The sequence below is a fragment of the Leptolyngbya sp. CCNP1308 genome, from assembly GCF_034932455.1.
Classification (GTDB): domain Bacteria; phylum Cyanobacteriota; class Cyanobacteriia; order Phormidesmidales; family Phormidesmidaceae; genus Nodosilinea.
The window spans coordinates 230,687-286,054 of the sequence record NZ_JAYGIH010000035.1 but is presented as its reverse complement, the minus strand read 5'-3'; the positions used below and the strand labels follow the sequence as shown (position 1 = coordinate 286,054).

At 55.8% G+C, this 55,368-nt stretch carries 57 protein-coding genes and 1 riboswitch (2 of these 58 only partly in view); of the genes, 32 read left to right on the top strand and 25 right to left on the bottom strand.

Annotation, left to right across the window (positions count from 1 at the left end; all coding sequences use genetic code 11):
* A protein-coding gene (locus VB780_RS09785; RefSeq protein ID WP_323350958.1) for a hypothetical protein crosses the window boundary here: on the bottom strand, positions 1-388 show its 5' end (the start). It extends 677 nt beyond the left edge of the window; the window shows 388 of its 1,065 coding nt (coding positions 1-388); its start codon is at positions 386-388; the stop codon falls past the left edge of the window.
* Positions 389-880: 492 nt separating this feature from the next.
* On the opposite strand from VB780_RS09785, the gene VB780_RS09780 reads away from it, so the two are divergent.
* Together VB780_RS09780 and VB780_RS09775 are read left to right on the top strand one after the other, a co-directional pair.
* A complete protein-coding gene (locus VB780_RS09780) occupies positions 881-1,366 on the top strand; it encodes a hypothetical protein (protein WP_323350957.1) in 486 nt (161 codons plus the stop codon).
* A gap of 103 nt (positions 1,367-1,469) precedes the next feature.
* The gene (locus tag VB780_RS09775) at positions 1,470-2,678 is read left to right on the top strand and encodes an ATP-dependent 6-phosphofructokinase (RefSeq protein ID WP_323350956.1); all 1,209 of its coding nucleotides are present in this window, start codon (positions 1,470-1,472) and stop codon (positions 2,676-2,678) included.
* Positions 2,679-2,728: 50 nt separating this feature from the next.
* On the opposite strand, the gene VB780_RS09770 is transcribed toward VB780_RS09775, so the two are convergent.
* The 5 genes from VB780_RS09770 to VB780_RS09750 form a co-directional block, all read right to left on the bottom strand.
* Positions 2,729-4,288: a Ppx/GppA phosphatase family protein gene (locus tag VB780_RS09770; protein WP_323350955.1), complete on the bottom strand. Its 1,560-nt coding sequence runs from the start codon at positions 4,286-4,288 to the stop codon at positions 2,729-2,731.
* Positions 4,285-4,407, bottom strand: coding sequence for a hypothetical protein (locus VB780_RS09765; protein WP_323350954.1), 123 nt, complete (start codon positions 4,405-4,407; stop codon positions 4,285-4,287). Before VB780_RS09765 ends, VB780_RS09770 begins: the two co-directional genes overlap by 4 nt.
* Positions 4,408-4,438: 31 nt before the next feature.
* Positions 4,439-4,891 (bottom strand): hypothetical protein, encoded by a 453-nt coding sequence (locus tag VB780_RS09760; protein ID WP_323350953.1) that lies wholly within the window; start codon positions 4,889-4,891, stop codon positions 4,439-4,441.
* Positions 4,884-5,576: a DUF5671 domain-containing protein gene (locus VB780_RS09755; RefSeq protein WP_323350952.1), complete on the bottom strand. Its 693-nt coding sequence runs from the start codon at positions 5,574-5,576 to the stop codon at positions 4,884-4,886. The genes VB780_RS09760 and VB780_RS09755 overlap by 8 nt, the downstream gene beginning before the upstream one ends.
* Positions 5,577-5,665: 89 nt before the next feature.
* The gene (locus VB780_RS09750) at positions 5,666-5,914 is read right to left on the bottom strand and encodes a hypothetical protein (protein WP_323350951.1); all 249 of its coding nucleotides are present in this window, start codon (positions 5,912-5,914) and stop codon (positions 5,666-5,668) included.
* A 247-nt stretch (positions 5,915-6,161) separates the two neighbouring features.
* Here VB780_RS09750 and VB780_RS09745 point away from each other — a divergent pair, with 247 nt between their 5' ends.
* Positions 6,162-6,392 carry a helix-turn-helix transcriptional regulator gene (locus VB780_RS09745; RefSeq protein ID WP_323350950.1) on the top strand — a complete coding sequence of 77 codons (231 nt, stop codon included), beginning with the start codon at positions 6,162-6,164 and terminating at the stop codon, positions 6,390-6,392.
* 34 nt (positions 6,393-6,426) lie between these two features.
* Here the strand turns inward: VB780_RS09745 and VB780_RS09740 are convergent, their stop codons facing one another.
* Together VB780_RS09740 and VB780_RS09735 are read right to left on the bottom strand one after the other, a co-directional pair.
* Positions 6,427-7,098 carry a hypothetical protein gene (locus tag VB780_RS09740; protein ID WP_323350949.1) on the bottom strand — a complete coding sequence of 224 codons (672 nt, stop codon included), beginning with the start codon at positions 7,096-7,098 and terminating at the stop codon, positions 6,427-6,429.
* 55 nt (positions 7,099-7,153) lie between these two features.
* Positions 7,154-7,759 (bottom strand): hypothetical protein, encoded by a 606-nt coding sequence (locus tag VB780_RS09735; RefSeq protein ID WP_323350948.1) that lies wholly within the window; start codon positions 7,757-7,759, stop codon positions 7,154-7,156.
* A gap of 101 nt (positions 7,760-7,860) precedes the next feature.
* Here VB780_RS09735 and VB780_RS09730 point away from each other — a divergent pair, with 101 nt between their 5' ends.
* A complete protein-coding gene (locus tag VB780_RS09730) occupies positions 7,861-8,076 on the top strand; it encodes a hypothetical protein (RefSeq protein ID WP_323350947.1) in 216 nt (71 codons plus the stop codon).
* 57 nt (positions 8,077-8,133) lie between these two features.
* Here VB780_RS09730 and VB780_RS09725 read toward each other — a convergent pair whose 3' ends face one another.
* Together VB780_RS09725 and VB780_RS09720 are read right to left on the bottom strand one after the other, a co-directional pair.
* A complete protein-coding gene (locus tag VB780_RS09725) occupies positions 8,134-8,556 on the bottom strand; it encodes an HNH endonuclease signature motif containing protein (RefSeq protein ID WP_323350946.1) in 423 nt (140 codons plus the stop codon).
* Positions 8,549-8,959 (bottom strand): hypothetical protein, encoded by a 411-nt coding sequence (locus VB780_RS09720; RefSeq protein WP_323350945.1) that lies wholly within the window; start codon positions 8,957-8,959, stop codon positions 8,549-8,551. The genes VB780_RS09725 and VB780_RS09720 overlap by 8 nt, the downstream gene beginning before the upstream one ends.
* Positions 8,960-9,064: 105 nt before the next feature.
* On the opposite strand from VB780_RS09720, the gene VB780_RS09715 reads away from it, so the two are divergent.
* A complete protein-coding gene (locus VB780_RS09715) occupies positions 9,065-9,685 on the top strand; it encodes a Uma2 family endonuclease (protein WP_323350944.1) in 621 nt (206 codons plus the stop codon).
* Positions 9,686-9,719: 34 nt separating this feature from the next.
* On the opposite strand, the gene VB780_RS09710 is transcribed toward VB780_RS09715, so the two are convergent.
* The 3 genes from VB780_RS09710 to VB780_RS09700 all read right to left on the bottom strand — a co-directional run bounded on the left by VB780_RS09710 (position 9,720) and on the right by VB780_RS09700 (position 12,520).
* On the bottom strand, positions 9,720-11,780 hold the full coding sequence (locus VB780_RS09710) for a prolyl oligopeptidase family serine peptidase (protein WP_323350943.1): 2,061 nt from the start codon (positions 11,778-11,780) through the stop codon (positions 9,720-9,722).
* A 105-nt stretch (positions 11,781-11,885) separates the two neighbouring features.
* Positions 11,886-12,290 carry a type II toxin-antitoxin system VapC family toxin gene (locus VB780_RS09705; protein WP_323350942.1) on the bottom strand — a complete coding sequence of 135 codons (405 nt, stop codon included), beginning with the start codon at positions 12,288-12,290 and terminating at the stop codon, positions 11,886-11,888.
* Complete coding sequence (locus VB780_RS09700) at positions 12,287-12,520, bottom strand: type II toxin-antitoxin system VapB family antitoxin (RefSeq protein WP_323350941.1); 234 nt, start codon at positions 12,518-12,520, stop codon at positions 12,287-12,289. The genes VB780_RS09705 and VB780_RS09700 overlap by 4 nt, the downstream gene beginning before the upstream one ends.
* Positions 12,521-12,656: 136 nt before the next feature.
* On the opposite strand from VB780_RS09700, the gene ligA reads away from it, so the two are divergent.
* Both ligA and VB780_RS09690 read left to right on the top strand, forming a co-directional pair.
* The gene (ligA, locus tag VB780_RS09695; protein ID WP_323350940.1) at positions 12,657-14,735 is read left to right on the top strand and encodes an NAD-dependent DNA ligase LigA; all 2,079 of its coding nucleotides are present in this window, start codon (positions 12,657-12,659) and stop codon (positions 14,733-14,735) included.
* A 352-nt stretch (positions 14,736-15,087) separates the two neighbouring features.
* Positions 15,088-16,344, top strand: coding sequence for an EAL domain-containing protein (locus VB780_RS09690; protein ID WP_323350939.1), 1,257 nt, complete (start codon positions 15,088-15,090; stop codon positions 16,342-16,344).
* A 60-nt stretch (positions 16,345-16,404) separates the two neighbouring features.
* On the opposite strand, the gene VB780_RS09685 is transcribed toward VB780_RS09690, so the two are convergent.
* Positions 16,405-17,430 carry a WD40 repeat domain-containing protein gene (locus VB780_RS09685; protein ID WP_323350938.1) on the bottom strand — a complete coding sequence of 342 codons (1,026 nt, stop codon included), beginning with the start codon at positions 17,428-17,430 and terminating at the stop codon, positions 16,405-16,407.
* 218 nt (positions 17,431-17,648) lie between these two features.
* On the opposite strand from VB780_RS09685, the gene VB780_RS09680 reads away from it, so the two are divergent.
* Together VB780_RS09680 and VB780_RS09675 are read left to right on the top strand one after the other, a co-directional pair.
* A complete protein-coding gene (locus tag VB780_RS09680) occupies positions 17,649-17,939 on the top strand; it encodes a type II toxin-antitoxin system RelE/ParE family toxin (protein WP_323350937.1) in 291 nt (96 codons plus the stop codon).
* Positions 17,940-17,949: 10 nt separating this feature from the next.
* The gene (locus VB780_RS09675; RefSeq protein WP_323350936.1) at positions 17,950-18,240 is read left to right on the top strand and encodes an addiction module antidote protein; all 291 of its coding nucleotides are present in this window, start codon (positions 17,950-17,952) and stop codon (positions 18,238-18,240) included.
* A 27-nt stretch (positions 18,241-18,267) separates the two neighbouring features.
* On the opposite strand, the gene VB780_RS09670 is transcribed toward VB780_RS09675, so the two are convergent.
* Positions 18,268-19,485 carry a DNA double-strand break repair nuclease NurA gene (locus VB780_RS09670; RefSeq protein ID WP_323350935.1) on the bottom strand — a complete coding sequence of 406 codons (1,218 nt, stop codon included), beginning with the start codon at positions 19,483-19,485 and terminating at the stop codon, positions 18,268-18,270.
* Between the two features lie 208 nt (positions 19,486-19,693).
* On the opposite strand from VB780_RS09670, the gene VB780_RS09665 reads away from it, so the two are divergent.
* The 8 genes from VB780_RS09665 to VB780_RS09635 all read left to right on the top strand — a co-directional run bounded on the left by VB780_RS09665 (position 19,694) and on the right by VB780_RS09635 (position 26,657).
* Positions 19,694-21,217, top strand: a complete 1,524-nt coding sequence (locus VB780_RS09665) for an N-acetylmuramoyl-L-alanine amidase (RefSeq protein WP_323350934.1) — start codon at positions 19,694-19,696, stop codon at positions 21,215-21,217.
* A gap of 5 nt (positions 21,218-21,222) precedes the next feature.
* The gene (locus tag VB780_RS09660; RefSeq protein WP_323350933.1) at positions 21,223-22,038 is read left to right on the top strand and encodes an aminotransferase class IV; all 816 of its coding nucleotides are present in this window, start codon (positions 21,223-21,225) and stop codon (positions 22,036-22,038) included.
* Between the two features lie 166 nt (positions 22,039-22,204).
* Entirely contained in the window at positions 22,205-24,046 is a 1,842-nt protein-coding gene (gene ftsH3, locus VB780_RS09655) for an ATP-dependent zinc metalloprotease FtsH3 (protein WP_323350932.1), read from the top strand.
* 277 nt (positions 24,047-24,323) lie between these two features.
* Positions 24,324-24,983, top strand: a complete 660-nt coding sequence (locus VB780_RS09650) for a hypothetical protein (RefSeq protein ID WP_323350931.1) — start codon at positions 24,324-24,326, stop codon at positions 24,981-24,983.
* Between the two features lie 9 nt (positions 24,984-24,992).
* Positions 24,993-25,319 (top strand): hypothetical protein, encoded by a 327-nt coding sequence (locus tag VB780_RS09645; RefSeq protein WP_323350930.1) that lies wholly within the window; start codon positions 24,993-24,995, stop codon positions 25,317-25,319.
* Positions 25,320-25,321: 2 nt separating this feature from the next.
* Positions 25,322-25,600 (top strand): GIY-YIG nuclease family protein, encoded by a 279-nt coding sequence (locus VB780_RS31380; protein ID WP_416349216.1) that lies wholly within the window; start codon positions 25,322-25,324, stop codon positions 25,598-25,600.
* 266 nt (positions 25,601-25,866) lie between these two features.
* On the top strand, positions 25,867-26,214 hold the full coding sequence (locus tag VB780_RS09640; protein ID WP_323350929.1) for a YbjQ family protein: 348 nt from the start codon (positions 25,867-25,869) through the stop codon (positions 26,212-26,214).
* A gap of 2 nt (positions 26,215-26,216) precedes the next feature.
* A complete protein-coding gene (locus tag VB780_RS09635; protein WP_323350928.1) occupies positions 26,217-26,657 on the top strand; it encodes a YbjQ family protein in 441 nt (146 codons plus the stop codon).
* Positions 26,658-26,692: 35 nt separating this feature from the next.
* Here VB780_RS09635 and VB780_RS09630 read toward each other — a convergent pair whose 3' ends face one another.
* A complete protein-coding gene (locus VB780_RS09630) occupies positions 26,693-27,316 on the bottom strand; it encodes a TMEM165/GDT1 family protein (protein WP_323350927.1) in 624 nt (207 codons plus the stop codon).
* A gap of 416 nt (positions 27,317-27,732) precedes the next feature.
* On the opposite strand from VB780_RS09630, the gene VB780_RS09625 reads away from it, so the two are divergent.
* Positions 27,733-28,341, top strand: coding sequence for a cytochrome b/b6 domain-containing protein (locus VB780_RS09625; protein WP_323350926.1), 609 nt, complete (start codon positions 27,733-27,735; stop codon positions 28,339-28,341).
* A 235-nt stretch (positions 28,342-28,576) separates the two neighbouring features.
* Here the strand turns inward: VB780_RS09625 and VB780_RS09620 are convergent, their stop codons facing one another.
* Positions 28,577-29,599 (bottom strand): isochorismatase, encoded by a 1,023-nt coding sequence (locus VB780_RS09620; RefSeq protein WP_323350925.1) that lies wholly within the window; start codon positions 29,597-29,599, stop codon positions 28,577-28,579.
* Positions 29,600-29,916: 317 nt separating this feature from the next.
* Between VB780_RS09620 and VB780_RS09615 the strand changes: the two genes are divergently transcribed.
* Positions 29,917-32,148, top strand: coding sequence for a PhoX family phosphatase (locus tag VB780_RS09615; protein ID WP_323350924.1), 2,232 nt, complete (start codon positions 29,917-29,919; stop codon positions 32,146-32,148).
* Between the two features lie 56 nt (positions 32,149-32,204).
* On the opposite strand, the gene VB780_RS09610 is transcribed toward VB780_RS09615, so the two are convergent.
* Complete coding sequence (locus VB780_RS09610; RefSeq protein WP_323350923.1) at positions 32,205-32,462, bottom strand: chlororespiratory reduction protein 7; 258 nt, start codon at positions 32,460-32,462, stop codon at positions 32,205-32,207.
* A gap of 327 nt (positions 32,463-32,789) precedes the next feature.
* Here VB780_RS09610 and sir point away from each other — a divergent pair, with 327 nt between their 5' ends.
* Complete coding sequence (gene sir / locus VB780_RS09605; RefSeq protein WP_323350922.1) at positions 32,790-34,730, top strand: sulfite reductase, ferredoxin dependent; 1,941 nt, start codon at positions 32,790-32,792, stop codon at positions 34,728-34,730.
* 283 nt (positions 34,731-35,013) lie between these two features.
* Positions 35,014-35,092, bottom strand: a riboswitch (Glutamine riboswitch).
* 217 nt (positions 35,093-35,309) lie between these two features.
* Entirely contained in the window at positions 35,310-35,489 is a 180-nt protein-coding gene (locus VB780_RS09600; protein ID WP_323350921.1) for a hypothetical protein, read from the top strand.
* A 249-nt stretch (positions 35,490-35,738) separates the two neighbouring features.
* Here VB780_RS09600 and VB780_RS09595 read toward each other — a convergent pair whose 3' ends face one another.
* Entirely contained in the window at positions 35,739-35,894 is a 156-nt protein-coding gene (locus VB780_RS09595; RefSeq protein WP_323350920.1) for a PCP reductase family protein, read from the bottom strand.
* 225 nt (positions 35,895-36,119) lie between these two features.
* On the opposite strand from VB780_RS09595, the gene VB780_RS09590 reads away from it, so the two are divergent.
* The 4 genes from VB780_RS09590 (at position 36,120) to VB780_RS09575 (ending at position 39,306) form a co-directional block, all read left to right on the top strand.
* Positions 36,120-36,905, top strand: coding sequence for a dienelactone hydrolase family protein (locus tag VB780_RS09590; protein ID WP_323350919.1), 786 nt, complete (start codon positions 36,120-36,122; stop codon positions 36,903-36,905).
* 247 nt (positions 36,906-37,152) lie between these two features.
* The gene (locus VB780_RS09585) at positions 37,153-37,833 is read left to right on the top strand and encodes a hypothetical protein (protein ID WP_323350918.1); all 681 of its coding nucleotides are present in this window, start codon (positions 37,153-37,155) and stop codon (positions 37,831-37,833) included.
* Positions 37,834-37,937: 104 nt separating this feature from the next.
* On the top strand, positions 37,938-38,627 hold the full coding sequence (locus VB780_RS09580) for a hypothetical protein (RefSeq protein WP_323350917.1): 690 nt from the start codon (positions 37,938-37,940) through the stop codon (positions 38,625-38,627).
* A gap of 286 nt (positions 38,628-38,913) precedes the next feature.
* Positions 38,914-39,306 carry a hypothetical protein gene (locus VB780_RS09575; RefSeq protein WP_323350916.1) on the top strand — a complete coding sequence of 131 codons (393 nt, stop codon included), beginning with the start codon at positions 38,914-38,916 and terminating at the stop codon, positions 39,304-39,306.
* Positions 39,307-39,532: 226 nt separating this feature from the next.
* On the opposite strand, the gene VB780_RS09570 is transcribed toward VB780_RS09575, so the two are convergent.
* Positions 39,533-41,467 carry an ABC-F family ATP-binding cassette domain-containing protein gene (locus VB780_RS09570; RefSeq protein WP_323350915.1) on the bottom strand — a complete coding sequence of 645 codons (1,935 nt, stop codon included), beginning with the start codon at positions 41,465-41,467 and terminating at the stop codon, positions 39,533-39,535.
* Positions 41,468-41,818: 351 nt separating this feature from the next.
* Between VB780_RS09570 and VB780_RS09565 the strand changes: the two genes are divergently transcribed.
* Positions 41,819-42,136: a DUF2283 domain-containing protein gene (locus VB780_RS09565; protein WP_323350914.1), complete on the top strand. Its 318-nt coding sequence runs from the start codon at positions 41,819-41,821 to the stop codon at positions 42,134-42,136.
* A 13-nt stretch (positions 42,137-42,149) separates the two neighbouring features.
* Here VB780_RS09565 and VB780_RS09560 read toward each other — a convergent pair whose 3' ends face one another.
* From VB780_RS09560 to VB780_RS09545, 4 genes are all read right to left on the bottom strand, one after another.
* Positions 42,150-42,812, bottom strand: coding sequence for a methyltransferase family protein (locus tag VB780_RS09560; protein ID WP_323350913.1), 663 nt, complete (start codon positions 42,810-42,812; stop codon positions 42,150-42,152).
* A gap of 378 nt (positions 42,813-43,190) precedes the next feature.
* Positions 43,191-44,315 carry a diguanylate cyclase domain-containing protein gene (locus VB780_RS09555; protein ID WP_323350912.1) on the bottom strand — a complete coding sequence of 375 codons (1,125 nt, stop codon included), beginning with the start codon at positions 44,313-44,315 and terminating at the stop codon, positions 43,191-43,193.
* Positions 44,315-44,980: a PAS domain-containing protein gene (locus VB780_RS09550; protein WP_323350911.1), complete on the bottom strand. Its 666-nt coding sequence runs from the start codon at positions 44,978-44,980 to the stop codon at positions 44,315-44,317. The genes VB780_RS09555 and VB780_RS09550 overlap by 1 nt, the downstream gene beginning before the upstream one ends.
* A gap of 445 nt (positions 44,981-45,425) precedes the next feature.
* The gene (locus VB780_RS09545; protein ID WP_323350910.1) at positions 45,426-48,410 is read right to left on the bottom strand and encodes a chemotaxis protein CheB; all 2,985 of its coding nucleotides are present in this window, start codon (positions 48,408-48,410) and stop codon (positions 45,426-45,428) included.
* Between the two features lie 217 nt (positions 48,411-48,627).
* On the opposite strand from VB780_RS09545, the gene VB780_RS09540 reads away from it, so the two are divergent.
* The 6 genes from VB780_RS09540 (at position 48,628) to VB780_RS09515 (ending at position 55,069) form a co-directional block, all read left to right on the top strand.
* Positions 48,628-49,413 carry a transglutaminase family protein gene (locus VB780_RS09540; RefSeq protein ID WP_323350909.1) on the top strand — a complete coding sequence of 262 codons (786 nt, stop codon included), beginning with the start codon at positions 48,628-48,630 and terminating at the stop codon, positions 49,411-49,413.
* A gap of 684 nt (positions 49,414-50,097) precedes the next feature.
* Complete coding sequence (gene ftsH / locus VB780_RS09535) at positions 50,098-51,990, top strand: ATP-dependent zinc metalloprotease FtsH (protein WP_323350908.1); 1,893 nt, start codon at positions 50,098-50,100, stop codon at positions 51,988-51,990.
* Positions 51,991-52,221: 231 nt separating this feature from the next.
* Complete coding sequence (locus VB780_RS09530; protein ID WP_323350907.1) at positions 52,222-52,521, top strand: DUF3240 family protein; 300 nt, start codon at positions 52,222-52,224, stop codon at positions 52,519-52,521.
* Between the two features lie 116 nt (positions 52,522-52,637).
* The gene (locus VB780_RS09525) at positions 52,638-53,309 is read left to right on the top strand and encodes a glutathione S-transferase (RefSeq protein ID WP_323350906.1); all 672 of its coding nucleotides are present in this window, start codon (positions 52,638-52,640) and stop codon (positions 53,307-53,309) included.
* Between the two features lie 126 nt (positions 53,310-53,435).
* Positions 53,436-54,089, top strand: coding sequence for a hypothetical protein (locus VB780_RS09520; RefSeq protein ID WP_323350905.1), 654 nt, complete (start codon positions 53,436-53,438; stop codon positions 54,087-54,089).
* 71 nt (positions 54,090-54,160) lie between these two features.
* Entirely contained in the window at positions 54,161-55,069 is a 909-nt protein-coding gene (locus tag VB780_RS09515) for a cation diffusion facilitator family transporter (protein ID WP_323350904.1), read from the top strand.
* A 142-nt stretch (positions 55,070-55,211) separates the two neighbouring features.
* Here the strand turns inward: VB780_RS09515 and VB780_RS09510 are convergent, their stop codons facing one another.
* A protein-coding gene (locus VB780_RS09510) for a hypothetical protein (protein WP_323350903.1) crosses the window boundary here: on the bottom strand, positions 55,212-55,368 show its 3' portion. The gene runs 116 nt beyond the window's last position; only the last 157 of its 273 coding nucleotides appear in the window; the start codon falls outside the window, past its right edge; it ends in the stop codon at positions 55,212-55,214.

The following is a 55,368-nucleotide window of genomic DNA, read 5'->3' as shown; positions in this document are numbered from 1 at the left end:
CGGTACCGCCCCCGGCGGGGAAAAACGCCTCCAGCTTGAGTTCGCCAATCTCTGACAGGGTGGCAAACCGAGAGGCGACCACGTCGCGGTAGCGTTTCGTCGCCTCGCCCTGGTGGATGCGATCGCCGCAGTTAGTGTAGGCCAGCGTCGTCACCGCGCTGGGCAGACTCATATCGGCCCCGCAGGCTTGGATATCCGTGGGGCTAGCCCCGGCAAATTGCAGCTCGTCGCGCAGCAGCTGCAACCCTTTAATCAGCGCGTAGCGATCGCTGACGATCTCGTTTAAATAGTTGTGGTACGCATTGCGCTCCATGCCAAAGCTAGCGGGCAGCTGCCAAAATCGCTCAATTCGCACCTGGCTTGGGGCAGCATCAAAGGGCAAAGTCATGGAAGAGAACCCTTTTGGGTGAAATGGCTGGGCTAGACTCATGCCATGGTAAGCCGTCTAGCTTAAAAATTATCCCCTTGACAGCCCTGAGCTAAGGCAGAATTTCTTTGCGCCGCTAGAGTCTTGTATTAAGTCTTTAAGACCCCTATTCGAGACTAGCTTAAAGGCAGGTAAGTCTCATCGTGAGATTTAACTTTAGGGCGGAATGCTTGGGTGCGATCGCATTTTCTTACACTTTTTCTTTCCTGAATCAGGTCTACTCAAGCCCATGGCAAGACCAGTTTGTATCCAGCCTGGTCTCAAGATAAGATTATCCTCCTCAGCATTGAGGCTGACTACCCTTGGCCCTTGGCTCAGCAAGAATTTTCGTTCACCAAAGGTTTCGGTTAATTAACAACAACGTGCGCAAGGTAGATATCGTCCTGTATTCTGCCAATGATCCATTATTTTGTTGTCTGGGATACATTAGTCAACCTTTACCTAGAGAAAACCATGCTTAAAACCTATGTGCTTCCTGCCCTGGCCACTAGCGCCCTATTGATGACCCTGGCCGCCTGTCAGCCCACCACCACCCCCCCAGATACCGGCAGCGATACCACCACCGAGGCCCCCGTCACCGAGGCCCCGGAGGGTGATGTCGCTATAGGCGATCGCGCCGACTACAACGAAGTGCCCGTTCCTGAAGATGACACAGCGGTAGGGTCTGACCCCACCGACATTGCCCTAGCGGTCTTTGGCAGCACCGAGCCCGGCGAAGGCAACTTTGAAGAAGAGGTGGAGCTGATCGACGAAACCGATGACCAAGCCCTGGTGATGCTCACCCAAACCGGCCTCGCCGATGACTCCGTTAACGGGACGCGCTACCGCCTGGAGTTTGTGCCCGAGGGCGATCAGTGGCGGCTCGACTGGGCCGGTAGCCAGGTGCGCTGCCAACCCGACCGGGGCTCCCAAGAGTGGTCTGCCGACCTGTGTATGTAGAAGATTGTTCTCCGTTAAGACTGTTAAAGACTGTTGAAGAGGGTAATTTCCAAGTCTCAATTGGCCTGAGGATTAAGGAGATCAGCCTTTCGGATACCCTTCTATGACCCCCATTCAGCGCATTGGCATTCTCACCAGCGGCGGCGATTGCCCCGGCCTCAACGCCGTCATTCGAGCGGTGGTTAAATGCGCCAACCGGCGCGGGTGGGATGTCATTGGCATACCCTACAGCACCGACGGCTTTATGCAGGTGGCCGACGGTCAGTACGACCCCGAGCACCTGCGCCTCACCGACCACGGCTACGACATTCCCGGCATTTTGCAGGGGCTCGACGTGCTGCAATTTCTCAGCGGCACCATCCTCGGCTCGCTCAGCAAAAGCCGCTTCGACGGGCCTGACCAGATGGCCAAAATTTTGGCGGGCTATGAAAAACTCAACCTCGACGCCCTGATCGCCATCGGCGGCGACGGCAGCCTCGACATCATCTACGACCTGGCCCAGCGCGGCGGCTGGAACCTGATCGGCATTCCCAAAACCATCGACAACGACGTGCCTTTCACCGAAAAATCCATCGGGTTTAACACCGCTGTGCAAACGGTGAACAGCGCCCTCTACGACCTCACCTTTACCGCCGCCAGCCACGATCGCGTCATGGTAGTCGAAGTCATGGGTCGCGATGCTGGGCACCTAGCTCTCCACGGCGGCATTGCGGGCGGGGCCGACGTGATTCTAATTCCCGAGCTGGTGCCTAACCTCAGCCCCCTCGTGGTCACTCAAATCTGCCAGCACATCGCCGATCTGCGCCAGCGGGGCCGCAAGTTTGCCCTGGTGGTGGTGGCCGAGGGCGTCCACGGCGAAGATGGCAAACCCAAACACCTGATTGGCGAATCGCTGGCCACGGCGATCGCCGATCGCAGCCGCACCCTTTGCCAAACCGGCGACACCGCCTACTGCGATATGGATCGGGTCGAGACCCGATCCATGGTGCTGGGCCACATTCAGCGCAGCGGTATTCCCACCGCCAGCGATCGCCTGCTGGCCTCCGCCTTTGGCCGCAAAGCCGTGGATCTGATCGCCGAAGGCCGCTACAACCGCCTGGTGGTGTGGGAAGCGGGCCGGGTGCGATCCAAAGACCTCAGCGATGTAATTGCCACCGTGCGCGAGTGTCACCTGCGCAGCATCTGCCCCAGCCCGGTCGAAACCGACAGCACCATGGTCAAGGTGGCGCGATCGTTGGGAATTTATGTCGGCAATCCCGACACCCTCCCCGATCCCAAAGCCGTTATCCAGGAGGTCTCTGCGATGGTGTAGCCGAAACCCTTGGTAGGGGCGCAGGCCCTGCGCCCTTGGGAGAAACCTGTTTAAACAGGTCGCGGAGTGGGAGGAGACTCAAGATAGTGAATGTCAACGTCGCGATTGAGAGCGTTGGCGAGCACCTGGCGATCGCGCTGGGCCGCCCAAATTTCTAGGTCAAAATTGTCAGCGCCAACCACTCCTATCTCTAAACCATCCGCTGTAATCTGACAGAACACTGACTTAACGCGCTGGTTCTTCGTTTTGTCTAAGCTGACCGCTAGCCTGAGCAAGCCTGAGAGCGTTTGAACAATCTGGCGGTGGGGCTTGGATAGTTTTCTAAAGCGCTTGTGCTCCTCAGTTGGAGCCGCTTTGCAGTGGTAGCGAGTCAAATTCGAGATCAGCAAAATTTCTTCGTCGGTGAAGCCACGAGGATTGGTGCGGCTGATGATGTCTCGCGAATTTTTGTGGTGCTTTCGATAGGAAATAAACTGCCCAATATCGTGGAGCAGCGCCGAAAACTTGAGCAGATCACGCTCAAATTCACCGTATCCATGCAGGGCTTGGGTTTGATCAAATAGCTGTAGCGCCAGCTCAGCCACATGCTCGTTTCTAGACCAGTCAGACTCGTATTTCTGCGCCAGTTGGGCCGCTTTGCGATACCGCAAATTGGTTTGAGCCGGAAATGAAGCCACCTCGTGAGCATGGCGTTCTAGATAGTCTAAAATCATGCCCTCCCGCAGGGAGGCATCGCAAAGGGTAATGTCTTTGACTCCGACCAGATCTAAAAGCTTGACCAGCAAAATGCCGCCCAAATGGATGGCGTCTGCCCGTTTGTCGCTAATGCCCTCGAACCTGGTGCGTTTGTCCAGCTTGGTTTCGAGCAAATCGTCCGTGAGGCGTTTAATGTCTTTTAGCCGTACCGTTTCGGCATTGACCGATTGCAAAGCGTCGCCCCCCGCTGCGAGATAGGCCGCCTCTCCCAGGGTGCGAATGGTGCCGGAGGTGCCGATCACCCGGTCGAAGCCCAGCTCTCGAATCTGATCGATCGCCTGCTGGGCTACGAACTCGATGTGAGCCTCCAGGACATGGCGACTTTTGCTGCCCACGGGGCCTTTATCCTCAAACATATCCAACAGGCGCAGCACCCCCAGGGGCAGGCTATCGCTAAACAGAATGTTCTGCCGATCGCCAATTACGGCCTCTGTACTGCCGCCGCCAATGTCGAAGACCAGGGCGGTTTCATCCTCCAGGGCAATGGAGTTGCGCACGGCCAAGAAAATTAGCCGGGCTTCTTCTCTGCCGGAGATAATCTTGGGCGCTAGGCCCGTCTGGCGCACCACCTGGTTCAAAAACTCCTCACCATTCTGCGCCTCTCGAATGGCGCTGGTTGCCGCCGTAATTACTTCATCTACCCCCACCTGTTCTGCCAGCTGAACGTAGCGCTGAATTACTTCTAAGCCCGTGTCAAAGGCGCGATCGCTGAGGCGATGGGTGGCAAACACCCCATTCCCCAGCTTGACCATCTCCTTTTCGCGCTCAATCACGTCAAAATGTCGCTGGGCGATCGCCTCCACAATAATCATGTGAATAGAGTTGGTGCCAATGTCGATCGCAGCGAGTTTCATAGGTCAGCCAAGGCGTCGGTTTCGACCATCATGACGCCATTCGCGACGATGCGCTCGCCGGGTTGCAACGACACGGTGACAAAAGCTGGGTCATCTGCCAGCATCGCCAGAGAAACCATTCCTTGCGCCAGCCGGGTAAAGCCCTCAGCTTTAATACACCAACGCCGGATATTCCGTCACATCAAACTCAAAGCAGTGGCGTCCTTCGGGGTGCTGCCAGCGCTCGGCCTCGGGGTTTGAGTCTTGATTGCTGAGGCGGTGGGTGCTGCTGTCGGTATCAAAGGTGGCGCAGAGTTCAAAGCTGCGATCGCCCAACTTCCCATACTCGTAGGGCTGGTTGGTCAATGGGTCGTTGCGCAGCTCGATTGCATCCAGGGTGGTGGGCAGCTCAAAACTGTCGTCATCGGCAACGTATTGCTCGTGGAGCCGCTGGGCGATCGCTGCCACATCCTGCAACCGCTGGCGATCCGCCGCGATTTCGCGCTGCCGTCCAGGTGTACCCAGTACCCAAAACCCGGCTGCGATCGCTGCAATCACCGCCGCCGTTGCCACCCCGGCAAACGCTCGATCAAACGCCTTATGACTTACTTTTTCGCTATTCATGGGCCAAATTTAAAACCTTAGGGGCAGGCTTGCGCCGAATCCAGTCGAAGTAGTACCACAGCACGCCGCCATCCAGCACCAGCACCACCAGCAGCTTGAGCAAAAAGCGCAGCGTCAGCTCACCCCGCAAAAACGAGGTCAAAAACGCAATCACCGCACCAATGGCAATAATGGCAGACACTAACAGCGTTAGGTAGGTCAACCACTTGCGCACCCCCGAGAAGTGCTTTTCTCGATAGTGGGCCAGGTCGCGGTTGATCTGCCGCATCAGCCCCAGGTACACCGGGTAGGCCACCATCAGCCGCGCCAGGGCAAAGGCCACCTGCCACGATGAATCGTAGAAGCCGTAGCCGTTGCTGAGACTGTCGGGGATCAGATGGTCAATGAAGATAAAGGCCATCTCACCAAGCGCCTGAAGCCAAATGCCCAGGGTGACAAAGGCCAGCAAATAAAAGAAGGCATCTCGCGCCATCTCGCCCGAGGTGCCGCGCGGGGTGGGCAACGGACGGCCCAGCAGCCCTTCGTAGACTTCAAAAAAAGCGCGCTCTACTTCGCGGGAAGGCCAGCCGTAGTCGCGCAAGAGTTTGCTAATAAACTCGTCGGAGGTGCCGCGATCGCGGGCCAGCAAAATAAACTCCACTAGCTCGCTGCGGCGATCGGGGGTAGGGGGAAGATCGGTACTCATGGGCCTACGGTAAACCGCCATCGATATTCTAAAAAGAATTGGTGATCCACCTGTTTAACTGTCCTTTAAGACCAGAACCGCAGGACGGCTCAGCGGCGTATCCATTTGGTGAGAATGCGCATGGGCTGGCCGGTGGTGGGGTCGAGCTGGGGTTTGCTCCAGGCACGGGGTTCGGCAAAGCCAATGCTGTGGAGATGGGCGATAACTAGCTCCATGCCGGTGGCGGTGCCGATGAGCATGACGCGCACGGGTTCGCGCGGGTCGGCTGGCTCTGTGCTGGGAGGGTTGTCGGAAGGTGGCAAGCTATAGATTTCGCTGTTGGGGATGAAGTCTGACATGGCGATCGGTGGATAAAGGATGATGAAAGGGATCCAGACCTCCGAGTTTTGTGAAAACTCGGAGGTCTTTTGCCGCAAGAATCTCTACGAAGGGTGCGAAACCCCCCGCGAGATGGGAAACTGAGCTAACAAATGTCAAACGCTCTAACTAGAGGATTCCGCCTCTAGAGACCGCTGCTCAAACTAAATCTAACTATAAGCCACTTATAGCCCGAAATCAAGTAGCTTATATAAACAACTTGTATCAATGCCCGATTACTCACCATTCCAAGAATCTGCTTTAAAGCGTCGGCGTGAAGAATTGGGTTTGACCCAACGAGACTTAGCTCTCGCTGTAAATGTGTCCGTACAGACGGTGAGTAACTGGGAAACAGGGCGATATAAAGAAGCGAAATTAACCCTGCCGCAGGTAAAAGCACTATGTTTGGCGCTGCAATGGACTATTGAGGAATTGCCCAATGAATTAGGGCCTCTGTAGTTAATATTAGTAGTGGTTGGACTTGAAGAGGATGTCAATGCAACGGGTTTCCTAGCCGCAAGGCTTTATCTAAAAAACTGATAAGGTGTTCGTACTTATCCGCTGAGTCTTCAGTCATAATGTTGCCTATAGTGTCATCTATTTTAGGATCGCTATTTTTTTGCCCTTTCATTGCATCTGTATATGGTTTAAGTCGCTTGAATCGGGCGCTCTGCCTGCCAAGGCGATCTGAACCATGCTGGTGCAAAATATCTTTAGCTTTTAGGATGTAGTTAATTGTCGTGTAAAGTTCGTAGACTGCCTCAATTTCACTTGGAGACATAGCTTTTGGAACATCAGAAATTAGACTTTCAAAACCTATTTTATGCGTTGTGAAGGGTGGGTCTAAGGGAGAAGAAAACGCATTCTCCCTACTCACTTCTTCGTACAGCCAAGTAATTACTCTGACTCTCAAGGAATTTATCTCAGATAAATTTAAATCTATTTCTAGTCTCAAAAGTGATCTAATAGCCTCGGCCTCTTTTCTTGCTTTAAGCCTCTCTCTTCTATCTACAAAACTCTGATTGATTAAGGCACCTGTAGTAGCGCCCAAGAGTGCTGTCACTGCTGGGAATATGGGATTTTCAGCAAATAAAAGTATGTTTTCACAGAAATATCCTTGAAATTCACGGATACTTGATGCCCATAAATCAGATATCTCTATCATTTCTTCAGTGTCATAAAAATTTCGTTTGGTTTATATTCAACATGTTTTATTGAATTTAAGGTTGAGATTCTTGATTTAAAGGATTACTTAGAAGGTATTTAGCCTGTATTAGATGCTGTAAAGTACGCTCACACTGTCCTCTTTTCTCCTCATCCCAACTATCTATGTACATGGGTTGCAAATATTCGTACGCATAAGCAAGGACTCTAAAATCTGCATATATTTGGCAAACATCACTTAATTGCTCAGGCTCCAATGCTTTCGCCAATGCAGCCACCTGACTATCAAAGGCTTGAGTTCTAAGCCCATGGGGAGAAACTGAAAAAGGTACTTTAACTAGATCAGGAGGAAGAATTTTTGCAATTAATTCAAATTCTTTAGTAAGACTTTCTATTCTGTTAAGATTATAGTCTACCTCGATCCTTAACATTGTTCTTACAGCTAATGTCTCCTTGTTTTGCTTGAATTGTTCTTGCCAACGAAAAGCAAGAAAGCTTAATAAAAATGCCAGAGTTGGGCCTGTGGAAGATTGAACAGTACTTTTAAGAAAATCAGGAGCATTGTCTAGGTTAGATACAAAAAACCACATTTCTGAAAGGGCCGAATCCCAATAAGATACGAAACTTAATAAGCATTCTTCAATGAGAGTCTCTATTGGCATAGGTATTAGGGACTTAAGAGTAGAGAGTAGGTCGGCTGAAACGAAGTGTACCCCAACACAAGCACAGGAGCGTTGGGTTCTGCTAGTTATCAAAGAGTAGGTTGGGTGAAACGAAGTGTAACCCAACAAAAGGGCGGTGCGTTGGGTTCTGCGATCGCACTACTCAACCCCTACAAGAGCTGCACCTAGCCCGCTATTTTGGTGTGTCGCCCCGGTTTTGGCTGGGCTTGCAGATAGACTACGACCTAGATGTCGCCGAAGATGAAGGGGGCGATCGCATCAGGCAGGAGATTGTCACGATCGTCAACCATCTTTAATCAAAGAATGCACTATCCTCAGTTCCTCCATCTACTGCTCGCCTGAAAGGCCTTTTGCTATGGGGGATGCAACCCAGCCAGTAACAACAGTCTTCGCATATTGACAATGCCCAAACGATTCAGGCTCAGTTCCTCGACCGTAGCCCTTCCCGCTGGCGTCAGCCCAACAACCTGCAAAAAATCGGCATCCCAGGCAAAATGCTCATCCCAGGTCTGACGACGGGGATGAAACAGCGACACCTGAGTTTGGCTCACCGGGTCAAGCCCCGTTAGCTTGATGTGCTTGTGCCCGTTGCAGCCTCCACAGGCCAACGCCAAATTATCCAGGGCCGTTTCCCCACCCGCCGCTATTGGAATAATGTGCTCCATCACAAACGACTGAGCCGCATAATCCATAGCGCTTTTGCAGTACTCGCATCGACGGTTAGCGCGTTCAATCACCTGGCGCTGCTCGTCAACAGTAATGTATCGCCTAGGCATACACAGTTGGCGGTTGCAGACCCAGCTGAGTCATCAAGTCGGGCAAATTTACTCCCCGCAACTGGGCAAGTTCCACCAAAGCTTGAAGCCGAGCCGCATCAGCCTGTTCGACAACGTCAATCAATTGCAGCAGTTCTTGGTGCTCTTCTGGGGCGATCGCCTCATCCTGAAGCTTCGCTTGCAACTCGCTGTAGCGGTGTTGTATTTCCTCAGGCAGCTCTTGATTAATCGCTTGCAGTAGATTGGCCTCTAGCTCTGGCAAACTCGCGGCCTTGCGTTGAGCCAGCATCAGACTAACCCGCTCAACAAAATTCCTCAGCTCATCAGTATCGAGCTGAGCCACTCCGCTCAAGAGCTGATCGAGGTTGAGGTTAACCTCTGATGTTACTCGTACTGTAGCCATAGGCAACGGCGCTTAGAGGCCAAGAGGTAAGGGCTTCTGTGTCTTAAGTGTAACTGTATCTATAAACCCTCTCGCTATCATGATCAATAGCACGTTGCCAAACCTATGACCCTTGCCAGCAGCCCTTCCCCTATTCGCGTTGAAACCGGCCACGGCGACATTCGCACCATTCAGCCGGGGCGCACCTGGGAGCAGTTTAAGCACCTGCAGAAAGGCTTTGAGAACACCCGTGGGCTCAGACTCTTTTACTACAATGGCACCATCGAAATCCTTATGCCCGGCGAAGCCCACGAACTCTTCAAAAGCGTGATTGGCTTTTTGATCGAGACGTTTTTATTCAGTCGCGGCATTGAGTTCAAGCCCACCGGCTCCATGACTCAAGAAAAAGAAGGCATCGCCGCCGCCGAGGCCGACGAGTCATATCAAATTGACGGCTACAGGCTATCGGTCGAAGTTAATTTTACTAGCGGTGATGCCACCAAGCTAGAGCGCTATCAAGCCTTGGGGGTCGATGAAGTCTGGATGTGGGAAGACGGCTCCTTGGTGGTTTACCACATCCAGACCAGCCTCAGTGCTAGGGGACACTACGAAGCTGTCGATCGCAGCGGCATCCCAGCCCTATCTGAAATCGACCTCAACCTGTTGTCGGCCTGCATCCTAATCGGAGAAACCTCCCGAATTCAGGCCGCTCGACAGCTCCTAGCAGCCCCCCCAGCTAGATCCTAGGCAATCCCACCCATCTACCCACTCATCCACTCCCCTACTCCATCCCTAAATTCGCCGCCAAAAACGCCCACTTATCCGACACCTCTTCGATCACCTTTGCCGTCGGCTTCCCTGCACCGTGGCCCGCCTTCGTCTCAATGCGAATCAGCACCGGAGCCTCGCCCCCGTGCGCCGCTTGCAGCGCCGCCGCAAACTTAAAGCTGTGGGCGGGCACCACCCGGTCATCATGGTCTGCCGTGGTAATCATCGTCGCCGGGTAGGCCGTCCCCGGCTTCAGGTTGTGCAAGGGCGAATAGGCGTAGAGCACCTTAAACTCCTCCTCATTCTGGGGCGAGCCGTAGTCTGACTCCCAGGCCCAGCCAATGGTGAACTGGTTGAACCGCAGCATATCCATCACCCCCACAGCGGGTAGCGCCGCCGCAAAGAGATCGGGGCGCTGGGTCATGCAGGCACCAACGAGTAAACCACCGTTGCTGCCGCCCGCGATCGCCAGCTTATCCGCCGAGGTATAGCCCTCCGCGATCAGCCACTCCGCCGCCGCAATAAAATCGTCGAACACGTTCTGCTTATTGAGCTTGGTGCCCGCTAGGTGCCAGTCTTCGCCGTACTCGCCGCCGCCGCGCAGGTTTGGCATCGCATACACACCACCCATCTCCATCCACACCAGGTTGCTCACCGAAAACGACGGCGTCAGCGAAATGCTGAAGCCCCCGTAGCCGTAGAGCAGCGTCGGGTTCTGCCCGTTCAGCTCAATCCCGGTTTTGTGGGTGATGAACATCGGCACGCGGGTGCCGTCTTTGCTGGTGTAAAACACCTGGGTCGTGGTGTAGTCCGTGGGATCAAAATCGACCTGGGGCTGGCGGTAGAGAGTGCTCTCCCCCGTCACCATGTCGTAGTGATAGATCGTGGGCGGCACCGTAAAGCTGGTAAAGCTGTAGAAGGTTTCAGTATCTTCGCGCTTGCCGTCAAAGCCCCCCGCCGAGCCAATCCCCGGCAGCTCTACCTCTCGCACTAGCTCCCCAGTCAGCGAGAAAATGCGAATCGTGGTGTAGGCATCCTTCAAGTAATCAGCCACGAACTGGTTATTTAGTAGGCCCACCCCCTCAAGGGTGTCGTCGCTTTCAGGGATGATCTCCTGCCAGTGCTCCTTTTCTGGCTGGTTAATATCGATCGCAATTAGTCGCCCCTTCGGTGCCTCCAAATCCGTCGTAAACCAGAACAGCGACCCCTCGTTATCCACAAAGCTATAGCTAGCCTCAAACTCAGAGATTAGCTCCACCACGGGGCTTTCTGGGTCGCTCAGGTCTTTGTAGAACACCAAATTGTTGGGGTCAGTCCCCTTCCACACCGAGATGATCAAATAGCGTCCGTCTTCGGTGACGCCGCCGCCAAAGCCCCACTCTTTTTGATCGGGGCGATCGTACACCAGCACATCGTCACTTTGGGGCGTACCCAGGCGGTGGTAGAACAGCTTTTGGTAGTAGTTGACCGCCTCTAGCTTGCTCGCCTCATCTGGCTCGTCGTAGCGGCTGTAGAAAAAGCCCTGGTGGTCGTGGCTCCAAGATGCGCCGGAAAACTTCACCCACTTCAGCAGGTCGTCAGTATCCTCACCAGTTTCAATGTTGCGCACGCGCCACTCCACCCAGTCAGACCCCGCGCTCGACAGGCCGTAGGCCATATAGGCCCCGTTCTCACTTACCTCCATGCCGCTGAGCGAAACCGTGCCATCCTCCGACAGAGTGTTGGGGTCGAGCAGCAGGCGGGGCTCGGCCTCTAGGCTGGGCAGGGTGTAGAGCACGCTCTGGTTTTGCAGACCGTCGTTTTTGAAGTAAAAGTAGCGCCCGCCCCGCTTAAAGGGGGTGCTGTAGCGCTCGTAGTTCCAGATCTGGGTGAGGCGATCGTTGATGCTTTGCCGTCCCGACAACCCTTCTAGATAGGCCGAGGTCACCCGGTTTTGGGCCTCAATCCACTCCTGGCTGGCGGGCGATTGCGGGTCTTCGAGCCAGCGGTAGGGGTCGGGTACCGCCACGCCGTGGTAGGTGTCGACCTGGTCTTGCGGGGGGCTGGGGGGATACGTGAGGGAGTTGGCAATCATAGGAGCTTGAGATAGACCAAGGGCTAGTAGTAACCCTAACAAGAAGCGTAGAAAATCGCGCACGAAATCATGGCCTTCGTTAATTCAGGAATCCATTCCCTAGTCTTAGTTATCGACCCAGTTTTCTAGAACAATGTTGGGATAGCTGCGAAAATCTTCAAGGTTGTTGGTAACTAGGGTGAGGTTGAGACCAATGGCGTGGCTGGCAATTAGCTTGTCGAGGGCATCACTACGGCGATCGCGGCTAGCAGCGCGCACCTCTGCGTAAGCCACCGCAGCGGCAGTGTCAAAGGCCACCACTGGAATCAACTCAACTAGAGCATCGAGCGCCTGTCGATTCTGCGATCGCGTCGCCTCTCTACTTACATAAACCCCATATTCCAGTTCAGCCAGCGTAATCGATGAGATCACCACATCACCCTGACGACAGTCTGCAAAACGTTTCGCGACAGAAGGCGGCTGGTGCTTCATTAAATAGATGCAAATATTGGTATCGAGCATGTATTTCATAGTGCTTCTCGATCTTGATCGCTTTGGGCGGGGCGTCCCTCAGCCATAAAATCTTCAGAAAAAGCGGCAAACCGCTGCAAAACATTAGTCAATGGCGCTCCCACCGGGCGAATAATTAGAGCATCGCCCTGGCGTTCAATGTCGTAGTCCACATCTATCTGTTCAAACTGAAGTTCTTTGGGAATTCGCACCGCCTGGGAATTGCCGCTTTGAAAAACACGCGTGCGCATAGGTAAAGCCCCGCCGCAAAAATGACGTATCTACAAGTATATACACCTCTGAGCAGAACGGTGGACGGTGAAGGGTACCGCACTGAGCCCACGGCAGCGCTACACTAGCCACCGGGCGATTTTAGGAAACCGAGCTATGGGCGACAACAGCATCGACGACACAGCGGCCAGGGTGCAGACCCTCAGATCGCAGCTGCAAGCCGCCAGCTACGCCTACTACGTGCTCGACGCTCCCACGCTGCCCGACGAAGTCTACGATCGCCTCTACCGCGAGCTGCAAGACCTCGAAGCCGCCCACCCCGAGCTAGTCACCCCCGACAGCCCCACCCAGCGCGTCGGCGAAAAGCCCGCCGCCCAGTTCACCTCCGTTCGCCACAACATCCCCCTCTACAGCCTAGAGAATGCCTTTGACCTGACCGAGTTTCGCGCATGGGAAGACCGCTGGCGTCGCCAGGCCCCCGAAATTGGCCAGGTCGAATACGTCGCCGAACTCAAAATCGACGGCAATGCCCTGGCCCTCACCTACGAAAACGGCCTGCTGGTGCGCGGCGTCACCCGAGGCGACGGCACCGCAGGCGAAGACATTACCCCCAACGTCCGCACCATTCGCTCCATACCCCTGCGGCTGGCCATTGAGAATCCGCCCCCCGTGGTCGAAGTGCGCGGCGAGGCTTTTTTGCCGCTGGACGTGTTTGAGCAGATCAACCGCGATCGCGCCAACCACAGCGACCCACCCTTCGCCAACCCCCGCAACGCCGCCGCCGGTACCCTGCGCCAGCTCGACTCCCGGATTGTCGCCGCCCGCAAATTAGATTTCTTCGCCTACACCGTGTATTTAGAAGCGGGCGAGGGGGAGAGTGGGGGAAAGAGTGAGCATGAAAATCCAAAATCCAAACCCCAAAATCTAAAATCGCCCACTTCCCAATGGCAGGCGTTGGAGTTTCTCAAATCCCTTGGCTTTCGCGTCAACCCCAACCGCCAGCTCTGCCAGTCAGAAACCGAAGTGCAGACCTACTTTGATGAGTGGGCCACGAAGCGCACCCAGCTCTCGTACCTGACCGATGGCGTGGTGGTCAAGCTCAACAGCTTTGCTCTGCAACAGCGGCTGGGCTTTACCCAAAAGTTTCCCCGCTGGGCGGTGGCGCTGAAGTATCCGGCTGAAGAAGCGCCCACCATTCTCGAAGCCGTCAGCTTTCAGGTGGGTCGCACCGGGGCGGTGACCCCTGTGGCCGAGCTGCGTCCGGTGCAGCTGGCGGGCACCACCGTCGCCCGCGCCACCCTGCACAACGCCGATCGCATTGCCGAACTCGACATTCACCAGGGCGACACCGTGATTGTGCGCAAAGCCGGGGAAATCATCCCCGAAGTGGTGCGGGTGCTGGCAGATCTGCGTCCCGAAGATGCCAGCAAAATCACCATGCCCACAGATTGTCCCCAGTGCAGCAGTGCCCTGGTCAGGCCTGACGATGGTGCGGTGACCCGCTGCATCAATATCTCCTGCCCAGCGATCGTGCAGGGGGCGATCATCCACTGGGCCAGACGCGACGCGCTAGATATTGAGGGGCTGGGCGAAAAGTGGGTGAAGCAGCTGGTGGAGCAGAGGCTGGTGCAGTCGGTGGCCGATTTATACATCCTGAGCGAGGCCGATTTAGAACCCCTCGATCGCATGGGTAAGCGGCTGGCTGAGAAGCTGGTGGGGGCGATCGCCGCCTCCAAAACCCGCCCCTGGGCCGCTGTGCTCTACGCCCTTGGCATTCGCCACGTGGGGGCCGTCAACGCCAAAACCCTGGCCCAGAACTTCCCAACTGTGGATGCCCTGGGCTCGGCTAGCGCTGAGGACATCGAAACCGTCCACACCATCGGCCCCGAAATTGCCCAGGCCGTTTACCAGTGGTTTCAGGTGCCCGCCAACCAAACTTTGATCGATCGCCTGCGACAGGCTGGCGTGCAGCTGGCGTCCACGGAAGCCGCCCCTGCCACTGGCCCGCTGGCGGGCAAAACCTTCGTGCTCACCGGCACCCTGCCCACCCTTACCCGACCGGAAGCCACCGAGATCATCGAAGCCGCTGGGGGTAAAGTCACCAGCAGCGTCAGCAAAGCCACCGACTACCTGGTCGCGGGTGAAAAAGCCGGCTCGAAGCTCACCAAGGCAGAGGGGCTGGGCATCGCCATTCTCACCGAAACCGATCTGTTGACTCTGGTGAAAGCCGCCTAGGGCAGTGGTCTCACCGGTCTTTTTGTTTCAGCAGAGAGCCATGGGCAGACCAAATATCTTTCCTTTTATATAAATTTGGGCAGAATAAATATGTCGATAATGGTATCGCAGAGATACAAAAAAATTGTGCTCTGCCCCATGCGATCGCCCGTTTTGGGATAAAGTCCCTTGCCCTAGGGATTGATTTTAGATTGTCAGCATGGCGAATCCGTAGGGCCGGCGTTGCTCGTATTCATTGAATACCTACATCTACGCCCCCATCCTGGCTAAGCCGTTGGGCCATGCCTAGAACCATTGGAATCTGAAATCGTCTGAAATATTGCTGCAGAGTTACGGTTTGGAGCACTGCTAAATGGACGGACAACCGATTCTAGAGCCGGTAGCTAGTAAGCTGGCGTTAATTCCCTACGTCTTTTTGTCGGCGGCTAGCTCTGGGGAGGCAGCGATTGATGAAGTTGTGTTAGACGCTCTGTGTGCCATTCGCCTCCACCTCGATATGGAGGTGGCGTTCATCGCTGAGTTCTCAGGCGGCAGACGCCGATTTCGCTATGTCGATTCGGCCTTAGAGGATGCCCCTATCGCCGCAGGTGACTCAGACCCGCTCGAACAGAGCTATTGCCAGCGCGTGGTGGATGGCCGGTTGCCCGAGCTAATTCATGATGCCTCGTTGATTCCGGCAGCCCTAGAGTTGCCGGCCACGCTCTCAGTGCCCGTGGGAGCCCATCTCAGCGTGCCTATTCGGCTGGGGGATGGACAGGTCTATGGCACTTTCTGCTGTTTTAGCACTCAACCCGACTTCACCCTGGGCGATCGCGACCTGGCCATCATGCACCTGTTTGCCGACTTTACCTCGCGGCAGCTGGGTCGTGAGCTAGCCACCGAGCGTCGCCGCCAGGAGATGCGCCAGCGGATTGCCTCAGTGCTTGAGTCTGAATCGTTTACCAGCGTTTACCAGCCAATTGTGCACCTCATCGACAACAAGATCGTCGGCTTTGAGGCGCTAACCCGATTTTGGTCTCGGCCCATTCGCAGCCCCGATGTGTGGTTCAACGAGGCGGCGGAGGTGGGCCTCAGCGAACAGTTGGAGATGGCGGCGATCGCCAAGGCTTTGACTATCCTTAGCCACATCCCCGACGATCTCTACCTTTCCATCAACGTCTCGCCCCAAAACATTTTGAGCGGTGCCATCAATGACGCGCTTCAAAATGTGCCCCTCCATCGCATTGTGCTGGAGGTAACCGAGCATGTGGCCATCCCTGACTACTCGCAGTTTGGCTGCTGCCTTGCGCCCCTGCGCGATCGCGGCATCCGCCTAGCCGTTGACGATGCCGGGGCTGGCTATGCGAGTTTTCTGCATATTCTTAAGCTCAAGCCAGAGATTATCAAACTCGACATCGGCCTGATTCGCGCTATCGATATCGACCTTACCCGCCGGGCACTCACGGCGGCCCTGGTGGGGTTTGCCCAAGAAACGGGCAGCAGCCTCGTGGCCGAAGGGGTAGAAACCGTCTCAGAACTCACGGCGCTAAAACTGCTGGGCGTCAACACAGCCCAGGGGTATCTGCTCGGGCATCCCCTCCCGCTTGGCGACATCGCCGCACTGTTCTAACCTCGACTCAGCGCTGGTAACAATCCCTCGATTTAGACAGGGTTAGTAGCGGGCCAAACGCTACTCCCCTCGCCAAATGCGCACCGTGCCATCCCAGCCCGCACTGACCAGCGTTTTGCCATCGGGGGCAAAGTCTACCCCCCAGACCCAGCCCTCGTGCCCCTGCAAAATCGACACCAGGCGGCCCCGCTCCATGTCCCACAGGCGAATGGTGCTGTCGTTGCTGGCGGTGGCCAGCAGCTTGCCATCGGGGCTAAAGGCCAGGCTGTTGACCGGAGCCCCGTGGGCCTTGAAACAGGTGGTTTCGCGCCCGCTGTTGAGCTTCCAAAAGCGCACGGTACAGTCGGCGCTGGCGCTGGCCAACAGCCAGTTGTTGGGGCTTGCTGCCACCGCCAGCACTTCGCTCTGATGGCCCGTCAGCACATGGTTGCGGCCTTTACCCTTAAGGCGATACAGACGAATAGTTTGGTCTTGGCTGCCGCTGATCAGGGTGGTGCCATCGCGGCTCACGGCGATGGAGCGCACCCAGTGGGTATGGCCATTGAAGTGGTGGATCAGGGCTTGATCGCTCAGCCGCCAAACACAAATTTTGTGGTCTTGGCCACCGCTAAACAGATACTTACCGTTAGGGCTAAAGGCTAAGGCCCGCACCCAGTTAGTGTGGCCCTCTAGCTGGCCCAGGGCAGCTCCGGTGGTGAAATCCCACAGCTGAATGATGTTGTCGTTGCTGACGCTGGCAAAGCAGGTGCGATCGGGGCTTACGGCCACGGCCCGCACCCAGGCCCGGTGGCCATCGATCACCTGCATAGTGTGGCCAGTGGCTAGGCTCCAGACCCGCACGGTTTTGTCGCCGCTGCCGCTGACGATAAAGTTGCCGTCGGCACTCACGGCCACCGATCGCACCCAGCTATCGTGGCCCTTGAGCACCTGGGCACAGGCCCATTTGGCGGTGTGCGGCGGAGATGCCGTGGGCACCGCATCGGCCCCGGCTGGATTGAAGACGGTAGCCATATCCACCAGTTCGAAGGCGGCGATATCGCCATCTGCATCGCCCTGGGGAAGGAAGTCAGGGGGCTGAGGGAGCATGACAAGAGTCCGCATTGACATGGGCGCTAGCGATCGTTAGCGACGATGAATTTCACAGACTGACTCAGTTTGTAAATTTCACCGTCCACTACACCCTGCCAGCATCCTATTCCGAAATACTGCTTAACATAGGTCACTTGCCCACATGTTTTTATCCAAACCTGCAAACCAAAATTGCTGAGCTATGGTTGCTGTATCCCATGAGATACACTTGAGGGATGGTCGAAATCCGCCAGACCCACATCTATGCTCGCTGGTTCAGCGGCCTCAGAGATCGCCAGGCTAAGGCGCGTATTGTCCTACGCATTCGCCGTTTGTCGATGGGTAATCCTGGTGATGTAAAACCTGTGGGTAAGGGAGTGTCAGAGCTGCGGATCGATTACGGCCCTGGTTACCGAGTGTACTTTGTTCAGCAAAACGATACGTTGCTTGTCTTGCTAGCCGGAGGCGATAAGCGTACGCAAGATCGAGACATTAAAACGGCTATTGAGCTAGCCCAAGATCTGTAGGAAATTTCTTATGACTCATATCCAAACGTTTCCCTGGGATGCCGCAGACCATCTAGAAACTCCCGAAGATATGGCTGCCTATCTCGAAGCTGCTCTAGAAGAGGGTGACCCGGCGCTTATTGTGGCGGTTCTAGGCGATATTGCTCGCTCTAAGGGTATGACCCACATTGCTCGTGAAACTGGCCTTGGCCGTGAGAGTCTGTACAAAGCGCTTTCAAGTGAAGGCAACCCAGAGTTTGGCACGGTTATTAAAGTCATCAAAGCCTTGGGACTGCAATTGCACGCCACTCCAATATCTTAGTTGCGGCAAAACTCAAGCAAGCTAAGCCTAGGCAATGCTGCCGCGTTTGCGGGCTTCTTTGTAGGAGGTGCCGACATTCTTTAGCCCGGCGCGAATCATTTCTTGCTCAAGCAGGGCAAAAAAGCGGCTGCGATCGCCCCCTTTGACCACCGCCTGGTTGTGGGCTTCCGCCAGCGTCACCGGATAGCCATAGCCCTTTTGAACCTGAGTGAGCACCATCTCTAGGGCGCTTTTACACAGCGCCTCATCCTCCATCACCCACTGGGGTACTTCCACCCGCGCCACCTCGGGGCCGACATTGAGGTAGCAGAAATACACGCGATGGTCGCCGTACAGCTCCAAAATGCTGGCGGTGCTGCGCCAAAAGGGGCTGCGTTCCCCAGGAGCCAGTTCTGTGGCCCAAAAGGTCGCATCGCGTAGCGGCAAGAACCGCGCACAGGGGGCGCGGTCGGCAGGGTTGGCCTCGTCGCTGCCGCAGTGGGTCTGGCAGTCGGGCTGCAGGAACGGGCAGGCGGCAAACCGCAAAAAGTTCATCGCTTCGCCGCTGCGGCTGGCGCTGAGGTAGCCCACCAGGGGAATGTTTTGCTGTCGTAGCCGATCCCAGGCATTGAGGATGGGAGGCAGGATGCGATCGCGCGCCTCCCCCGGCAGCGCCTCCAAAAACCAGTAGATCAGCGACCCATCCACCAGGGCCAGCACCGGCACTCTGTCTGCATAAGAATTTACTCTGGTCAAACTGTCGTGGACGGCTTCCCCAAGCTCTGCCAGCACCACGGCCTCAGCCACAGTGCGGCGGTGGCCCATCCATTCCTCGGTACTGATGCCCCACTGGCGCGACAGGTAGAGATCTTCGGCTCGGTACACCACCTCCGGCAGGCTGTCGAGCAGTGGAAATCGGCTCTGGCCGTAGTGGAGCACCACTCGGCCCACGTTGATCAAGTAGCAGTAGGCGATTTCATGATGGCTGGGGGAAATTTGCGATCCATCCGTGGCGATGACGGTGTGGGCCTCGGGGGCAGTGGCGACCGGATTGCGAAGGCTGAGGACTTCGGTGGGCTGGGCGGCGGTAAAGGGGGCGCGATCGCCCCAGATTTCAGCCTGCTCTACCAGATTAATTTGACGGGTAGCGGCGATCGCCAGCAGTTTGCGGGCCGCCGCAACTCGCTCCTGGGCGGCGGCAGCTTCCTGGCTGAGGTGCTGGCTAATGCCCTGCATCTGCCGAGCCAGCTTCATCAGGTCAAGCATAAAACGACCCGTTTGGTACACCAATACTATACCTCCGGTGCCGCCGCTCAGAACATATAGCCAAAGAACGTTTCAACCTGTAAACGTTCCAACGAACTCCTCTTCACCCCAAAAATTTGCCCAGAATTTTGCCCCTACGGATGCCACTTTGTCTCCCGTCGTTATACTGTCGGGTGGCTTATGTCTTGGTCGTGTTCTGGTCGTGCTTATGGAGTCGAGATGGCTCACCTTAGGGTTCACCTCAGGAGCGTTAGCAACCCTCAGTGCTCTGGTTGTCGCAGCCCCCGCCAGGGCCGCAACCCTGCAATACTGGTGGTTTGACGCCCAAACTAACCAGCTTGTATTTACCACCGATAGCCAAGTGCAGCCTCGGGCGCAACTGCTGGCGAATCCTACCCGCATCGTGGTTGACCTGCCCAATACCCAGCTGGGCAACACCAACGCCAGCCAGACCGTAGGCGGTGCCGTACGCGAAGTGCGGGCCGGACAGTTCGATCGCCAGACCGCCCGCCTCGTCATTGAGCTTTCGCCCGGCTATAGCCTCAACCCTCAAGACGTTAGGGTTCAAGGGGTTCGCCCCAACCAGTGGGCGGTACAGCTGCCCACCCTCAGCCAGGGCGCTGCGCCCCCCTCCGGGGCTCTACCGGCCCCCACCGCCACCGCCAACCGGGTGCAGGGGAACACCGGCACCGGGGCAGGCTCCATCCTCAGCGGCGTAGTCACGACCGGCGACGGGTTTTTGATTCGCCTCACGGGCACTGCCCCCACCCCCACGATGCAAATCACCAGCGACGATGCCGACAACCGCTTTGCCATTATCGACCTGCCTAACACCGCCGTAGCGGGCAATCTGCGCCCCGACGACCTGCCCAACTACCGCTACAGCATTCTCGCTTGGGATGTGGCCCAGCAGCCCACCAATCCCCCCTCGACCCGCATTACCCTGAGGCTTGGCCCCACTAGCCCCGACTGGCGAGCCCTGCGCAATAGCAGCGGCGTGATTGTGCTGCCCCCCAGCGGCGTGCCCATCGGCAGCATTTCCGATGAACCTGCCCCCCTCGCCGCTGTGCCTCGCACCCCACCGCCCGCCCAGGCGGCTCCACCCCAGGCGCAAACGCCACCCCCCACCCCCACGCCGCCCCCCACCCGATCGGTAGAGACCCCAGCGTTGCCCACGGTGCCCAATGGGCGAGTCATTGTGGCTATCGACCCCGGCCACGGCGGGCGCGACCCCGGTGCCGTAGGCATTAACAGCCTGCAAGAAATACAGGTGATTTTTCCCATTTCGCTGCGAGTCACCGAGCTGCTCGAAGCCCAAGGCGTGACGGTGGTCATGACCCGGCGCGAAAATGTCACCGTCGATCTACAAGCCCGAGCTGATATCGCCAACCGCGCCCAGGCCAATTTGTTTGTCAGCATCCACGCCAACGCCATCAGCATGAGCCGCCCCGATGTCAACGGCATTGAGTCGTACTATTCCTCAGAGACCGGGCGCAGGCTGGCGGCTACCCTCCAGGCCAGTATGCTGGCGGCAACGGGCATGCGCGATCGCGGCGTCAAGCAGGCCCGCTTCTATGTGCTGCGGCAAAGCACCATGCCCGCCGCCCTGCTCGAAGTTGGCTTTGTCACTGGCGCTCAAGATGCTCCCAAATTGGCCGACCCCGCCTGGCGCGAAACCATGGCCCAGGCGATCGCCCGGGGCATTCTGCAATACATTCAGCAAGGGCTGTAGGGCGTATGGCCTACTGGTTCAATGGGCAGCTCTGCGAGAGCAGCGATATTTTGCTGGCGGTGAATGATCCTGCCTGGCTCTACGGGGCTACGGTGTTTACCACCCTGCGGGTCTATGGCCAGTGCCTCGACCATCCCCTCACCCACTGGACGGCCCACCAGCAGCGTTTAGGAGATGCGCTAACCGCCTTTGGCTGGTCTAGCCCCGACTGGCAGCGGGTGCAGCAGGGGGCCGAAGTCTTGCTAAAGCAGTATCCCGTCCTGCGGATTACCTGCTTGCCCGACGGTCGTGAGCTGGTGACCGGGCGCGGCCTGCTAGTAGATTTGGCGGCAATGCAGACCCAGGGCATTGTTGCCTGGGTAGCGCGGGGGGAACTGTACGGGCGATCGCAGCCCGCCTACAAAACCGGCAACTACCTCGGAGCCTGGCTTGCCCACCAAGCCGCCCAGCAGCACGGTGCCCGCGAAGCCATCCTGCTAAATGCCCAGGGGCAATGGCTTGAAACCAGCACCGGCAACCTCTGGGGCTGGGCCAACGGTCAGTGGCACACCCCCGGCCTCGGGGCAGACATCCTGCCGGGGATTGTGCGCGCCCACCTCATCGAACATTTGAGGCAGCGGGGGGAACGGGTCGATCAATCCCCCTGGCCGCCGGGGGTAATTCGGCGCTTTGAGGCACTGGCCTACAGCAACTCAGCGGTACAGGTGGTGCCAATACACACCGTGCTGGGTCACACAGTTTTGGGCGATCGCAGTAGACTGGAGGTTAACCCACAGCACCCAGCCCTAGAGGCTTTGAGGGCTGCATTTAGAGAAAATTAGCCCCTGATTTCACATCCGATTAGCCCATTCCGACAGATGGCGTTAACATAAGTTAATATCCTTCTAATCATTAAGGCTCGGTTAAACGTTAGCCCTAATCAAGTTTCCTTAGCAACAGTTTCTTAGAAACGGTTCATCCCAAGAAGTAAGTGGAGGCATTAGCCCGGTGAACAAACGGTGGAGAAATGCAGGCTTATACGCCCTGCTGGTCGTTGTAGTCATTGCCCTAGCGACCGCAATTTTTGACGGTTCTGGCCCCGAAACCCAGACCTGGCGCTACAGCCAGTTTTTAGACGCGGTGCAAAATAACCAGATCGAGCGCGTTAACATCAGCGCCGATCGCACCCGCGCCCGCTTTACCGACCCCGAAGGTAACGGTCAGATCATCGTTAACCTGCCCAACGACCAGGAACTGATCAGCACCCTAGAAACCAACAATGTCGATATTGTCGTCATGCCCCAGAGCGACGACAGCGTTTGGGTGCGCGCCCTTAGCACCCTGCTGATTCCCATTTTGCTGCTGGGGGTGCTGTTCTTTGTGCTGCGTCGCGCCCAGAGTGGCCCTGGAAACCAGGCCATGAACTTTGGCAAATCTAAGGCCCGCGTGCAGATGGAGCCCCAGACCCAGGTTACCTTTGGCGATGTGGCCGGTATTGAGCAGGCCAAGCTAGAGCTGACCGAAGTGGTTGACTTCCTCAAGAACGCCGATCGCTTCACCGCCGTCGGCGCCAAGATTCCCAAGGGCGTGCTGCTGGTCGGCCCTCCCGGTACCGGTAAAACCCTGTTGGCCAAGGCCGTAGCGGGCGAAGCGGGCGTGCCCTTCTTCTCCATCTCCGGTTCTGAGTTTGTCGAAATGTTTGTCGGTGTGGGTGCGTCCCGCGTCCGCGACCTGTTTGAGCAGGCCAAGGCCAACGCTCCCTGTATCGTCTTTATCGACGAGATTGACGCCGTCGGTCGTCAGCGGGGCGCGGGCCTCGGCGGCGGTAATGACGAGCGTGAGCAAACCCTCAACCAGCTGCTCACTGAGATGGATGGCTTTGAGGGCAACACCGGCATTATCATCATTGCCGCTACCAACCGCCCCGATGTGCTCGATGCGGCCCTGCTGCGCCCCGGTCGCTTTGACCGCCAGGTGGTAGTCGATCGCCCCGACTACGCCGGTCGCCTTGAAATTCTCAACGTCCACGCTCGCGGCAAAACCTTTTCTAAGGATGTCGATCTGCAAAAGATCGCCCGTCGCACCCCTGGCTTTACCGGAGCCGACCTGTCGAACCTGCTGAACGAAGCTGCAATTCTCGCCGCCCGCCGCAACCTCACCGAGATTTCTATGGATGAGGTCAACGATGCGATCGATCGCGTTCTGGCTGGCCCTGAGAAAAAAGACCGCGTCATGAGCGAAAAGCGCAAGGAGCTAGTCGCTTACCACGAAGCTGGTCATGCCCTAGTCGGTGCCCTGATGCCCGACTATGACCCGGTGCAGAAAATCAGCATCATCCCTCGCGGTCGAGCCGGTGGTCTAACCTGGTTTACTCCCAGCGAAGATCGCCTCGAGTCGGGCCTCTACTCTCGCTCTTACCTGCAAAACCAGATGGCTGTTGCCCTAGGTGGCCGCATCGCTGAAGAGATTATCTTTGGTGAAGAGGAAGTGACCACAGGTGCTTCTAACGACCTCCAGCAGGTGGCTCGCGTTGCCCGTCAAATGGTCACCCGTTTCGGCATGAGCGACAAGCTCGGCCCCGTTGCCCTAGGTCGCCAGCAGGGCAACATGTTCCTGGGCCGCGACATCGCCGCCGAGCGCGATTTCTCTGAGGAAACCGCCGCCACCATCGACTCCGAAGTGCGGGGCTTGGTAGACCAGGCCTACACCCGCGCCAAGCAGGTACTCACCAACAACCGCCACGTGCTCGACCAACTGGCCACCATGCTAGTAGACAAAGAAACCGTAGATTCTGAAGAGCTGCAACAGTTGCTCGCCACTAACGATGTGAGCATGGCTTCAATCGTGTAAATCACACTAGAGCCTGATAACCGGCTAGAAAAGGGGATGTCCAACAGGGCGTCCCCTTTTTTTAAGTTCTCTTGCAGGTTAGGCACTGCCGACCATTTCACTTTTCTGCCTAAATACTTTATGTGGCGCTTGTTCAGCTGATTTAGCTAGCTCACAGAATACTGCTGTTTGATTCTTGGTGATTGTATCAAGATCAATCGGAGAATATAGATTCTAAAGGGTTTACGGGTAGAGTACAAAGAGAAGCTTACGACTGCATTAAGTTGAGGAATGAGCCTTGGGTACTGAAAATGATGAGTATAAAGCTCGTCTCCGCAAGCGCGTGAGACTAACAAATCCTGAACAGCTGTACAATGTTCAGGATGGGAATGGATCCAAAATACCCTATGACTTGGCGGATGGTCGGCAGCTATTCAATCACTACCGTCATCGCATGACAAATTATGATCAGGTTTTAGATCAAATTCGCTCAGAGCAGCAAGGTCAGATTACCGGCAGGCAAGAAAAGCAAGTTGCGGTAGCAGCGGCAGAAAACATTCTGCAAAAATACCGTGACGAGCACGTCAAGGTCATCCAAGATAGCCAGAAAAAAGGGCAAGTACTTAAGTCTCTGTTTGAGAAGGCTGGGGTCAGTACAGCGTCGGCTTTATCTCAGTTATTGGATTCATGGTCTGAGAAAATCAAGCAACTTGGCCATCTAGAAAATAGTCAACGCTCCCTACAGACTTGGAATGATACTTACCGGGTACAACGGGAGTTAGTGAAGGCTATATTGAAGCAAGAAAACGCTTCAGAGGAAATTCAAGAAAAAGTCAAGCTTATCTATAGTACAAAGTCATCTAACAAAGCAATTGATTTGGGATCTGACTTATTTAATCTCGAAAAGTCTGAAATTCTAAAGCTAGTTAAAACTGTCGTCCATTACACCAAGTTGTAAGGGGGCATTATGAAAATGCTCGAGGTCAAGCAGGAAGTTTACAAGCTGACTAGGACAGGAACGACTCAAGAACTGAAAAAAGGGCATCCTGAACTAACGGAAGGACGTGACCTGCGATACAAAGCTCATTGGGTAACAATTCTAGAGCAAGTTCGTGCTCTGAAACAAATGCCCGACATAAGCCTAACTGAGTTAGAAGAGTCCGAAAAGATGCTTAAAGGCTCCCTACTCACGGTTGGTGCTATGGCCGGATTGACGCAGGATGAGATAGAGATTGATTGGAAGCGGATTCAGCTAGAAGCTCAAATAGCAGATATTCATATTGAGGATTTGTAGTCATAATCTCTCTTAGCCAGCTGTCACTGCTACCTAAAACGAGTGGCATTTACCTGGTTCTCCACCAGGATGGTACTGTTTTGTACGTTGGCCAGTCCCAAAACCTTCACCAGCGTTGGAATGGAGGTCATCACAAGCTTGCGAAACTTGTAGTTGATTACGGCAACGATATTTGTATTTGCTGGATAGAATTGCCTGAGTGGCTGCTAAATCGTGCTGAAAACGCAGCTTTTGATTTTTATAAACCTGCCCTCAATTTGAAGTCACCTCCAATAGTGTAATAATCTATTCATGATGGGGATGGCAGATCTTTCTTCAAATACATTTTTTCTTATTGTCTCCCTGATAACAGTTCAAAGTTTTCAGAAACGCTAAGCGCGGGTTTTAGGTTTGTGATTTTGGATTTGCTAATGCTTGCGCCGTAGAATTTCATCAAAGCTCTGTGTAACGGTTTGCAAGCAATAGCAGACAAACCGTTAGAAACTATCGACGCCGATGGTCCCAAGGGCTAGGGTTGTGGTTGTTTTATAGAGCCACAGGCCGCGAGATGACCGTTCAACCTCGATCTTCTGCATCAAATATCATTCTCACCAACATTGAAACCGTCCCTGGCAAAACCGTTACGCAGCACATGGGCTTGGTACAGGGCAGCTCGGTGCGAGCCAAACACATTGGCCGCGATATTGCCGCTGGCCTCAAAAACATCGTGGGTGGCGAGCTTAAGGGCTATACCGAGCTGCTACAAGAGGCCCGCGAAGAGGCCACTAGCCGCATGGTGCAAGAGGCCCAAAAGCGGGGGGCTAACGCCATTGTCAACGTGCGTTTTGCCACCTCATCGCTGACCCAAGGCGCAGCGGAACTGTTTGCCTACGGCACCGCCGTGCGGGTGGAATAGCCATGGATAGTCTAATTATTTTTGCAATCTTGCTAGGGATTGGCTACTTTTTTGGTGCCAGAACGGAAGAGCAGCACTTCCGTCAGTTGCAGAAGCGAGAGCAGGCTATCCACGGGCTGATGCTCAGCACGGCTGGAGCTAAAGTGGCTCTGCCCAAGGCCCATCAGGCGCAATTGTTCACTGGCAGCGTAGTGATATCGTCGGACTTCTTTAAGACGTTTATTGCAGGAGTATTGAACTTTTTCGGCGGACGCATCACGGTCTACGAAAGTTTGCTGGAGCGGGGCCGCCGCGAGGCCATCTTGCGGATGGAGGAGTCGGCCCTGGCCTGGGGCGCAGACCAGGTAGTTAACATCCGCATTCAAACTGCTGAGCTGAGCGGCAATAACGGCAAGGGCGTGATTGCCCTTGAGGTGATTGCCTACGGCACAGGGGTTCGATAGTTCTCTGGGCCAGTTTGGGACGCCGCCGACTTGCCCTAAACCATCTCTGCGGCGGCAACCAGGCCAAAGACAATAAATAGCAGCCCGCCAACGGTTGTCAGCCAGCGTTCTGAAATGCGCCCGGCGATCAGTTTACCGCAGGCGACGGCGATCGCCGCACACACCGCATGACCTAGGGTTGCCCCCAGCACCACCCCCACGGGATGGTTGGCTGCCGCCAGGGCAATGGTGGCAAATTGGGTGCGATCGCCCCATTCCGCTACAAAGGTCAGGCTAAAGGATTGGATGAGCACGGTTCTGATCGACCATTTTCTGACCTCAGCCTCACTCTCCTCGACAGCCTCTAGGGCCTCGGCCTGCTCATCGGCAAGACTGCCTCCCCCCACCATGCGGCTGGCATCGTACAGCAGCTTGAGCCCAAATCCTAAAAATAGAGCTACCGTCAGCCCCTGAATGTAATGTTCAGGAAAAATGGTGACCACCTGGCCGATCGCTACCGACAAAACCGTCATCACAAACAGCGCGGCGGCAACCCCTATAAACACCCAGCGGCGAGGATGCCGGGTGGCTAAAATCATGCCAATAAAAAAGGTTTTATCCCCTAGTTCAGATAGGGTGATGAGTAGTAAACCAGCGGTAAATCCGGTCAGGGGATGCATGCTCGTCTCCAGGATTGTAAACCTGAGCGGGCATGATGGACGATCGCAAGAACTCCACCAAGCCCACGTCAGTTGTGGACTCAGTGAAGGTCTCGCTTGCGAATGCGCAGTGTTAATTCACGGTGCTAATTCACCATCTGAACCAGGCTCATCGCCAGTATGTTGACTCAGATGATTGAGCTGCATTGCAGCCCTAAGCTACTCCCCTTCATGAGTTAAACCATATCATGGATGGCAGATTTACGCGTAATTGGAAATACTGATTAAATTCATAAGCAACAGTCTTTTATTTCATAATTTAATCATTTTTAAGCTGATCCAATTTCATTTTCTGTTCATTTTCTGTTGTTTGCCACAGAGGTATTTCCTGGCTTATGATATTTTTGGCGATCAAAATATTCATATTTTTGGATAGAATGCCTAAATTAATTCCCTATCAGCCTTTAGTTCTGAGGCTTTTACACGGCGTTTCTGGCCTGCTGGCAATCGGGGCCTTAATTACCGGTTTTCTAGTGTACAACACCTATGATGGTCGGTTGGGCTCTATTCCTCTACCATCACTGCCAGATATTCAAGGCATTCATGGTACGTTTGGCCTTTTCTTTTTGCTGATCTTTCCCGCTCTTGCTATCTATAGTTTTCATTGGGGATATCGGCGATTATTGTTTCGTGACTTTTGGCCTCGGCTCACCCATCAAATCGGTAAACCCAGCTGGTGGGTGAACCTTCAACGACTTTTAAACACCGCTATGCTCCTAGCCAGTACGTTGGCCGTAATTACCGGCAGAATGATGCAAGAGGCCTGGCTGCCCGCTGGCGAGTTATACCACATTTGGTACCGGCTACATCTGGCCGCATGGCTGGTGCTACTACTAACCTTGTTGGGCCACATTGCCATGGGCCTTAAGGTCGGCGGGGTGCCTCTACTGTTGTCAATGGCCCAAACAAAGTACCGTCCTGAAGAGTCGCCATCGCTATGGATAGGTTATCTCCGAGAAAAATTTCGCGAGCGATTTGGGCGTTAGCTATTAATTGATCATTCTTAAAGAACTGCATTTATGAAAGGAACAAATGCTCCATTAAAGGTGGTTGAGTGGGTGGTCATCGGTGGCATTTTTGCCGCGTTCGTTTTGCCGTTGTTGACCTATTTGACTGAGTTGTAGCGGCTACATAGCTATGGAGCAGTGGCCTGAATTTGGCGATCGCAACTATTCACAGCCTTGAGTCAGACGTGACTTGACTGCATTGATGGGGCACAGGCTAGGGCCAGTCTGCGATCGCCGTGGTTGACTGCACCCGGTGCATACCAGCCTCGGCAAAGCGCTGATAGGTCTCCTCTGCCTGGTCAGTAAAATCGACTACGTCTGGGACAACCACTGGCGAGGCACAGTCGTCGAGCAGGTAAACCTTTTGGGCCAGGGCAGGATCCGTGGCCTCAATGTCGCTCAGTAGGTCAGCCACCGTCCAGGCGACGCAATGGCTCTTGGCCTGACCCGCGACAATCACCCCGTCAAACTCCAACAGGGTTTGAATCAGGGGGGTGTTTTTTTGCGCGATCGCCCGTCCTTGCCCATCCTCCATAACCTCAGGGCTGAGCACCGAATAATTCTCTGTGAGGGGATTGTTGCCCTTTAGCTCAAAGCGGGTCTGACTCTGGCGGGCCATGGTGTGGAAAAAACAGGCCTCTTCGATCGCAGGTACCAGCGCATGGCCAATGCCCCCCAGCATGGAGTGGTAAGGCCAAATGGTGAGGGGATACTTGCCTCGGTCATCCAGGGTTTTGGTGTAGTGCAGGGCGTACTCTTGCAGGTCGCGGGAGGCAGTGAGGTTAGCGGCCACTGCCGGGTTGACCTGCCATTTGCCCTGCACTACATCGTCGTAGTGAATCATGGTCATCGGCGGCGGGTTCTCGCCCTCGGCATCGACCCAAAAGGCAGGGTGAAACACCTGCATCGCCGTATGAGTGTCGAGGGTGGCGGTAATTGTAGTGATTTGCTTTAGATTGTGATAGATAAATTCGCCCAAGCGGCGGTTGTCGTCCACAGCCCCCTGGCCCGATCGCCCGCCCACAAACAGCTCAAAGCCCGGAATACAGAAAGTGTTTTGCACATCAATTAGCAGCAGGCAGAGGCGGCGGCTATCTTCGGCTGCGGGGGGAATGTGATGGGCTTTAGCCCAGGATTGGGCCTCGACGGCGCGCTGCTGGTAGGGTACCGACCACACCTCACCGACCCGGCCGGGGTTGTAGAAATCAGGCACTGGCAGCAGGGCTGAATCGGTCATCTTCCTGGGGCTCCGCAAACTATCACATCGTTAGCTGCTCTAATTTTAGGCTCAATGGCGGGGGCACGACACCGGGTTAGGGCATCAGGCTTACTAACCTTCATACAGGCCATTGCCCGCTGTTTGGCTAAAAAAACAGCCGTAACAGGCCTTACATTTCAGCCGCTAGCGACGGCGCAGGTACAGCGTTCCTGCCGATTGATTACCTTCCCTTCACTGTCCCTTAAAAAACCGCTAAACGCCTATTAAACCTACCGTTACCCAAGCCCCATAGTATTTCTTCGTTACGCAAAAAAGCCTACTGGGGAGCCCTGACCATGGCGAAGAAGCAAGATATCCGCACCATCCTCAAAAAGATGGTCAACCTTGAGGACGAAAATCACAATCCCTCAAACAACGACTCCTTTAACCAAGTTTTAGAGCGTGCCCGCCTCGGTCGGCGGGGGTTTCTAAAGGGCAGTTCATCCCTGGCCGCCGCCGCTATGTTGGGGACAGGTTTAGCCTTTGGGGCCGATTCCACTAAGCAGGCTGGAAAAGCTGCCAAAGCTGCTACCGATCTGCGCTTCAGCTTCAACCCTGTGGCCAAAAGCATTGCCGACACCCTGGTGGTGCCCGAGGGCTACACCGCTCGCGTGCTGCTGGCTACGGGCGACCCCATTAAAAGCGGCGTAACCCCCTACAAAAACAATGGCACCGATAACGACTTTGAGGTGCGGGCTGGCGACCACAATGACGCCATGCACTACTTCGGCCTAAACAGGGCGGGCAATGGCTGGGACCCCAGCGGCAGCGATCGCGCCCTGCTCTGTATCAACAACGAAGTCTGCGAAGACCTGGGCTTTGTACATCCCAACGGCCCCACCAACTACGGCCCTGAGAGCACCGAGGCGCGTCCTGCCATTGAAATTGACAAAGAAGTGGCAGCCCACGGCGTCACCATTGTGGAAGTTGTAAAGCAGGGATCGACCTACGAAATCAACCGCGATTCGCGCTTTAACCACCGCGTTACCGCCGCCACCCGCTGTCAGATTAGCGGCCCCGCCCGCCGTAGCCCCATGATGGCCACGGCCTTTTCCCCCAGCGGTGAACAGACCCGTGGTACCCTCAACAACTGCGCCAATGGCTACACCCCCTGGGGCACCTACCTCACCTGCGAAGAAAACTGGGCGGGCTACTTTAACCGCCGCGAAGATGACAGTGCTCGCACCGCTAAGGAACTGGCTTCCTTTAAGCGCTACGGCATTGGCAATGCCACCTCGGGCCGCTACAACTGGTCGCGGGCCGAGGCCGCTAGCAACACCGATCTCTACCAGCGGTGGGATGCTAGCAAAACGGCCGATCGCGCCAACCAAGACTTCCGCAACGTGGCGAATACCTTTGGTTGGGTACTAGAAGTTGACCCCTTCAACCCCAATGCCATTCCTCAAAAGCGGACGGCGATCGGGCGCTTTGCTCACGAAGGCTGCTGGCCTGCGGCCCCAGTGGAAGGTCAATCCCTGGTGTTTTATTCCGGCGACGACGCCCGCAACGAGTACATGTACAAGTTTGTCACCGCCGCCAAGTGGGATCCGCGTGACGCCAACCGAGGTCAAGCTGCTGGCGATAAATACCTGGATGCGGGGACGCTCTACGCTGCCAAGTTCAACGATGACGGTACTGGTGAATGGCTGCCCCTGACCATGAGCAACCCCAAGATTGCCAACTACGCCGACTACGCCTTTGCCGACGAAGCCGATGTACTGATTAACGCCCGCATCGCCGCTGATGCCGCTGGCGCTACCAAGATGGATCGGCCCGAGTGGGGCGGTGTTAACCCGGTGAACGGCGATGTTTACCTTACTCTCACCAATAACGTGTCGAGCAGCGGCGGGCGCGGTGTTGGCACCCCTCTAAACGCCGCCAACCCTCGCTACTACGCCGATGCCAAAGGTGAAACCGTCAGCAAGGGCAACGTCAACGGCCACGTCGTTCGCTGGCGTGAGGCTGGAGGCAACCACGCTGCTACCACCTTTGAGTGGGATGTGTACCTGTTTGGGGCCAGGGCCAGTGCTGAAGCTGATGTCAACCTGTCTGGCCTGACCGACGAGAATGATTTCTCTAGCCCTGATGGGCTGTGGTTTAGCGAGGCGGTGCCTGGGCTGATGTGGTTGCAGACCGATGACGGCTACATCACCGACACCACCAACTGCATGATGCTGGCGGCGCTGCCCGGTACCGTTGGCGACGGCGAGGCCAAAATGATTACCAACAAGTCGGTGCCGCTCAATGGCGATGCCGACCAGCAGGTTAAGACCTATATGGGCCAGGCCGCTAGCCCGATGGTGCTAAGCCGATTTTTGGTGGGGCCGCGCGATTGTGAGATCACCGGCATTACCGAGTCGCCCGACGGCACGGTGATCTTCGTCAACATCCAGCATCCGGGCGAAAATAGCGAGTCGGCCACTGACCCAGCGCTGTTCACCAGCCACTGGCCCGATGGGGGCAACGCTCGCCCCCGCTCGGCCACGGTAGTGATCACCCGCAACGACGGCGGCAAAATCGCAGTGTAGTTGTTCTGGCGCTTGCCTTTAAGTCTGTATAGCTGCAACGAGGTTTCTCGTTGCAGCTATTTTTCTAACCGCACGACGTACCACTGCATGGCTTCACCAGGGTTGAGTTCTAATTCGCAGGCGGTGTCGCGCAGGTGCAGGGCCTGTTCGGTGACAGTGGTGAAGCGCTGGAGGTCGCGGGGCAGATCTTGCTGGCGATCGCCCAGCACCCCCGTCAACCGCTCTAGCAGCTCCTCTGGGGAGAGAAATTCTTCGGCGGCGCCGGGCATGAGCACGACGAACATCTCTTCCTGGTACATAATGGCATCGGGCATGGTGTTGCTCCTCAGGGATCTGGATTGATCCTAAACGGCTGACCCCCCTGTGCGACTGGAATTGGGGAAAGGGAGCATAGCGCGTTTGTCTAGCCCGCCCTCAACCCTTCAGCGGCGCAGCGGAAATTTTATGGGAAACTGTGAACTTCCGTGGGCAAGTGGCCCGAATCTTTGGATCCGGTGGTAGGATAACAAGAGATTCACCGAAATCCCGACCGGGTTACCGGTGAATTTTTGCTTCTGCCCCGTCCAAGTCATCCGGGAATAGGCCGCTCTGCGGTGCCATTGCCTGGATTTTTCTGTTTTAACGGTTATTTGCCTGCCGCTATGGTTCAGACTCCTATTAAACCCAACTCCGCCGCCCCCGGGCCTGCCCCCTCCAAATTGGAGGGTATTAAAGAGAACAGCCACTTTTTGCGCGAGCCCGTGGCCAGCGAGCTGCTGCAAGACACGACTCACTTCTCTGAACCGGCCATTCAAATTCTCAAGTTCCACGGCTCGTACCAGCAAGACAACCGCGACAACCGCGCCAAGGGCCAAGAAAAGGACTACCAGATGATGTTGCGCACCCGCAACCCTGGCGGGTTCATTTCTCCCGAGCTGTATCTCACCCTCGATCGCCTGTCGGATGAGTACGGCAACGGCACCCTGCGGGCCACCACCCGCCAGGGCATGCAGCTCCACGGCGTGCTGAAGCAAAACCTCAAGGCCACCATTGGGGCGATCGTGCGCAGCCTGGGCTCTACCCTGGGGGCCTGCGGCGACCTCAACCGCAACGTCATGGCCCCGCCGGCCCCCTACACCAACCGGCCCGAGTACCGGCTGGCCCAGGAGTATGCCAACAACATCGCCGACCTGCTGCGTCCCCAAACCGAGGCCTACTACGAAATCTGGCTAGATGGCGAGAAGGCAGTCTCCGTCGAAGAGCACCCCGACGTGGTGGCGGCCCGCCAGCGCAACGGCAACGGCACCATTGTGCACAACAGCCCGGAGCCAATCTACGGCACCCACTACATGCCCCGCAAGTTCAAGTGCGCGGTCACAGTGCCCGGCGACAACTCCATTGATGCCTACACCCACGATGTCACCCTAGTCGTCATTACCGATCGCACCGGGCAGCTTAAGGGGTTCAACGTGCTGGCCGGGGGCGGTCTGGGCCGCACCCACAACAAAGAAGAAACCTTCGCTCGCGTGGCCGACGAGATTGGCTACATCGATAAGGCCGATGTGTATGAGTTAATGAAGGCGATTGTTGCGACCCAGCGGGATTATGGCGATCGCCACGATCGTCGCCACGCCCGCATGAAGTACCTGATCAACGATTGGGGTGTCGATCGCTTTCGCCAGCAGGTCGAAACCTACCTGGGCAAGTCCCTCAAGCCCTTCAAAAAACTGCCTAAGTGGACGTTTTATGACTACTTGGGCTGGCACGAGCAGGGCGACGGCAACTGGTTCGTGGGCGTGCCCGTCGAGAACGGGCGGATTATCGATCGCCGCGAGGGTATTCAGCTCAAGACGGCGTTAAAAGAGATTGTGCAGCGGTTCAACCTGCCAATGCTGATCACCCCCAACCAGAGCGTGCTGTTCTACGAGGTTAAGCCCGAAGACAAAGAGGCGATTCAGGCGATTCTCACCCGCTGCGGCATCGAGAAAGAGACCGAGCTCGATCCCCTGGTGCGCTACGCCATGGCCTGCCCTGCCCTGCCCCTCTGTGGCCTGGCGGTGACCGAGTCAGAGCGCATCATGCCCACGGTGCTGGGGCGTCTGCGCGCCCTGCTCACCAAGCTAGGCCTCGAAGACGAGCACTTTGTGGTGCGCATGACCGGCTGCCCCAACGGCTGTGCCCGTCCCTACATGGCCGAGTTGGGCCTGGTGGGCAGTGCCCCAGAGTCGTACCAGTTGTGGCTGGGGGGTTCCCCCAACCAAACCCGCTTGGCCCGCCCCTACCTGGAGCGCCTTCACGACAACGATGTCGATACCACCCTAGAGCCGCTGTTTGTGTTCTTCCGCGATGGGCGCAAAAAGGACGAAAGCTTCGGGGATTTCTGCGATCGCGTCGGTTTTGGAGCCCTGCGGCAGTTCGCGGCTACCTACAACGCCGATCAGTACACTCCCCGCCATACCAAAGAAGGACGGCACCGGCTGAGCGTTTCCCATGACCTGTTCATGACGCTGCAAGCCACTGCCGACAAGGAGGGGCGACCGATGGCCCAGGTCATGGCCGAGGCCCTGTCGGTATACCTGCAAAGGCCGGTCGCTAAAGACTAGTGCACAAAAAAGGGGGATGGGTTTTACGACCCATCCCCCTTTTTTGTGCGGAGTTAAGTGTTGAGGGGTCGGGAGCCTGACTTTGCTAGCAAGTTTTGCGAACAAGCTAAATAGGCTCCCGACCCCTGAGTTTGTTAACCTACCGGTTGGCTGCGATCGGGCAGTATCCACACCAGCATGGGGCAAACCACCACGGTCATCACGGTGACAGCAGCGATGATTTCGAGTCCGGCAACAAGAGCAGTGTTCATAACAGGTTCGCCTCCCAAGGCAAAGGATGGTTGGCGCGTTCCTTCGAGAGGGGTTTCTCTACTTCCGTCCTGTCAGGCTAGCGATATCGGACTGTAGACAGGATGAACGGCGTCTTTCTTCTGTATCTACTATTACAGTTTAACCTGGCCTTCTGGTTTGGAAAGGGTTTGTAGCACTTCTCAATAATTACGGATTACCGATCTATCTAAGCTATTCATGGTGAGATGCAACCTAGTTTTTGTAGTCTCTAGTGCGGTTTTTTACTATTAGAAAGTAACTAAAGACTGTCATTCTACCTGCTGAGATCCTGCCGTTGGAGGTTCTACCATGACCCTGATTAAAGCCTGGACAACCCAAAAACTTGCTAAGCTCGGCCTCTGGCTGGCTAGCGCCTTTGGGTTTGGTATGGACACCGCTCAAACTACCGCCACCAGAGACACCTGGGGCCCAGACAATCTGGCCAGCTTTGGCCTAGAAATGAGCAAAGGGTTTGGCGTAGGGCTGTAGTTTGGCCCTATCTCAGCTCAATTTCTCAGACTAATCCTTCGACCAGACATGACATGACTCCTGCCCACTTAACCGTTGGCAGGATTTTTTTGCGTATATTTGCGGCTGCGCAGATCACCAGTTCATGGGTAAAAAATCTTGTCCCTTCACCGCCGACAAATGCGCCAACAAATAGGTTCAATCCGGATGCTTTTCAGCGGCACAAATAGGAATTGGGTGTCGCAGAGGTTGTCGTCCGTGCGATCGCCCCTAGCCAAACTGCTTTTTCGCCGCTTCATAGACCTCAATGGTGATCTGGCTTATGCCCTGCTCTTGGGCAAACTTCTCGATTTTCTTGCGGGCAGCAGGGCGCACAAAGAAGGGAATCTCTTTGAGGCGGGCTTCGGCGTCAGCAGTCCATTCCATAGGTAGAGGCGCAATTTTGCATAGTGCTTCAAACTTCTTTACGATATCAGGGGTCAGAGACATTTCTAAGCCAAGGTTTGATTTCGCACGATAGGGCCGTAATCTGCGCCCCATCCTTTGCAGATTTTTCTTGGACCGAAGGGATGCTAGACCCCAAAATCCTCTCGCCAGAGAGTTTTCGGGCCTTAGGTCTCTGACCGCGTTGGTTGAATTAAGGAGATCGCAGTGATACGGAAATTCTTACTGATCGTACTGGCCGCCGTCGTGACCACGCTGGTGGCGATGGGCCTATCCCCCGCCGCCAAGGCCAACATTGTGGCTGAGCCAGTAGTTTACAACATTGACGGACAACCCTTTGAGGGCTACTTTGCATTCAACCAAAACTTTGGCGAAACCCAGCCTCTGGTGCTGCTCATCCACGACTGGAACGGCCTGGATGACTACGAACAGCGCCGCACCCAAATGCTGGCCGAGCAGGGCTACGCAGCCTTTGCGGTAGACCTCTACGGTCAAGGGGTACGGCCCACCAACCCCGACGAGTCGCGGGCGCAAAGCGGCGCACTCTACGCCGATCGCGCTACCATGCGAGCCCGACTGATGGCAGGACTGGCTCAGGCCCAGGCTCAAGCGGGCGTAGACGGCAGCCAGGTGGTGGCGATCGGCTACTGCTTTGGCGGAGCTGCCGTGCTCGAAATGGCCCGCGCCGGTATGGATATAGATGGTTTCGTGTCGTTCCACGGCAGCTTTGAAACCCCTGAAGGGCAAGACTACAGTCAAACCCAGGGGCGGATTTTGATTCTGCACGGCTCTGACGATGGCTCGGCCCCCATGGCCGACGTGGCCCAGCTCGCCACCGAACTCGATGCCGCCGAGGTTGACTTCGGTGTGGAAATCTACGGCGGTGTTGACCACGCTTTCACCGTGTGGAGCGACGCTAATCGCTACGATGGCATGGCCGATCGCCACTCATGGCAGACCCTAATGACCTTTTTAGGTGAAGTTTTGGGCTAGCCCTTATAAGCTGTAAGCGCGACCATCATCCCTCACAACCGAGTGCTTCTAGAAAACCACCGTAAGCTAGGCCAGCCTACGGTGGTTTTCGCGATCGGTGTGTTTTGCTGCCGCTGCTGGGTCGCTTAGGCCCATCCCATCCCGTATTTAAAGGAAGCAAGAAGCGCCGACTTTTTCCGACCTATTCTAACCCAAGCTATGGCTACACTCCAGATAAGCTTTTACCGCTGTCGCTTTGGGTAAGATTATGGATCACTTTTCAACCCTGATTTTGTTGCTGCGCGATCGCCCCACCTTTTTAGAAGAAGTCCGCCAGGGCAAAAAGATTGAGTCTAAAATTCTATCGCTGCTGGTGGTCAGTTCGCTATTTTTTGCTATCTATGGGGCCATTATTGGCTCGTCTAGCGGCTGGCAACAACTGCTAGTGTCGATGGTCAAGCTGCCCGCTCTCTACTTGCTAACTCTGCTAATTTGTCTGCCGACGCTGTACTTTTTCGACATTCTGTTTGGTTCTAAGGCCGACTTTCGTCAGTACGCAGTGCTCAGCCTTACCACCGTTTCGGTGATTAGCGTGCTGCTGTTTAGCTTTGCGCCAGTGACGCTGTTCTTTTTAGTGTCTATTCGCAGCTATCACTTCTTTTTATTGCTCAATGTCGCTATCTTTGGCCTTACGGGTTTCATTGGGGTGAGGCTGTTTTATTCGGGCATTCGCTCGGTGATGAATTTTACCGAAGATACCCCGCAGATTCGCAACCGCCTGCTGCTGTTTTGGTTGACGCTCTACGGTCTGGTGGGTAGCCAGCTGGGGTGGACGCTCAGACCCTTTTTTGGTTCCCCTGGCCAACTCTTTCAACTCTTCCGTGAGGTAGAAGGCAACTTTTACTCTCAGGTGATTCGCAGCATTGTTTCACTGCTGTTTGGCAATTGATTAACCGCTACTGCGCGGGCAGGGCAAATAGCCACTTTCCCCAATAGATACACCGTATTTCTGATTCATATTTTTAGTTGGCAATCCCTGATTTTGCAAAGACGATGACCTCTGATTTGCAGGCGCTACGCATTACCCGGTCTGAACTCGATCAGCTTACGGGGCTAGACATTGACTCGGTTTTTATGGGCAGAATGATCCGCCCTTCTGTGTGGCGATCGCGGCGGCAATTGCTCTCCCTTTTGATTACAGAATGCCTCGTGCTAGGGACAATGTTTGTGGTTTGTCTGGGGCTAGGGCTGGTGGTGGTGAGCCAGCAAGAGGGCTTTAACCAGTTTGGTGCGCTGCTGCTGGGGATTGCTGTGGCGATCGCGATCGGAGCCGTCGCCTGGCACCTCTATCAAGGTTGGCGGTCGAAAGCCTTTATTACCCTGGCGCGACTGCTGGATGAGTGCGATCGCCACAACGACATCATTCAGGCGCTGCAAGTGATGGAGGAACTGGATGCGGCGCAGGGGACAGGTCAAGGGTTGCAGAACAGCGAAATATTGGTTGCGCTCCAGGCCACCCGCGACAGTCTGATTTCAGCCCTCATGACCGAGAAGATTTTGCGTCGCCATCGCGCACTGATGCAGCGGCGGCAAGAATTATTTAGTACCCTTGAAACCAACCTGGCGACCCTGCAAACCCTCCACGTCAACCACCAGGCCAGCGAATATCGACAATTTTTGCAAGAAGCGTTAGCCATTGGTCTCGCTGTACAACAAGAGATGGATGCTAATACCAAACGCTGACAGGGCTAGAAATAGCAGGTCTCGCCTTCTCGGCGGAGTTACCTGCCGTACTTGATAAGTCTATCTATTAATAGAGTGTTGTTTAGCTTGGCGGCAGTCAATATACAAGACAGGAGCCAGGTTTGGCCAATCACACACCCGTTGAACCAACCTTTCCTGTTTGAGAATTTTATAATAAGGAATGTCTTTTATGACAGCCCAGATAGCACAAACTCGAGAAACAGTAGCTGTTTTCAGCAGCCGCCAAGAGGCTAATCAAGCTAAGCAAACTGTTCAGGCATCTGGCTTGAACGATCAGCAAGTCTCTATTGACGATCATGTTTCCCCTAGCGTTCAAGTGGCAGCTCAAGGCACTACCACAGGTGGCCAGGCAGGGTTTTGGATGGGGCTATTTTTAGGAGGCATAGTAGGGCTAATTGCCACTATCATTGCGGCTGCTTGGCTGACGGGCGGCTCTCCCCATTCTGCTATTAGCCGGTTTATAGTTATCGGCAGCGCGATCGGTGGCGGCATTTTTGGTGCTGCTGTGGGTAAAGGAGTGCGGGCAGGCCAACCTGCGAGTCAAAAAATGAAAAGCGACCCCAATATGCCCCGTCAATTTCGGCTTATAGTTGCCGGTAATCAAGACGAAATTCGCCGTGCTCAGCAGGCTCTCGGCCAACCCCCTGTAAACAGCTAGCGCTTCGTTGTTCTCTATCCTAGAACACGGTTTTACATAATTTGCCCTGGTGCTGCGTGCGGCACCAGGGCAAATTACTGCGTGATAGTAGTAGAAGTCTTCCGCAGTCTGCTATTCACCGCTGGATAGATTTTATAGGGGTTTTGCCTCTCTCAAAAGTTTCTGTAGGGCTACTGATTGAAACTCTATTGCCAGTGGCTGTCGGTTGCTGTACTTGCTCTGAAGCTCACTCCACCCGTTCTGCCAACTCCATCCAGCGTTCGGTAGAGGTGTCAATGGTGGCGGTGAGTTCGCCCAAGCGTTCCGACAACTTTGCCACCTCACTGTAGTCACTGGGTGGGTTGCCATAGAGCTGCTTTTCTAGCGCCTTTTTTTCGGCCTCCATAGCGGGAATTTGAATCTCTAGCTGTTCATATTCTCGCTTTTCTTTATAGGAGAGCTTTTTGGTCTTGGCGTCAGTACTTGGATCTGCCTTGGCTACCGTTTGAGCAGAATTAGCAGATTGAGCTTTGTTTGCCGCTGCCTGCTTTTCATTCGCTTTCTCGGTGTCTGAGGCGGCTTTTTTATGGTCTAAATAGACCGAGTAGTTGCCCGGATAGTTGCGCAAAATCCCATTGCCCTCGAAGGCAAAAATGGTGTTGACGGTGCGATCGAGAAAGTAGCGATCGTGGGAGACCACAATCACGCAGCCGTTGAACTCCTCCAGGTATTCTTCCAAAACTCCGAGGGTCTGCACATCTAGATCGTTAGTTGGCTCGTCGAGAATTAGCAAATTTGGAGCTGAGAGCAGCACCCGCAGCAAAAACAGCCGCCGCCGCTCGCCGCCGGAGAGCTTTTCGAGCGGAGAGTACTGCTGGTTTGAGGTGAAGAGAAACCGCTCTAGCATTTGGGAAGCGGTGATCACGCTGCCGTCGTTGGTGGTGACCAGTTCGGCGGTTTCTTTGAGGTATTCGATTACCCGTTGGCTGGGGTTGGTGAACAGATCTTCGGAGTGTTGGTCGAAGTAGCCGACGTGGATGGTGCTGCCGATATCGACGGTGCCGCTGTCGGGCTCCAGCCGCCCGGTGATCACGTTCATGAGGGTCGATTTGCCGACGCCGTTGGGGCCGATGATGCCGATGCGGTCATCCGGGGCGAAATCGTAGGTGAAATCCTTGAATAAAAGCCGATCTTCGTAGCTTTTAGAGACATTCTCCAGCTCGATCACCTTTTTGCCGATGCGGCGACCGACGGTGGAAATATCGACCTTGCCGAGGGATTCTTTGAACTCGCGGTTTTGCATGTCGCCGATGCGATCGATGCGGGCCTTTTGCTTAGTGCTGCGGGCTTTGGGGCCACGCTTCAGCCATTCCAGCTCGCGACGGAGGACTCCAGCGTGTTTCCTCTGGGTGCTCTGGTCGGCGGCTTCAGCTAATGCTTTTTTCTCTAGGTAGTAGGCATAGTTGCCCGCGTAGCCATAAAGGTCGCCCCGGTCGATTTCGAGAATGCGGTTGGTGACCTGGTCGAGGAAGTATCGATCGTGGGTGATCAGCAGCAGCGCGCCGCGAAAGCCGCTGAGGTAGCTTTGCAGCCACTCTACCGATTCGGCGTCGAGGTGGTTGGTGGGCTCATCCATTAATAATGCGTCGGGGTCGGCTAGCAGGGCGGCGGCGATCGCCACCCGCTTTCTATACCCCCCCGACAGATCGCCCACCCTGGCGTCAAAGTCGTCAATGCCCAGGCGGCTGAGAATGGCCTTGGCGCTGCTCTCTAAATCCCAGGCATCGGCGGCGGCAATTTTTTCAGATACCGTCGAGAGCTTGGCCATCAGCGCATCGGCGTCACCCGTACCCTGGGCCATGTGGTGAGAAATATCTTCGTACTCGCGAATCAGCGCCATCTGCTCGCCCGCGTCGGCAAAGACCTGCTCTAGGACGGTGCGATCGGCCTCAAAGTCGGGCTGCTGGGGCAGATAGACAATCTTGGCCCCAGGATTGACCCAAAAATCGCCGCCGTCGAAGGGCTCTAGCCCCGCAATCATCTTCAGCAGGGTCGATTTGCCAGAGCCGTTGGTGCCAATCAGGCCCACCTTGTCGCCCTCATCCAGGCTAAAGCTAGCATCGCGAAGAATTTCTTTGATGCCAAAGTCTTTGGTGGCAGAGCGCAGAGTAAACAGAGTCATGGGCAGCCGGGTCGTGAACCCTTAGATCATAGACCCTAGGGTATGCTGGCGGGGGAAGTCGGCAGTTGTGCAACGTCCCTTTATCCGATGACTAATGATGAAAGCTCCTACAGCCTGAGCCACCATGCCAAGTTGAGACTAGCTGAGCGCAAAATTGTATGGGCTTGGGTTGCCCTTACGCTTGTAGAGCCAGCGCTGATCGAGTCTCCATCCAGAAGACCCTACCTGTCAGTGCGCCTACCGAGTGATACCAGAAGCGGGCGGACGGGTCTTGAAGGTTGTCTACAATAGGACTACCAATCCCTGTCATATAGTGACGATCCACTTCGACAGGCGCATGCGTGGCAGGCTATGAATATTGCATACGACCCCGACGTTGATGCTCTTTACCTACGCCTGGCTGAGGGTGACATTGTAGAGTCTGACTCAATAGAACCCGATGTGGTGTACGACTATGATGCCGCTGAGCAAGTGGTGGGAGTTGAGCTGTTGAGAGTAAGCGCTAACTTGCCAAAGCTGGCCATCAGGGCGTTTCCGTTTCGGAGTCTGGAGCAGCAGGTGGAATTTATGCGCTTTTTAGAGGCGATCGCCGATACCGACCTACAGGCAAAGCTCGCCTTCGCCAGACAAATTTTGCAAAACCAGCAATCTTTGCTGCAAAGCGCTTGATGTTGGCTAGTTTTTAGCTGGGCGGCTCAACGGCAGTGGTTTGAGAACTGGCGGCAGACCCTCCAAACAACTGGGGCAATAGCAACCCCGATCGCGCCTTATAATCCGCAAACTCGGGATAGCGCGAGAGGGACTGGTCTTTTTTGCGCATGTTGGGCACAAACAGCACGGCGGCAAACAACCCCAAAATGGCGAAGGGCAGCCAGTGCATCGCTAGCAGGGCAAAGGAGAGATAAATCAAGATCTCGCCCAGGTAGTTGGTATTGCGGCAGCGGGCAAAAAACCCTTCGGTAATTAGCCCCGGCTGGTATTTGAGGGTGAAGTATTTTTGGGCATCGCTGGCGTAGTGCAGAAATACGCCGAGGATGTTGAGGGCGATCGCCCCGGCGACCAAGGGCAACGGCGGCTCTACCCCCCGGCTAACCAGCAAGAAAGGCGCCACCCAGTAGAGGCCCAGAATCGCGAAGGTGAACACTCCGGTGGCTAGGGGAAGGGTTTGCTCCCACTGCTTATCGGGGTAGAGGCGATCTTTTAGCAGCCACAGCAGGCCGTAGGTGCCGTGGAGAGCCAGGTAAACCCACGGCCCCAGACCAAAGTTTTGGTAAACCACCATCAAAGCCACGACGAAAAGAGCCGTAGTGCCTTTGTGGAGGTTGATAACGTGCTTTACTTTCATCGCAGTGTCCTTGGAGGGCTTCACTATCGTAGCGATGAAGCTGGGGTAGGCGCTAGAACCAGGCGCATCAGCGAATCTCCTGCACCCATGAGACCCACTGCCTTCGTTCAATTCTCTGAGAGATTTCAAATCTGCCGTCTCGGCAAGAATCTTTTATTCATAAGGGTTTCAGGAGTTTTCTGCACCACTAAGAGGGCGTTTGAAAAGTGAGTCGCTGTAGCTTTAGTCACCTGCTGATCCCCCCTGCCCCCCTTAAAAAGGGGGGTTGAAAGTCCCCCTTTTTAAGGGGGATTTAGGGGGATCCTCACTTCTGCTACAAGAAAGAGGACTTTTCAAACATCCTCTAAAGTACTGAGGTTCCGGACTACCTCTCTGGCCCTAAGATGTGGGGTTTAACGGATGGGCTGATAGCTCTGGCTGGTAAAAACGATAGGTATTGCGCCCATTGTGCTTGGCTTCGTAGAGCGCCTGGTCGGCGTGGCGCAGCAGGGTGGCTGGGTTGCTGCCGTGTTGGGGAAACAGGGCAATGCCCAGGCTAACGCCCATGAGCAATCTGTGATCTTCGACCGAGAAGTTGGGTTGCAGGCTTTCTAGAATACGATCGCAGGTGCTGACCACCGACTCCATAGCCGTCAACCGAGAGAGCACCAGCACAAACTCATCGCCGCCCCAGCGCACCAGCAGATCTTCTTGGCGCAGGCAGTGGGCCAACCGCTGGGCGACCTGGTACAGCAGCTGGTCGCCCACGCTGTGGCCCAGGGTGTCGTTGATGGCCTTGAAGCGATCGAGGTCTAAAAACGCTACCGCCACCTGGGTCTTCTGGCGATCGGCCTGGGCCAGCGCCTTGGGCAGGTAAGTCTCGAGAGAGGCGCGGTTAGGCAGCCCGGTGAGCTGGTCGTAAAAGGCCTGATGGTGAATTTTGGCTTCGATCTGCTTTTGCCGGGTAATGTCTCGAATCAGCCAGTGCAGACGCGCTTCACCCTCCTCGCGGCTAGCCGATAGGGTAATGGCCACATCTATAGCTGGGCCTTGGCGGGGCGTGATCTGGGTTTCCCAGGTTTTGAGGGGCAAGGCCCGAGAGGCTGAGTCTTGGTGCAGCTGGGTGAGCAGATCGTAGAAGCCAGCCCGTTTTTGAATGGGGAGAAACAGCATCAGGGGCTTGTCGATCAAAGACTCCTGGGGTAGTTGCAGCAGAGCGGCGATCGCCACATTGGCCGCTTGAATCATGCCTTTATCATCGCTTACCAGGTAGCCATCGGGGGCCAGGTTAAACAGCTCGTGGTAGCGATGGCGCTCGATTTCAAGCTGGCTGCGGTAGTCGAGCAAAGCTTGATTTTGCTCGATCAATTCTTCATGGGCCGCGCGCAGTTCATCAAGCACCAGATTGAGATCGTCTAGCGCGCTCGCCAGCAGCCCCGGCTGAATGGGTGATTCGCTGGCGCGATCGCGCAGCAGCAGGGCTCGCTGCTGCACCGCATCGATGCGCGTAAACATCATATTCATTAGAGTTTACCTTGGCGGCATTCGCTCAGCTCTTGGCGCAAGCGGGCATTTTCTGTAGTGAGCCTAACCTTATCCTCTAGATCATCATAGGCGGCTTTCAGCCGCTGCTCCATGAGCCGCTGGTCAGAAATATCCCGCAGCGACCAAAGAATGGTATCTGCCCCTTTGCGGCGGTCTTTGAGGCGATTGGTGGTAATGGCAACGGCAACGGACTCGCTCTGGCGAGGAATCAGCTTCACCTCCCAGGGTTCGGTAGGGGTGGGATTGGCCAGGCGCTGCTGAAAACCTGGCCAATCGCCCAGCTCGATCAGCGGCAGAAGGGGCTTACCCACCAGCCCCTCCTGGGGTAGCGAAAACAGCGCCTCTGCGGCTCGGTTCGCCTGGTAAATTTTGCCTTTTTCGTCGGTGACTAAATAGGCGTCGGGGGCGAGTTCAAACAGGGTGCGATAGCGCTGACGCTCTAGATCGATTTGGGCTCGGGTGTCGGTAAGAGCCTGATTTTGCTGATGCAGCTCGACATCGACCGCCTGCAATTCTTCGAGCACAAAATAGAGTTCTTTGAGGGCTTGCTCCAGCAATTCGGGCTCAACGGGGTTGGTGGTGGCTTGCTCGCGCAGCTGTAACGCTCGCTGGTAGACGGCTTCAATTTGATGGGAGATACCCATAACGTCAGTTCTTCCTGCTAAGAGACTGCTCACCCTAAGGGGTGAACAGCGGGGTTGAGGCAGCAGAATTCAGCTAAAGTGCCTTGGGTATTAAACAAGATCTTTGTATTAAATAGTTCTCTTGGAACAATACCCCTTTCCGACCATAATCCCACCAATTCTTGCATATCACCCAAAACACACTAATCTTATCAACCCATAATAGCCCCATCACTCGGCAAAAAGTCTAAGGCCGTAGGTTTTTCGCTCTTTTCAGGCTTGTTTTCTCGTTTTTTGTCTACATTCACCTGGGTTGGATATTCAGGAGACGTGCCAACGTTAGAACGGGCCAACGTTTAGAGCAGAAATGCCTTAACCAGGCCAGCTACAACTGTATTAGGCCAAACTATTGTTCCCCAGACTTCAGTAGTTGGAGCAATTTAGCCTACAAGGTAGTCATAGCTACCTAATCCTCGGCAGCAGGTCGTCCGAGTCTATTTTCAATGGCCAACAAAATTAGGTCGCAATCCTCAGATCGCACCATTTTTCGGGCGTTGAGCCGCATGGTTTGGGGGCCAATGGTTTCAAAGTCGTGCTGCACCTCAAAATCGTCAACCTGAGAATTTTGGGGCAGCAGGTCGTAGAGCAGCGATCGCAGCTGAGGAATATTCCACTGGCCGTTGCCCAGATCAAAAATAGAGCGCCCCTCCGTATCGCCTGGGTTGACCCGAAAGGTTTGGTAGAACTGTTGGTTGGCCGTCACCACCCGCAGGTCGTCGGTCAGCACCACCAGGGGTTCTCGCACGGTCTGCACAATGGCATCGGCGTAGTCGCGGGCCTGGCGCAGCTGCTCTGAACCGCGCTTGAGGTCATCGATATCGACCAGCACCACCACCGCCCCATCAATGCGGTTGTCGAGGGTGCGGTAGGGGCGAATGCGCAGGTCGTACCAGTGGTTGTCTTGGTCTTGCACCTCCTGACTGGTCTGCACCAGGGTATTGATGACCGCTAAAATTTGCGCATCTAGGTCGGTCACGGCCAGGCGATGGTTGATGTCGCTCAGCGGTCGGCCCAAATCGCTGGGGATCAGGTTGAAAATTTCTGCCGCTGTGGGGGTAAACCGGCGAATTCTCAGGTCGCCTTCTAGCATCAAAATGGGGATGTGAATGCTGCTGAGCAGGTTTTGAAAATCGTCGCTGATGCGGGTGGTTTCGTTATTGCGGCGGTAGAGTTCGTCGTTGATGGTGCTGAGTTCTTCGTTGGTCGCCTGAATCTCTTCCTTGGCGGTTTGCAGCTCTTCGTTGGTGCTTTGCAGCTCTTCGTTGCTAGAGAGAATTTCTTCGTTGGCGGCGCGCAGGTCTTGGTTGGTGGCCTCCTGCTCTTGAATAATCGACTGGAGGTGGGCGCGGGTGGTGTCTAGATCGTGCTGCAGGGCCAGGTTGACCTGGTGCACCCGGCTGAGGTCTGAGTCTGAAGAATCGCTGCCCTCGGGGGCGGGGACATCGACGGTCACGCCCTCGGCGGGCAGATCGGTAAACAGCACCAGGTAGTGGGTTTTGCCCTCGATCTCGGGCGCAATTGGCACCACTTCGATCTGCAATGGTCGGGGGCGATCGCCCTCCTCGATCAGCAGCGATCGCCGCCAGACCCCCTGGCCCGACTGCTTGGCCTGGTAGAGGGCGGTGCGCAAATCGAGCCGCAGCCCTTCCTTGGCCATGGTCAGCAGGTTGAGGCTGGCGCGCCCAGGGGAGGGCTCTAGGTAGGCCCCGGTCTGCCCGCGAAACTGCAAAATCTCTAGGCGATCGTTCACCAAGACCCCCACCGGGCCGTAGCGACTGAGCACAATTTGATCGGCAAGGCTGTAGAGATCGATTTCTTGCCGCCGCTCGGGGGCCGCCGGGGGGCGAAACATCTCGCTGCTGGGGGCGTAGGTGCTGGGGTCAAAATCAAAGCTGAGCGGCAGCGACGACGACTGCTTGGCGTAGATCTTATGGCGACTGTCGGTCAGGGAAAATAAATGGTTAAATTCGCCCGCTGTCTCCGACGACCCCAGCAGCAAAACCCCCCCAGGCTTAAGGCCGTAGTGAAACATCGGCAGCACTCGGTTTTGCAGAGCTGCCCCAAAGTAGATCAGCACATTGCGGCAGCTAATCAGGTCTAATCGCGAAAACGGAGGGTCGCTAACCAGGTTTTGGCAGGCAAAAATGCACAGTTCTCGCACGACTTTATTGATTTGGTACCCCCCTTCGACGGGCACAAAAAACCGCTGTAACCGCTCGGGCGAGACATCGGCCACCTGGCTGGCGGAGTACCAGCCAAAGCGGGCCACCTCAATGGCCTGTTCGCTGACATCGGTGGCAAAAATTTGAATCGCCGGGTTAGCGGCGTGGTTACTCAAGTATTCGAGCAGGCAGATGGCGATGGAGTAGGCCTCTTGGCCGGTCGAGCAGCCTGCCACCCAAATGCGCAGGGGTAGATCGGGGCGGCGATCGCGCAGCAGGGCTGGCAGCACCGTCTGGCCCAGGGCCGTAAACACCGGCGCATCGCGAAAAAAGCTGGTCACTCCAATCAAAATTTCTTGGTACAGAGCCTTGACCTCGCCAGGGTTGGCCTGGAGGTATTGACTGTAGCTCTCCAGGCTTTCGAGGTGGTGTAGGGCCATACGGCGAAAGACACGCCGCTTTAGGGTAGTGGGCTTGTACTGGCCAAAGTCAACCTTCGTGGCCCGCTTCAGCAGGCTGAGAATGTCGGCCATCGCCCTGGGCTCTTCGTTAGGAATCACCACCGGCTCCACCGGAACGCTGCTGGTGACGTAGGGGTGGTCACTGAGACCGGCCAGGGTTGCGGCAATCTCTTCTGGGGTCTGGATAAAGTCGATCTGCCCAGTGGCGATCGCCTGGTGGGGCATGCTGCTAAACTTCGCTGAAGCCTCTGACTGCGAGAAGGTAATGCCCCCCGCCGCCTTGATCGCCTCTAGCCCCAGGGTGCCGTCGGCATCGGCCCCCGAGAGCACCACGCCAATCGCCTTATTGCCCCGCTCTTCGGCCAGGGCGCTAAAAAAATCGTCGATAATGCGGCTGGCGGTGCGCGATCGGGGCCGAGGCCGCAGCCGCAGCTCGCCATTGACAATCGTCATCGCCGTATTGGAGGGGATCACGTAGACCTGGTTGGGGGCGATCGCCACCCCATCGACCACCTCATGCACCGGCATCTCGGTGGTGCGGCCAATAATTTCGGAGAGCAGGCTGGGCTGTTTGGGGTCTAAATGCTGCACCAGCACAAAGGCCATGCCCGTCTCGGTGGACAGGTGACTGAGCAGTTCGGTAAAGGCCTCTAGCCCCCCTGCCGATGCCCCAATCGCCACCACCGGAAACGAGCCGTCTGACACCTCTGGGTTAGCGGCCTCGGACTGAGGAGCGTCATTCTCTGGAGCAGTTGGCTGGGAAGACATAGTTACCGATAGGCTGCGGCCTAACCTGAGCACCGCTTAGCTCCCCCTAGGATAAGCGAGAAAACCCAGGCTGTTGCTCGGCTCGAACGGAAAACCTCTGCCCTCCTCGACTACCCTAAGGGCTGGCCGGTTCGAACCCGCCAACAAGCGCTAAACTCTCCTTTGCCTCCCGTTTGCCTTCTAACCAACCGCTACTGTACTGCTACCGGAAAATCTGATGCGACTAAATGCAGGGTGTGAGCTTTTGTTTGAGACCACCGAGCCTTCACCGCTCATTCTCATGCTGCGTCCGCGCGGTGGGGCCGCTCAGCAGATTCTTCAAGACACCCTAGAACTAGAGCCCACCGTGCCCGTGGTGGACTATGTCGATAGCTACGGCAACCTGTGCCAGCGGCTGGTCGCCCCGGTGGGTCAGCTGCGGGTGCGCAGCACCTCTACCGTCGAGGTCGCCGACGCCATTGATGTGCAGTTTGGCGCTGAGTTTGTGCCCGTGCAAGACTTGCCCGACTACGCGCTTCAGTTTTTGCTGCCCAGCCGCTACTGCCAGTCTGACGTGATGGCCGATTTGGCCAACAAAATTGTGGCCGACATTGAGCCCGCCTACGACCAGGTCGAGGCGATTCGCCACTGGATTCACACCAACATTGAGTACCGCTACGACACCAGCGATGCCTCGACTTCGGCGATCGACACCGAAAAAAATCGCGTCGGGGTGTGCCGCGACTTTGTGCATTTGGGCCTGGCCCTGTGCCGCAGTTTGACGATTCCGGCCCGCATGGTGGTGGGCTATTTGCACCAGCTCGACCCGATGGATCTGCACGCCTGGTTTGAGGCCTACGTGGGCGATCGCTGGTATACCTTTGACGCCACCCAGGCCACCCCCAAGGGCGATCGCATTGTTATAGCCTACGGTCGAGATGCCGCCGATGTCGCCCTGGCCACCCAGTACGGCCCGCTCCAGCTCAATGAAATGGAAGTCTGGGTCAACCCCTCAACCGATTGATTGATCCCTGCTTAATGTTTCTACTTGGTTTAAGTCAATCAATACCTACTAGACTATAGGTAATTCCAGCGATGACGCTATCCACTGTGAGATTTCCACTATGGATGCTTCAAGGTCTAGGACAGTGTGCAGCAGGCCAAAAATTTTTTAGACCTCAAAATCTAAAAAGATTATTTTCTAGATAGGTAAAGAACCGTGGGCAAAGAAAAAAAGGGCAATAAAGAAGTTAAAAAACCGAAAGCGGACGCTGACGGCACTAAAAAGCCCAAGAAAGAGCGCAAACAGTACGACTGACCTCTGTTTATGTGGCCAACGGCTTTTAGAAACCCTTCGCTCCAAAAGCAGCCCAACCGACAACTTTGGGCATCTTCACCCAGCCAAACCGGCAAAATAGTCAGTCAGTTATTCCGCTGATTGAGAGGCTATTTAGACAAACCCCAAGGCCGTTAAGAACCATAAAGCATTCAACGTTGACAGTCCATTTCTATTTGCGGCCCCTTCGGATCGGCGGCAAGTAAGAATGGTTTTTTGACCCCTAACTATTCTCATCGCTCATACCTCTGGGGCGATGAGTTTTTTTAGTCGTTTAAACTTTTGGTGCCGTACTTCATCAATTCAACCCCGTAATCAACCCTTCGACTATCACGATCAAAGCACGTTCTTTTTGTATGGATAACCCTTAAAATGCCGATTAAAGACCAGCCGACTCCACCCAAGTTTCGGCTATTCAACAATATTTTTCTAATTGTGGGCGTCGTGTTTTTGGCGGCCAGCTTTATTTTGCCCACCCTCCTGGGGCCGCAGATTCCGGGGGTGCCCTACAGCCTGTTTATTCACCAGGTGCAGGAGGGCGAAGTGGCGCGGGTGCAGGTGGGCCAAAACCAGATTCAGTACCAGCTCAAACCCGTGGATGAGGAGGAGACCGGCCAGGTCTTTACCACCACCCCGATTTTTGACTTGAGCCTGCCGACTACCCTGCAAGACAATGGCGTTGAGTTTGCCGCCACGCCGCCGCCCAAAAACCGCTGGGTGGGCAGCCTGTTGAGCTGGGTGATTCCGCCGCTGATTTTTGTGGGTATCTGGCAGTTTTTTGCGCGGCGGGGCGCTGGTGGCGGTGGCCCCCAGGGCATGCTGTCCATCGGCAAGAGCAAGGCCAAGGTCTATGTGGAAGGCGAAGCGGCCAAGACCACCTTTGCTGATGTGGCAGGGGTCGATGAGGCCAAGACCGAACTGGTCGAAATCGTCGATTTTCTCAAAACGCCGGGGCGCTACACCCAGATTGGGGCGCGCATTCCCAAGGGCGTGCTGCTAGTCGGCCCACCCGGCACCGGCAAAACTCTGCTGGCCAAGGCTGTCGCCGGGGAAGCGGGGGTGCCCTTCTTTAGCATCTCGGGCTCTGAGTTTGTGGAAATGTTTGTGGGGGTGGGCTCGTCGCGAGTGCGCGACCTGTTTGAGCAGGCCAAAAAGCAGGCCCCCTGCATCGTGTTTATTGATGAGCTGGATGCGATCGGCAAGTCGCGCAGCAGCAACGGCATGTACGGCGGCAACGACGAGCGCGAGCAAACCCTAAACCAGCTCCTCTCTGAGATGGATGGCTTTGCCCCTGAAGACGCCACGGTGATTGTGCTAGCAGCCACCAACCGGCCCGAAATTCTTGACCCTGCCCTCTTGCGCCCCGGTCGGTTTGACCGCCAGGTGCTGGTCGATCGCCCCGCCCTGTCGGGTCGCGAGGCGATTCTCAATATCCACGCCCAGACGGTGAAGCTGGGGGATGATGTGAATTTGAAGGCGATCGCCACCCGCACCCCCGGTTTTGCCGGGGCCGACCTGGCCAACCTGGTCAACGAAGCGGCCTTGCTGGCCGCCCGCAACCATCGTGAAGCGGTCGCCCAGGAAGACTTTGCCGAGGCGATCGAGCGGGTCGTCGCCGGGCTTGAGAAGAAGAGCCGCGTGCTCAACGACAAAGAGAAGAAAATTGTTGCCTACCACGAGGTCGGCCACGCCCTGGTGGGTTCGCTCATGCCCGGCAGCGGCAAGGTCGAAAAAATCTCCATCGTGTCGCGGGGCATGGCGGCCCTGGGTTACACTCTGCAACTGCCCACCGAAGACCGCTTTTTAATGGATGAAGCTGAATTGCGGGGGCAGATTGCCACTCTGCTAGGGGGGCGATCTGCGGAAGAAATTGTCTTCAACAGCATCACCACCGGGGCCTCTAACGATTTGCAGCGGGCGACGGATCTGGCTGAGCAAATGGTCACCGCCTTTGGCATGAGCAAGGTGCTTGGCCCCCTGGCCTACCAGCAGGGCGCGCGACCGATGTTTCTCGACGGGGGCATGGCCAACGGCCGCCGCGCCATGAGCGAAGAAACTGCCCAGGCGATCGATCGCGAGGTCAAAGACATCGTCGAAACCGCCCACCAGCAGGCTCTCGATGTCATTCGCCACAACCGCGACCTAATGGAGACGATCACCATGCAGCTGCTGGAAACCGAGGCGATCGAAGGCAAGACCCTGCATCACCTGCTCGACCAGGTGCAGGCCACTCCAGTCGGGGCCAATAGCTTCGTCCCCCATTGATACGTAGGTTGGGTGAAACGCAGTGCAACCCAACAAAATCTGTGGCTATTGGGTTGTGCGATCGCCCCACCTAACCTACGAAGATCCTCAAGTCGAATGGCCCTGACGTAAGCCTCTACGAATCGCTGAAAGCCTTGATTCATCGTAGGGTGGGCACTGCCCACCAGCCTTATATCAGTGCCATTCTTATCAAGCCTGCTTTTTTTATAAATTCCTTGGAGGTCTACACATATGTCATCTTCTCTAACCAAAGGCACCCTCGTCACCATTATTGGCGAAGCGGTTTTGCAAGAGCGCCTGATTCACCTGCTCAGCCAGCTTGAGGTGTCGGGCTACACAATTGTGCCCGCCAAAGGGGCAGGCAGCCACGGCAGACGCATGGGTGATATAGCTGGCTACAACACCAATATCGAAATCAAAACCATCGTCAGCTCTGACCTCTCTGACCAACTGCTAGACGAACTGAAGCCCTACCAAGAGACCCACGCCCTGATTGTCTTTCGCCAAACCGTAGAAGGCTTGTTCGATTAGGCATGCAAGCCTACGCTGTCTGGGGAAATCATTGGGAGCCTACCTAAGGATAGACGGGCAGCTCAGGCAGGCCCGTGGATACTATGGCTTGATGACCAACTGAGGAACGCCCTGCGATGATTACCGTTCACCACTTAAACAACTCTCGCTCCCAGCGGGTGCTCTGGCTGCTCGAAGAACTGGGCCTGTCCTACGAGGTCAAGCGCTACGAGCGCGACCCAGAAACCATGCTGGCTCCGCCAGAGCTGCGGCAGGTGCATCCCCTGGGCAAATCGCCAGTGCTCACCGATGGCGACCTAACCCTGGCCGAATCGGGGGCGATCGTCGAATATTTGGTCGATCGCTACGGCGATGGGCGGCTGATTCCAGCCCCAGACACCCCCGAGCGGCTGCGCTACACCTACTGCCTGCACTACGCCGAGGGGTCGGCTATGCCGCCGCTGCTGATCAAGCTCATCTTCGACAAAGTTGAGCAAAGTCCAATGCCCTTCTTCGCCAAGCCCATCGCAAGAGGCCTCGTCAACAAGGTCAAAGACTCATTTATCAACCCTCAAATTACCCAGCACCTCGACTTTATGGAGGCCGAGCTAGGCAAAAGCACCTGGTTTGCGGGGGAAGACTTTACCGCCGCCGACATTCAGCTCAGCTTTCCCCTAGAGGCCGCAGCGACTCGGGCGGGGCTCAACGCCAGTCGCCCTAAACTCATGGCATTCTTAGATCGTATCCACGCTCGCCCGGCCTACCAAAAAGCCCTGGAGCGGGGTGGTAAGTATGAGCTGTTGAGTTGAACAGTGCATAACTTTGGGTGTGATTGACGGGCCTAAATGACCTCTATGGGGCAAAATACCCAAACATTTCTGCGGGCTTGGCGATTCATAGCCCTGATGCTGGCATCGCTAAGTCTCAGTTTGTCTATGGCCCATTTGCTAGAGCTGCCCCAAAGAATGCAGTTTGACCAGCAGCTCTGGGTTGAGGTAACCGTTGTTGAAAACGTTTATCGACTGTTTGGCTCCGTCGGCGCGGTGTTTGAAATTGGCGCGATCGCAGCGGCAATTGGTCTGGCTTTTTGGGTACGAAAACGTGGTTCAGTGTTTTATTGGGCACTGGCTGCAGCCATTTTTCTAGGCTTGGCGTTTGCCAGCTGGCTCCTATTTGTCGCGCCTATGAATGCTGAATTTGCCACCTGGTTGACTAAACCTGTTCCCGCCGATTGGACAAGCTATCGCAACCAGTGGGAATATGCCCACGCTGCGATCGCCCTGATCAAAACCCTTGGCCTCAGCTGTCTCGTTGTCTCTGTACTCTTAGATGCGCCGAGACAGCTAGCGGTTATTTCTGAGTTTGAGCGATCGCACCAAAAAGACTTGCCGGCCACAGCCTCTTTTCCCTTATCCACTGTTTCTTCAAAGACTCGCCCTGCCTGGCTATGGCCGCTTCGACTGGTGGCGGTAATCGTTCTCAGCGCGGCCTTTTTTGGGTTGATCACCTACGTTTTTCACAGCGTTCTAGTCGGAACAATTCTATCGATCGCAGGCATTTTGGGGCTTGGCGTCTCAATGGATAAATAATCGGGGCTGACTGGTGCGATCGCTGTCACCATAGAGATTGAGCCGTCAATCTTTTGCTAGGGGATATTTCCGTGGTTCACCATCACGACCATCACCATTCTCCTGAAACGCACACCCGCGCGTTTCAGATCGGCATTGGTCTAAATATCGGCTTTGTGCTGATTGAGGCGGCGATCGGGTGGACAACCCAATCCCTAGCGCTGCTGGCAGATGCCGGGCACAACCTCAGCGACGTGCTCGGGCTCTCGCTGGCCTGGGGGGCCAGCTACCTCGCCCAGCGCCCGCCCAGCCGCACCTACACCTATGGGCTCCGCCGCTCTACCATTCTGGCGGCCCTGTTTAACTCCATGCTGCTGTTGCCGGCAGTGGGCGGCATCACCTGGGAGGCCCTGCGACGGCTGCAAAACCCTACGCCAGTACCGGGGATGACCCTGATTTGGGTAGCGGGGGTCGGGGTGGTGATTAATACCCTGACCGCGCTCTTGTTTTTTTCTGGGGGTAAGCAAGACCTCAACATTCGCGGGGCATTTTTGCATATGGCCGCCGATGCCCTGGTGTCGGTGGGGGTAGTGTTGGCGGGCGTCGCCATTTTGCTCACGGGTTGGCTGTGGTTAGACCCGGCCATCAGTTTGGTGATTGTGGTCGTGATTGTGGTCAGCACTTGGAGCCTGCTGCGCGACGCCCTAGGCCTCATACTCGATCGAGTTCCCAAACACATTGAGCCCCTCGCGGTGCGGACGTTTCTCCAAGAACTGCCAGAGGTGGCCCAGGTTCACGATCTCCACATTTGGGCCATGAGCACGACAGAAACAGCCCTCACAGCCCATTTGGTCATGCCCAAGGGTGGCCCAGGGGACAGTTTTTTGGCCCACGTCTGTGAAGAACTGCACCATCGTTTTGCGATCGACCACGCCACCCTACAAGTCGAAACCGGGGACGCACAGTACCCCTGCCGCCTAGAGTCTAACCATCAGGTGTAGGCGAATGGGTGAGATACTCCGCCTGGCTGGGGGTGCCGGGAGCGCGCCCATGATTCCATTGGCAGGTAAGGTTTAGGGTTCAGTTGAGCCTTTTTCCATAAAGAGCGGTAGATCTGCTTTAGCATTAGCATAGGTAAGACTGCTAAGCCTGCCCGTTAGCCATCAACCAAACGTAGGCAAGCACGCCTAGCGCCGCTACCCCTGCTAGCGCCTCGCCCTGCTGATCGATAAAGGTTTGGGCGATCGCCCAACTATCCCTCACCAACCGCCGCCGGGTTTGGCCCAGCTCAACCATCAGC

Bases quoted from the DNA above. Each gene is read 5' to 3' on its own strand.
- VB780_RS09635 (WP_323350928.1), top strand. From the start codon at position 26,217: ATGGATAGTCTAATTATTTTTGCAATCTTGCTAGGGATTGGCTACTTT.
- VB780_RS09665 (WP_323350934.1), top strand. From the start codon at position 19,694: ATGGAGTCGAGATGGCTCACCTTAGGGTTCACCTCAGGAGCGTTAGCA.
- VB780_RS09670 (WP_323350935.1), bottom strand. From the start codon at position 19,485: ATGCTTGACCTGATGAAGCTGGCTCGGCAGATGCAGGGCATTAGCCAG.
- VB780_RS09630 (WP_323350927.1), bottom strand. From the start codon at position 27,316: ATGCATCCCCTGACCGGATTTACCGCTGGTTTACTACTCATCACCCTA.
- VB780_RS09620 (WP_323350925.1), bottom strand. From the start codon at position 29,599: ATGACCGATTCAGCCCTGCTGCCAGTGCCTGATTTCTACAACCCCGGC.
- VB780_RS09675 (WP_323350936.1), top strand. From the start codon at position 17,950: ATGACTCATATCCAAACGTTTCCCTGGGATGCCGCAGACCATCTAGAA.
- VB780_RS09770 (WP_323350955.1), bottom strand. From the start codon at position 4,288: ATGAAACTCGCTGCGATCGACATTGGCACCAACTCTATTCACATGATT.
- VB780_RS09560 (WP_323350913.1), bottom strand. From the start codon at position 42,812: ATGAAAGTAAAGCACGTTATCAACCTCCACAAAGGCACTACGGCTCTT.
- VB780_RS09760 (WP_323350953.1), bottom strand. From the start codon at position 4,891: ATGAATAGCGAAAAAGTAAGTCATAAGGCGTTTGATCGAGCGTTTGCC.
- VB780_RS09685 (WP_323350938.1), bottom strand. From the start codon at position 17,430: ATGCTCCCTCAGCCCCCTGACTTCCTTCCCCAGGGCGATGCAGATGGC.
- VB780_RS09615 (WP_323350924.1), top strand. From the start codon at position 29,917: ATGGCGAAGAAGCAAGATATCCGCACCATCCTCAAAAAGATGGTCAAC.
- VB780_RS09710 (WP_323350943.1), bottom strand. From the start codon at position 11,780: ATGATTGCCAACTCCCTCACGTATCCCCCCAGCCCCCCGCAAGACCAG.
- sir (WP_323350922.1), top strand. From the start codon at position 32,790: ATGGTTCAGACTCCTATTAAACCCAACTCCGCCGCCCCCGGGCCTGCC.
- VB780_RS09595 (WP_323350920.1), bottom strand. From the start codon at position 35,894: ATGGAATGGACTGCTGACGCCGAAGCCCGCCTCAAAGAGATTCCCTTC.
- VB780_RS09780 (WP_323350957.1), top strand. From the start codon at position 881: ATGCTTAAAACCTATGTGCTTCCTGCCCTGGCCACTAGCGCCCTATTG.
- VB780_RS09725 (WP_323350946.1), bottom strand. From the start codon at position 8,556: ATGCCTAGGCGATACATTACTGTTGACGAGCAGCGCCAGGTGATTGAA.
- VB780_RS09715 (WP_323350944.1), top strand. From the start codon at position 9,065: ATGACCCTTGCCAGCAGCCCTTCCCCTATTCGCGTTGAAACCGGCCAC.
- VB780_RS09550 (WP_323350911.1), bottom strand. From the start codon at position 44,980: ATGGGTATCTCCCATCAAATTGAAGCCGTCTACCAGCGAGCGTTACAG.
- VB780_RS09565 (WP_323350914.1), top strand. From the start codon at position 41,819: ATGAATATTGCATACGACCCCGACGTTGATGCTCTTTACCTACGCCTG.
- VB780_RS09600 (WP_323350921.1), top strand. From the start codon at position 35,310: ATGACCCTGATTAAAGCCTGGACAACCCAAAAACTTGCTAAGCTCGGC.
- VB780_RS09660 (WP_323350933.1), top strand. From the start codon at position 21,223: ATGGCCTACTGGTTCAATGGGCAGCTCTGCGAGAGCAGCGATATTTTG.
- ftsH (WP_323350908.1), top strand. From the start codon at position 50,098: ATGCCGATTAAAGACCAGCCGACTCCACCCAAGTTTCGGCTATTCAAC.
- VB780_RS09690 (WP_323350939.1), top strand. From the start codon at position 15,088: ATGGACGGACAACCGATTCTAGAGCCGGTAGCTAGTAAGCTGGCGTTA.
- VB780_RS09680 (WP_323350937.1), top strand. From the start codon at position 17,649: ATGGTCGAAATCCGCCAGACCCACATCTATGCTCGCTGGTTCAGCGGC.
- VB780_RS09545 (WP_323350910.1), bottom strand. From the start codon at position 48,410: ATGTCTTCCCAGCCAACTGCTCCAGAGAATGACGCTCCTCAGTCCGAG.
- VB780_RS09740 (WP_323350949.1), bottom strand. From the start codon at position 7,098: ATGATAGAGATATCTGATTTATGGGCATCAAGTATCCGTGAATTTCAA.
- VB780_RS09745 (WP_323350950.1), top strand. From the start codon at position 6,162: ATGCCCGATTACTCACCATTCCAAGAATCTGCTTTAAAGCGTCGGCGT.
- VB780_RS09570 (WP_323350915.1), bottom strand. From the start codon at position 41,467: ATGACTCTGTTTACTCTGCGCTCTGCCACCAAAGACTTTGGCATCAAA.
- VB780_RS09520 (WP_323350905.1), top strand. From the start codon at position 53,436: ATGGCCCATTTGCTAGAGCTGCCCCAAAGAATGCAGTTTGACCAGCAG.
- VB780_RS09585 (WP_323350918.1), top strand. From the start codon at position 37,153: ATGGATCACTTTTCAACCCTGATTTTGTTGCTGCGCGATCGCCCCACC.
- VB780_RS09720 (WP_323350945.1), bottom strand. From the start codon at position 8,959: ATGGCTACAGTACGAGTAACATCAGAGGTTAACCTCAACCTCGATCAG.
- VB780_RS09705 (WP_323350942.1), bottom strand. From the start codon at position 12,290: ATGAAATACATGCTCGATACCAATATTTGCATCTATTTAATGAAGCAC.
- ligA (WP_323350940.1), top strand. From the start codon at position 12,657: ATGGGCGACAACAGCATCGACGACACAGCGGCCAGGGTGCAGACCCTC.
- VB780_RS09580 (WP_323350917.1), top strand. From the start codon at position 37,938: ATGACCTCTGATTTGCAGGCGCTACGCATTACCCGGTCTGAACTCGAT.
- VB780_RS09765 (WP_323350954.1), bottom strand. From the start codon at position 4,407: ATGGTTTCTCTGGCGATGCTGGCAGATGACCCAGCTTTTGTCACCGTG.
- VB780_RS09645 (WP_323350930.1), top strand. From the start codon at position 24,993: ATGAAAATGCTCGAGGTCAAGCAGGAAGTTTACAAGCTGACTAGGACA.
- VB780_RS09775 (WP_323350956.1), top strand. From the start codon at position 1,470: ATGACCCCCATTCAGCGCATTGGCATTCTCACCAGCGGCGGCGATTGC.
- VB780_RS09555 (WP_323350912.1), bottom strand. From the start codon at position 44,315: ATGAATATGATGTTTACGCGCATCGATGCGGTGCAGCAGCGAGCCCTG.
- VB780_RS09540 (WP_323350909.1), top strand. From the start codon at position 48,628: ATGCGACTAAATGCAGGGTGTGAGCTTTTGTTTGAGACCACCGAGCCT.
- VB780_RS09610 (WP_323350923.1), bottom strand. From the start codon at position 32,462: ATGCCCGATGCCATTATGTACCAGGAAGAGATGTTCGTCGTGCTCATG.
- VB780_RS09640 (WP_323350929.1), top strand. From the start codon at position 25,867: ATGACCGTTCAACCTCGATCTTCTGCATCAAATATCATTCTCACCAAC.
- VB780_RS09755 (WP_323350952.1), bottom strand. From the start codon at position 5,576: ATGAGTACCGATCTTCCCCCTACCCCCGATCGCCGCAGCGAGCTAGTG.
- VB780_RS09750 (WP_323350951.1), bottom strand. From the start codon at position 5,914: ATGTCAGACTTCATCCCCAACAGCGAAATCTATAGCTTGCCACCTTCC.
- VB780_RS09525 (WP_323350906.1), top strand. From the start codon at position 52,638: ATGATTACCGTTCACCACTTAAACAACTCTCGCTCCCAGCGGGTGCTC.
- VB780_RS09625 (WP_323350926.1), top strand. From the start codon at position 27,733: ATGCCTAAATTAATTCCCTATCAGCCTTTAGTTCTGAGGCTTTTACAC.
- VB780_RS09735 (WP_323350948.1), bottom strand. From the start codon at position 7,759: ATGCCAATAGAGACTCTCATTGAAGAATGCTTATTAAGTTTCGTATCT.
- VB780_RS09700 (WP_323350941.1), bottom strand. From the start codon at position 12,520: ATGCGCACGCGTGTTTTTCAAAGCGGCAATTCCCAGGCGGTGCGAATT.
- VB780_RS09530 (WP_323350907.1), top strand. From the start codon at position 52,222: ATGTCATCTTCTCTAACCAAAGGCACCCTCGTCACCATTATTGGCGAA.